The following is a 57671-nucleotide window of genomic DNA, read 5'->3' as shown; positions in this document are numbered from 1 at the left end:
ATCCGTTGGCACATAACGAATAACCTCACGAATCGCTTCGGCATTTTTAAAGGTTACAATGCCAGAACAAGAAATGTAAAAACCTAAATCCAACGCTTTTTTCGCAAATTCCATGGTTTCCGTAAAACAATGAATAACGCCACCGCATTTTTCAGCATGGTGTTGGCGTAACATTGCAATGGTGTCATCGCCCGCAGAACGTGTATGAATGATTACAGGCTTATCTAACTGATTTGCAATATCGATTTGGCTACCAAACACCGCTTGTTGTTCCGCTTTATTGTCCGCGCTGTAATAATAATCTAAGCCAATTTCGCCAATCGCAATCACTTTTGGATCTTGCGCTAAACGTAATAAGCGTTCTGCGTCATAAGGTTCCTCTTCAAAATCAAGGGGATGAACACCACAAGCAAGTGAGACATTATTAAATTCACGTAAAGAGTCATAAGCCTGCTCAAAACGGCTTAAGGTTACACCAATCGCGAGCAAATGTTTCACATCACGCGCTCGCGCTTTTTCCACCACATCCGCGATATTTTTATGTAAATTTTCATAATCCAAAGCATCTAAATGGCAGTGGGAGTCAACAATGAACATAATTATTTTTCCTTATGCCTAAGGCTTGAACGCCATAGACGATATATCTTTAATTTATTGCGTTTCAAATACTTCTGTAACTAATCGCGTCAAGCCATCTAATAGCATTAATTCAACATTCACACCATTAATTGTAAGTAAATCTGACCGCACTTTTTGCATAATTTTAATGGCTTGTAATAAACCAAGAGCGGTTTGCTCATCGCTGAATTGTTCGATACCACGCCCAAGATCAGCCACTTGTCGATGACTATCAATTTCAAGTTTATGTTTTAAACAATCGGAAAGAAAAGCCAAAATCCAATCAACTTGCTGAACATAACGTTCTTTATCAAACAACGGAAGCAATTCCAATGGCGAACGTCGGCGATAGAACACCCAAAATTGACGTAAGAAGTTTTTGCGCTGTTCAATCAGCCCTTGTTGTAAAGTTTCTAAGGCAAAAAGCGGACGCCCAAGATTCATCGCAAGTGCGGTCAAAATTTCCTGATTTTCAGCCGCACTTTCTGATTTCAACCAATCAAGAGCCATTTGTTCATTAGGCACAGACAGATTCCACACTTGACATCGACTGTAAATGGTTGCCAACAAACTTGACGAACTATCTGTTTGAAGTAAAAAATAAGTATTTGGACGAGGCTCTTCCAATGTTTTCAATAACGCATTGGCAGCTGCTTCCGTTAAACATTCCGCTCCTTGCACATACACCACTTTATTGCCGTTTTGTTGTGCGTGCTGCGCAACAATTTCATTAATGTCGCGTACTTGATCGACGCCAATATCCTTGCCGTCAATAGGGCTTAATTCATGATAATCTGGATGACTATGGACTTGCATTAAATGACAAGAATGGCATTGGCCACAAGGTTTATCGCCTTGAGCCACACACATTATTTTCTGTGCAAGTGCATTAAATAAACTTTCTACACCTAAACCAGAATCAGCTTTAATCAGCACAGCATGATGCCCCAAACCTTCGTCAAAGGTTTGAGCAATTTGATGATAAATTGGCATTAGCCAAGGGTAAAGAGCGGTCATTTTTCGTTTGATTTCCACCAATTTTTTACCGCGCTTTCGATATCAGCTTGAACAAGTTCAATACTCTGCTCTGCATTAATTACGACTGCTTTTGGATTATCTTTTACTAACGCTAAATAGCGTGCTCGAGTACGGTGAAAAAAATCTAAATCCATTTGCTCAATACGGTCTAACTCGCCACGTCCACGAGCTCGCGCTAAACCAACGCACGGATCTATATCCAAATAAATCGTGAGATCTGGCTCAAAATTGCCTAATATGGTTTCTTTCAAGGTGAGCATAAAATGCGGATCTAATTGACGTCCACCCCCTTGATATGCCTGAGATGACATATCGTGACGATCGCCCACCACCCATTTCCCTTGCATTAAGGCAGGTTTAATCACATTTTCCACCAACTGAATACGAGCCGCATAAAGCATTAATAACTCTGCTTTATCTGTCACGGGTTCTTCGGTTTCATGTTTGATGAGATCGCGTAATTTCTCAGCCAGTGGCGTTCCACCAGGTTCGCGTGTAAACACGGCATCTTGAATACCAAGTTCATACAAGACTTGTACAACAGACTGATGAGCGGAACTTTTCCCCGCGCCTTCCAAGCCTTCAATGACAATAAATTTTCCTTTCATATTTTCTTCCGCACTTTTATTTGGCATTTTTCTGGCTGCGATACCAACGTAAATATTCTTGTACCGCTTTATTATGTTCATTCAAATTTCGGGTAAATTTATGCCCACCAGAACCATCTGCTACAAAATAATAAAAATCTGTTTTTTCTGGATGCGCAACAGCCTGTAACGAACTTTCGCTTGGCATAGCAATTGGCGTTGGTGGCAATCCATCAATCACATAAGTATTATAAGGCGTTGGGGTTTCTAAATCTTTTTTACGAATATTACCGCTGTAATTCTCACCCATACCATAAATTACCGTTGGATCCGTTTGTAATTTCATTTTTGCTTTTAAGCGGTTGAGAAATACAGATGCCACTTTTGCTCGCTCCGTAGCCACGCCCGTTTCTTTTTCTACGATAGAAGCAAGAATCAACATTTCATAAGGATTCGCTAAAGGTAAATCCTCGTCACGCTCGTTCCAAGCCTTATTTAACGCCTTTTTCATTCGCTCAGCCGCTCGCTTCAGTAGCTCCAAGTCTGTCGATTTAGGCGTATAATTATAAGTATCAGGATAAAGCCAACCTTCCACATTTTTTAGTTCAAGATTTATACCAACATCTGGCAAATCAAGTAATGTGAAAATTTCCTCGTTACTCTTATCTTTCAAGGTTTGCACCAAGTGCGGTGCATTTTCGAGATCTTTTCGCCAATCCTTGAAGGTTTTTCCTTCAATCCATTTTACATTAAACTGCACTTCCTTACCTGAATTAAGCAAATCCAGTAAATCTTTCACAGTTTTAACATTCTCAAGAGAATAAGTCCCTGCTTTTATTTTATTTAGCTCTGGTTTCAACTTCAGCAAATAAGGTAATAATTTCCCATCATCAATTAACTTTTCTTGCTCAAAAAGTGCGGCTAATTTTGAACCTGTTGTGCCACGTTCAATCATTAAAAGTTGATCTGCCTGCACATTTACCGGAGTTTTTACAAATTCAGTAATTTTGTAATAACCAAAACTGGACGCGCCCGCTAAAATCAAAATTAAAAGTAAAATCGCAATTAAAAATTTCTTCATAAGAAATAAGAAAGAGAAAATAAAAAACAACAAAAGGGGCAATTAAGCCCCTTTCTTTTAAACATTAAATCATTTATTAAAATATTGAATATCCGCAGTTTTACGTAATGCTTTTACCCAATCTTTATTTGCGTCTTGTAACTGACTGTTCACCAAATGTTCATAGGCTTTTTGCGTATAAGCATCCGCCGTACGGTCACCATCGCGAGTGCCTGTTACTTCCAAAATATGCCAACCGAACTCGGTTTTAAATGGCACAGAAATTACACCTTGTTTACTTTGTGCAATGGTCTGTGCAAATTGCGGTGCGTAACTTTCTGGGAACGCATAACCTAAACTACCGCCATTTGCCCCAGATAAATAGTCTTTAGAATATTTTAAAGCCGCCTCTGCAAAAGTCATTTTACCCGCAATAATATCAGAGCGAATTCTTGTTAACTCTGCTTTGGCTTGTGCATCATTTAACATCGGGTTAAGTTTTAACAAAATATGGCGTACTTCGTATTCTTTACCCGTTACTTTTTGCGCTGTACCTTGTGATTTTGCCTCATCCAACATTTTTTGGCCTAGCGCAACCACTTCTTCACGTGTCACTGCAACACTTTCATTGATCGCCTTATTACGCACCGCACCCATCATCATTTGATTGGCAATTTGTTGACGAAATGTATTTAATGAAATGCCTTGATAATCTAACGCATCCAAAAATTGACCATAAGTTAAACCATTTCTTGCCGCAGTATCTTCCACAACACGATCGATTTCGCGCGGATCAATTTTCACACCAGATTCTTGAATCGCTTTTTGTACTAAAAGATCATCAATAATTTTATCAAGTGCACTTTGGCGATCGCCTTTTTTACCCATATTTGCACGAACTTGGCTTTCTAAAATAGGAATACCATCTACTGTTGCGACAACGCGTTCACCTGCTTGAGCCATAGAAGTAAAAGCAACACAACCTAAAGTAGCCCATAAAAAAGATTTTAGAATAAATTTTTTCATTTTCATCTCATCAAAAAAGAGTCTATAACGTTCGTTAGAGTAACAATTCTATTGAAGGTTCACAATAGATAAGATTTATTTCCCTAAGATAGCAACTTCGTAACAGCCATCTTGTTTTTCAGTGCGAACTTGTACAAGTTCATCACGGCTTGTTGGCACATTTTTACCTACGTAATCAGCGCGAATTGGTAATTCACGATGGCCACGATCAACAAAAATAACTAATTCAATTTTTGCCGCTCGTCCAAAATCGGTGAGTGCATCCATTGCCGCTCGAATGGTTCGACCAGTAAACAACACATCATCAACCAAAATGACGGTTTTATCTTGAATATTCAAATATTGTGATGAACCACTATAAACTGGCATTTTATCTTCCTGATCAACCAAGGTTAAATCATCGCGATAAAAGGTGATATCCAGTTCCATTGAAGGTAAATTTATACCACTTAACTCTTCAACTCGACGTTGTAATAATTCGGCAATTTCCGCGCCACGACGTTTAATCCCAACAATCACGAGATCATCTAACGTTTGATGTTTTTCAATAATTTCGTGAGAAATACGCGAAATCGTGCGAAGAAAACGATCGTGGTCGATAATAATTTTTTCCATTTTTCACAGCTTTATCAATAGTATTTCAATGCGCAAAGTATAAAGAAAATGCGCCTAAAAAGCGACGGTATTTGCACCATTTTTCTTGTTCGTTATACTATCCAAAACATTCCATCAAAGGAAATAAAATTATGCGCTACTCCATTCAAGATTTTATCCAACTCATTGCCCAACTTCGTAATCCAAATGGCGGATGCCCTTGGGATTTAAAACAAAATTATGAATCTATGATTCCTTGCTTAACGGAAGAAACTTACGAAGTAATTGAAGCGATTGAGAAAAAAGACATACCAAATTTACGCGAAGAATTAGGGGATTTATTGTTACAAGTCGTTTTCTTCAGCCAGCTTGCTACAGAAGATAAATACTTTACTTTTGACGATGTATTGCAAGATGTCGCTGAAAAAATTGTGCGCCGTCATCCTCACGTGTTTGGCGATGCAAAAGCGGGGGACGAAACAGAAGCCCTTTCCCGTTGGAACGAAATGAAAGCCAAAGAAAAACAAGGTAAAAGTGCAGAAACCTCTATTTTAGATAATGTACCTCGTGCCTTGCCTTCTCTTATGCGAGCAGCAAAATTACAAAAACGTTGTTCAAAAGTAGGGTTTGATTGGGAAGAAATTTCACCCGTATTTGACAAAGTGCGGGAAGAATTAGAAGAAGTTCAAGCTGAAATTAACCGCACTTCGATTGAACAAAATAAAGTGGAGGAGGAAATCGGCGATTTATTGTTCGCAACCGTCAATCTTGCTCGCCACTTAAAATGTGATCCTGAAGATGCATTACGGAAAGCGAATTTAAAATTTGAACGTCGTTTTCGAGCAGTAGAACAAGCGGTTCAACAACAAGGTAAGCAAGTTAATGATATGCCACTGATTGAATTAGATTTGTTGTGGGATGAAGTGAAAAAACAAGAAAACTAATTGAGAAGTGTGGTAAAAATTTCTATCAGTTTTGATCTAACTTTTTGGGGTCAGATCGACTTCACCACACTTTTTGTTTATAAGATTGATTTTATTTCAGCAAACTCTTTCTTTACTTAAGAGAAAAAATATTAATAAGCCGTTTCTATCGGCAAACCAGCTTTTACCCAAGCATCAAATCTGCCAATGACGCTAAACACATATTCATAGCCTTGCTCAATGAGGAAAGCCGCCAGTTGGATGGATAAGTGACTTCGCCGCCCTCTGGCGTTAATTCTTTTTTTAATAGGGCAAAAAGAGACGACTTACCGCAACCATTCTTCCCCACCAAGCCGACTTTTGGTTTCGGATTGATGGTTGCCGTGGCATTTTCGAGCAATGCGGTTTGCCCGCGCTTTAGGGAAATATTATTAAATACAATCATTTTTTCGAATACATCTGAATTTGTGCCTATTTTGCAATATTTTTCCTTTTCTCGGAACAGTCTATTCCAATTTTATCGATATTTCTGCCTGAAAAAACACGTATAATGACGCTCAACAAATCAATCATGAGGAAATAAAATGAAGCTCTCTATTCTTAATCTCGCCCCTGTTCGAGAAGGACAAACTTATTTGCAAGCGGTTGAGTCTATGGTAAGTCTTGCAAAACACGCTGAGAACATTGGCATTGAACGCTATTGGATTGCTGAGCATCATAATATGAAAAATTTGGTGAGTTCAGCGACCGCACTTTTAATTCAGCATACGTTAGCCAATACGAAAACTTTGCGCGTGGGGTCTGGTGGCGTAATGTTACCGAATCATTCGCCGTATGTAGTAGCTGAGCAATATGGCACACTGGAGACGCTTTATCCAAACCGAGTTGAACTCGGCTTAGGGCGTGCGCCAGGAACTGATATGCAAACGGCTGCAGCACTTCGTCGTGGACGAAACAGTCTGGATTTCCCTGCGGAAATTGCGGAACTTCGTGGTTACTTTAAAGATTGCAACCCTGTTTCCGCTTATCCTTCCGCAGGCTTGAATATACCGTTTTATATTTTAGGATCCAGCACCGAAAGTGCCTATCTTGCAGCAGAGCTTGGCTTGCCTTATGCCTTTGCTTCACACTTTGCGCCACGCATGATGGAAATGGCAGTGGAGATTTACCGCAAAAACTTCAAACCTTCTACCTATCTTGCTGAACCTTATGTCATCTTAGGTGTGAACGCGATTGTTGCTGAAACCGATAAAGAAGCAAAACAACTGGTGACAACACAAACACTATTTTTCTTAAATGTGGTCACTAACGCACAACAAAATTTACAACCGCCTTTGGCATCAGAGGAAGATGTTTGGAAAGCCCAAATGCATGCCCAAAAGAAACCGCACTTTGGTCCAGTCGATTTCGAGGAGATCCCGATTTACAACCAAGAGCGTGCTGTAGTGGAACAAATGACCGCTTGTTCGCTTATTGGTAGTCCTGAAAGTGTGCAATTTCAACTCAAGCAACTGCGTGAACGGGTACATTTTGATGAAATTATGGCGGTGAGCTATATTTTTGATGAACAAAAACAAGCCCAATCTTACACGATGTTGAAAGCGATTGTGGATAAGCAATAGCAAGACAAAAATAAAAAGTGCGGTAAATTTCACCGCACTTTTTGTTTCGGATTGATGGTCGCCGTGGCATTTCTCGAGTAATTCGGTTTGCCCGTGTTTCAGAAAGGCATTACTAAAAACAATCATAAATATTTAAACTAAAAAATTTTAAATGGTATAACTATTATTCACTTATTATGATTTTGCACTTTTAATCAAATTAGTTATATGTTCTAACCCATCAAAAGTACTTGGTACTTGTTCTGATGTTGAAACGATGCTACTAAAAATTAGGTTTTCGAATTTATCTAAAGATGTTCCATCTTTTTCTTTAATCTCTTTTGCATAATCAGCATAACTTTGAATAAATTGACATAGAGACTGTCTGAGTTCTATTTGCATAATTTGTGTTTGAATTGAATTATAGTGTTTAAGAACCACCCTAAATAAATAAAGTAAAATAAATTCAAGACCAAGATAAGGCATTAAAAACTTCCAGAAGTCAAAGATTTCTGTAGGCTCGTCAGGTAAAGAATTATGATAATACCCCAAAATCGTAAACATAGATAAGGTAATTAAAAATAAAAGAACAAAAGAAGTCCATTTTGCACAAGTTTTTTTCTTTAATATTTTTTCAAATCCTTTTGATAAGCCAACAAAATTAAAAGCTGTTTTTTGCTTTTCTAGCAATGATGCTAATTCATTAGTTTCATTCCTATTTTTAATTATATTTTTGTCAAAATTCTGAAGTTCAGAATCTAACGTACCTTTTCGTTCGTTAATTTCCCTTAAGCCATTTACTTTAGCATTTTCAAGTTGTTCAAGTTTTGATTTAAACTTTCTTTCTTGAATAGACAATGATAAATAAAAATAATCTAAAAACCTATCATTCTTCAAGTTTTTATAGTAATTAAAATCAAAAATCCCTTGACCTTTTATCTGAAATTCATTTCTCAAAAAAATCTCCCATGTATTATAAGCATCAAAAATTTCAGGTTTATCTTTATTGTCATCTTTAATATATTTTATATAAAAGTAATATTCTTTTAGAAATGAAGCACATATTAAGTAAGATGCATCGTCCGCTATATTACTAGAATTTATATACTGTTCTAATGCATAACTATATTTTCTAAAGGCAAAAGGTAATATATTTTCTTTTTCACTCCCTAAATAAATTAATGTATTTAATAAAACAAAACATAAATTAATTTTGCTAGCTTTCTCATCGGTATTATTTACATTTTGGACATATTTTAAAACTTCTAAACGTTTTTGCTTTAACTTTTCATCATTAATCATTTATACAACCTCACAGAATTAATAAGCCGTTTCTATCGGCAAACCAGCTTTTACCCAACCATCAAATCCACCAATGACGCTAAACACATTTTCATAGCCTTGCTCAACGAGGAAAGTCGCCACATTTCGGCTACTCACGCCATGATAACAACTCACGATAATCGGGGAGTCGAAATCCACCAATTCTTCAAATTGTAAAAAGCTTTGGTTAGTTAAATGAAACGCCCCTTTCGCATGGGAATAGGTGAAACGTTGTGGATCCCGAATATCAGCAAGCATGGCGCCATTTTGCACCATTTCCCAAGCTTGTTCTGGACTAATTTCTTTAAACGACATGGTTTGTTCCCTTTGCGCGCTGTTTATACACGCCATCAAAAATAATCAGGCTCATCGCCAATACTAAACAAATGAATAACGGATAGCTGTCCGCATCCATTTCCTCTCCAATTAAAAATGAAATAATCACCATTAAAATGGTTTCAACATAACCTAAAAGGCCAAGCAAATTCATCGGCAGCATATTGCTGGCAATCACGTAAGCAATTAATGCTGCACCACTAATAAGCCCGAGTAATACCAATAATCCCCAAATATTAGGATTCGATTCCTGCACGGTGGCAAAATCGGTTTGAAGGGCAAAGTAAATGCTAACAGGCAATAATGCGATCATTTCTAAGCAAAAGGCACCAAGATCGGTATTTTTTAAGGCTTTTCGTATGGAGAAATAGGTGGTGTAACCCACACAGATAACAATGGCTTCCCAAGATAACCCGCCTTTTAAAACGATGTTAGAAATCACCCCTACAGCCGCAATTAACACAGCAATAAATTTCAATGTTGAAATTCGTTCTTTAAAAATGATCCGTCCTGCGGCCACCATCACAATTGGTAACAATAAATAACCGAAAGAAACACTTAAGGAGCTGCCATTATTGGGTGCCCACAAAAAGAGCCACATTTGATAACCCATTAATGCGCCACAAGTGATATAGGAAAGGGCAAAGAGCGGTTGTTTTTTGATGCGTTTTATATGTTCCACTAATGCCTGTTTCTGCTTAAACATGATAACGGAAAGGGCGACGAAAGGGAATGTAAAAATCATTCGATAGCCGAAAATATCCGTGCCGCTAAGTGGTTTCAGCAGCGTGGAAAAATAATACATATAGCCAAATAAAAATGAGGCTAAAAGTGAAATGAGTACGCCTCTTAACATAATAATCCTTAGGTTAATTCTACTTATTATTCTAGTCTAACATCTCCCAAAATGCACGAATTAAGGGGTTTGCCAAATTTCTTTTTTGCACACAAACGCCCAAATCAAATGCTTCTACCGGATTATCCAAATTTAAACGGGAAACTTCTTTTGCCATTGGACTATTATCAATTACTGCATCGGGTAGCATAGCCAATCCAAAACCGAGCGCTACCATCGGCACGATCCCTTCGTGTCCTGCTACGGTGGCATAGATTTTCGGATGTTTAATGTGTTTGCTACGTAACCATTGTTCAATACGCTGCCGCGCCATTCCATCTAACGGTAAGATAAAAGGCATTTGCTGCCAATTGATCGGTTCTTCCTGTAATAATTGTGTCGCCAAACAAGCCACGCGAGGCGCAATTAATGAAAGGGAAATATCATCAATTTTATAAAACTCCAACCCAGCCGGCAGATTATTTGGTTTCCCCGCCAAAGCGAGATCTACTTGTTCTGATTGAATAAATTGCACTGCAGAGGCTGGGTCACCAGTCGTCAATTGAATTTCAACCTTTGGATAACGAGAACGAAATTTGGCTAATACCTGTGGCAAATGACTATATGAAGCCGTTACTGAACAAAATAAGCGTAACTCTCCACTTAATTCCGCTGAATTATCTCGCAGTTGACGCTTAAACTCTTGCCAGTTTTGCCATTCTGTTTTCGCAAATTGCAGAAATTTCTCGCCTTGTTCGGTTAAGCGCACTTGGCGATTATCACGAATAAATAAAGGTTGTTCTAATTCTTCTTCCATGCGTTGAATTTGGCGTGAAAGCGTAGACGGCGACATATGATTTTGCGTAGCGGTTTTAGCAAAATTTTGTGTATCAGCAAGATGAAGAAATATTTGGAGGTCTTGAAAGTTCATATGTATCGTTAAAAGCAAATAACGTTGCAAAAATTGCAACACTAAGTGTCAATAATATCACTTTACGCAACAACTAAAAACCTTATAATCCACTTCACAACAAAAAACTATATTCAAACACAACCTCATACACATTAATCAACATCATATTAAGGATGAAAAATGGCTAACTATTTCAACACATTAAATTTACGCGAAAAATTAGATCAATTAGGTCGTTGTCGTTTTATGGATCGCAGCGAATTTGCTGATGGTTGCAACTACTTAAAAGGCAAAAAAATCGTTATCGTCGGCTGTGGTGCACAAGGTTTAAACCAAGGTTTAAATATGCGTGACTCCGGCTTAGATATTTCTTATGCATTACGTCCAGAAGCGATTGCAGAAAAACGTGTTTCATTCCAACGTGCGACTGAAAATGGTTTTAAAGTGGGCACTTATCAAGAATTAATTCCAACCGCAGACTTAGTGATCAACTTAACACCGGACAAACAACATTCTAAAGTGGTGGCTGATGTGATGCCATTAATGAAAAAAGATTCTGCATTCGGTTACTCACACGGTTTCAACATTGTTGAAGTAGGTGAGCAAATCCGTGAAGACATCACTGTTGTCATGACTGCACCAAAATGTCCAGGTACTGAAGTTCGTGAAGAATACAAACGTGGTTTCGGTGTGCCAACATTAATCGCGGTTCACCCGGCAAATGACCCTCGTGGTGAAGGTATGGCAATTGCGAAAGCATGGGCTGCAGCAACTGGTGGTGACCGTGCGGGCGTATTAGAATCTTCATTCGTCGCAGAAGTAAAATCTGACTTAATGGGTGAACAAACCATTCTTTGCGGTATGTTACAAGCAGGTTCAATCGTATGTTATGACAAACTTGTTGCTGATGGTAAAGATCCAGCATACGCGGGTAAATTGATCCAATACGGTTGGGAAACTATTACCGAAGCCTTAAAACAAGGCGGTATCACATTAATGATGGATCGCTTATCAAACAGCGCAAAATTACGTGCATTTGAACTTGCGGAACAAATCAAAGAAAGCCTTGGTTTCTTATATTACAAACACATGGATGACATCATCAGCGGTCACTTCTCAGCAACTATGATGGCTGACTGGGCAAATGGCGACAAAGATTTATTCGCATGGCGTGAAGCAACTGGCAAAACTGCCTTTGAAAATGCACCAAAAGCAGACGGCATCAAAATCTCTGAACAAGAATACTTTGATAACGGTGTATTAATGGTAGCGATGGTGAAAGCAGGTGTTGAATTAGCCTTTGATGCAATGGTGGCAAGCGGTATCTATGAAGAATCAGCTTACTATGAATCACTTCACGAATTACCGTTAATCGCTAACACCATCGCGCGTAAACGTTTATACGAAATGAACGTAGTTATTTCTGATACTGCAGAATACGGTAACTACTTATTCTCTAACGTAGCGACCCCTATTCTTGCTAAAGAAATCATCCCAACCTTACAAAAAGGTGATTTAGGTGAACCAACACCAGCAGTCGCTATCGACAACATTACTTTACGCGATGTAAACGATGCAATCCGTAACCACCCGGTTGAATTAATCGGTCAAGAGTTACGTGGCTACATGACAGATATGAAACGTATCGCAGTTGCAGGTTAATTATTAAATCGGTAAAATTCAAGCCAACTTATTCAATAAGTTGGCTTTTTTTATAATCCAAAGGAATTCATATGAAAAATAATAAAATTTTTAACCGCACTTTTAAAGTGAGTTTGGTGGCTATGGCGTTAGGATTAGTTAATTCGGCATGGGCCATTAATTATAAACTATATGAAGGTACCGTATATAAAAATCCGGAAAGAACTGACTCTGAAGTAAAAAATATGAATTTTTATTCAGATTATGGCTATGATTTAACAAATAAAAATAATCTAGCCCATGTATCTTTTAGAATGAAAAATGGTCTAGACAATAAGGATTATCCAACAGAATCATTAATTTTCCTCGATCCTCAATTTTCTAATGGGCCTAGTTCATTAGAAATCAAACCTAATAGCACTTTCACATTATCGAAGGCTTTTCCTGAAAGTTCTGTTTTTGAATTGAGAGATGCAAATCTTAAATTTCACTTCGGAAATATCAATTTATTTGAGGGACTTTCTACAGTTGATGCTGATGGAGAGCCTGTTTTAGGAAATTCAGCATTTAATCTTCAAGGTAATACCACTATTGATATTGATGCTGTTCATATTGTCAGCTCAGCTAAAGATAGCACGGGATACCAAGTATATGGTAAATCTACAGCAAATATTATCAACTCCTCTATTTTTCTAGGGGGAGATAACAGCACTGCTGTAGATGCCGAAAACTCAACATTACATATCAAAAATTTAAATATCGCGCTACAGCCAGCTGGTACCGATAAATCAGCTACTATTGCATACGCATCAGAGAATTCTACATTAAATATTGAAAACAGCCTGCTCACAATTGAAGCGAAAGGTCAAAGTAAAGGTTTAGGTTTTGTACTTGATGGTGGCGTGACCAACATTACAAATTCCAACATTGAAAATAACACTGGAGATGTTGTTATTTTTACTAATAAACAAGATTCTCGAGATGAAACAAATAATTACAGCTCAACAACAGTTAATCTAAAAAATACTAAAATCCCTGATGCAAAAGTATTGGTTGGATTAAACATGCCCGATCTAGCTGATACGGACTTATCTGAAGGAGAGAAAACTAACTCACCTAGATTTGTGTTAAATGCAGATAACTCACAGTTAAATGGTGCAGTAAAGCAATATGACGGTACAAATAAAACGCCTGTTACATTAAATCTAACTAACAATACTACATGGGATTTAGTGGATAATTCAGAAGTAACAGACTTGCATTTAAATAACTCTGCGGTTTCTTTAACTAATACAAATGCTCCTTATACGACATTAACTATCACGGGTAACCTCACTGGCTCTGGCACATTCAATCTAAACACGAATATTGCTGAAAACAAAAGCGATAAAATCGTTGTTCAAGGTACTGCTGAAGGTAATCATAAAATTGGGGTAACTAACCAAGGTGCAAATGTCGCTAACGGAAAAGTGACACTTGTAGAAACCAATGGTGGTAATGCGGCATTTAGCTTAACTAACCCGAATAATCGTGTAGATTTAGGGGCTTACCAATATTTCCTAACAAAAGAGGGAAATAATTGGGTATTAGCGAATTCTAAAAATGCGGTCACCCCAACTCCACCTGTTGCACCCGTTACACCAAGTAAACCTGTGGTGACTCCAAGCAAGCCTGTGGTGACGCCAAGTAATCCAGTAGTACCACCTGCAGTTCTACCAAGTACACCATTACTCTCAGACTTAGCGAATGCACAAGTTTCTCTTCGCCAAGCACAATTGCTTTTAGTGGAAAATGATTTAAGTGGCATTCATCAACGTCTAGGTGAAGTGAAAAACGGTGAAAAAGGTAATGTATGGGTTCGTAATGTGAATTCTCGACAAAAATTAGCCGCACTTTCGACAGGTGAGAGTGAAACTTCTGGCTTTAAACAAAACGTACATAGCTTACAAGTGGGCGCTGATGCTGCTGTAACAGATAATCTCCGTGTTGGTGGATTTGTTGGTCGTAGCCAAGCTAACGTTGATTTCAATGGTCATTACGGTGATGGCAAAGTAAGAAACAACAGCGTGGGCTTATATGCAGCTTACCTTGCAGATAACGGTATTTATGTAGATAACATCGTGAAATACAGCCGTTTACACGCTAACTCAGATCATACTGAAAAACGCCATTACAACGCTTATACTATTTCGAGTGAATTAGGCAAACGCTTTAGCCTTTCGAATGATTGGACAATTACCCCGCAAGCACAATTAGCGTGGACACATATTTCATCACAAGAGAATGAAGATAGCTTATCTTCTGTGTATTCTCGAATTGGTTTACGTGTAGCCAAAGGCTTTGCATTAAGTAATGGTTGGAATTTACAACCTTATGCAGAAGTCAATGCGATTACTAGCAAAAACCGTAGCAGCAAAATTCATTACACAAACAGCGCACTTGATGTTGCAAGCAGCCGTGGACGTTTTGAAAGTGCGGTCGGTTTAAATGCTGGATTTGCAAATCATCGTTTTGGGTTAGAAGTAAGCCGTGCTGACGGTAAAAACTTCGATAAACCTTATGCAATTCAAGCGGTTTATCATTATAGCTGGTAGTATCTTGCTAAACATACCTCTTAAAAGTGCGGTGAAAATTCACCGCACTTTTGTTTGTCCCAACTAAATATTCAAAATCTTATAAATTTCAGAATCTTTACGATCTAGATAATGGATGGATTGGATTTTACGAATTGTGCGAGATTTTCCACGAATTAAAATTGTTTCAGTGCTGGCTAAATTGCCCTTTCGAGAGATACCTTTAAGCAAATCGCCATTAGTGATACCTGTTGCGGTAAATACTAGGTTATCATCACGCACAAGATCTTCAAGTTTTAACACTTCATTGATTTTTACGCCTAATGCTTCACAACGCTGAATTTCATCCGCAGCAATTTTTTTATTTTCTTCCGTATCACCTTTTACTTCGTTACGAGGAAGTAAACGAGCTTGCATATCGCCACCTAATGCACGAATTGCAGCTGCAGCTGCCACACCTTCTGGTGCGCCACCGATTCCGTAAAGAAGATCGACTTCGGCATCAGGCAAACAGCACAATACGGAACCTGCCACATCACCATCAGGGATCGCCATCACTCTCACGCCCAAGCTATGCATTTGTTTAATTACCGCATCATGGCGTGGTTTTGCCAATACCATTACGGTGAGATCAGAAAGGGATTTTCCTAGCTTAGATGCGACACGGCGAAGATTTTGTTCTAGTGGTAAATTTAAATCAATCATGCCTTTAACATCGGGGCCAACCACCAATTTTTCCATATACATATCTGGTGCTTTTAAAAAGGTATTTCTGCCGCCGGCAGCTAAGACAGAAATAGCATTAGACTGACCCATTGCGGTCATACGCGTGCCATCAATAGGATCAACGGCGATAGAAACCAATTCTCCCATGCCAGAACCGACTTTTTCACCAATATAAAGCATTGGCGCCTCATCAATTTCCCCTTCACCAATCACGATTTCAGCATCCATATGAATTAAGTTCAGCATGTAACGCATGGCTTTCACTGCTGCATCGTCAGCTGCATTTTTATCCCCTCGACCAAGCCACATATGAGCCGCTAACGCAGCCGCCTCAGTCACACGTGAAAATTCAATAGCCAATGCGCGATTCATCATTATTCTCCTTCTGCTTACTTTTCTAGATCATGGCAAAATGGCCTTATTTTATCACCACGTAATCGTTTGCATAATAATTTTTTCTCCAACGCTTTAAAAAGGCAAATTTACTGGGTAAAATACTCTCAAACTTACCCATATTTAAAAGGAAATCATTATGTCTTTAGAAATTTTAAACCAGCTTGAGGAAAAAATTAAACAAGCGGTAGAAACTATCCAATTACTTCAATTAGAAGTTGAAGAATTAAAAGAGAAAAACGCAGAATCTCACAGAAATATCGAAAGTTTACAAACTGAAAACGAACAACTGAAAAACGAACACCGCAACTGGCAAGAACATATTCGTTCATTGCTTGGCAAATTTGATAACGTTTAATCGTAATAAAAGGCTTAGAAAATCTAAGCCTTTTTATTTTAATCATTTCAAAAATATTCTTTTACTTTTCCCTGTGTTAGGGAATAAAAATAAATACAGGATAATCAAATGCACATTTGCATTCTCTCTGGCAGCACTTTAGGTGGCGCAGAATATGTTGCCGAACATTTAAACGATGTTTTAGAAACTCAAGGTTTTTCCACCGCTCTTTTTCACGGACCAAGTTTATCTGACATCGAAAATGAAAAAATTTGGCTTGTTGTGACTTCAACTCATGGCGCAGGTGAATTGCCAGATAATTTAAAACCTCTATTTGATGAATTAGCTAAAAGTCAAAGCAATTTTTCAGATGTTCGTTTTGCTGTCATTGGATTAGGTAATTCTGATTATGATACTTTTTGCTATGCCGCAGATAAAGTGGAGCAAGCGCTTCAAGAAAAAAACGCGGTCAAAATTTGCGAGACGTTAAAAATTGACGTGTTAAACGTGGATGATCAAGAAGGCTATGCTGAAGCATGGTTACCGAGCTTTATCGAGGGATTAAAATGATTGCCTTAATCCAGCGTGTCACCCAAGCGAAAGTTGATGTAAATGGTGAAACAATAGGACAAATTGGCAAAGGTTTGCTGGTTTTGCTTGGTGTAGAAAAAGAAGATAATCAAGAGAAAGCGGATAAACTGGCTGAAAAAGTGCTTAATTATCGAATTTTCAGTGATGAAAATGACAAAATGAACTTAAATGTTCAACAAGTACAAGGTGAATTACTTATTGTTTCTCAATTTACATTAGCGGCGGATACACAAAAAGGTTTGCGTCCAAGCTTTTCAAAAGGTGCCCCCCCAGCATTGGCTAATGAATTATATGAATACTTTATCCAAAAGTGCAGTGAGAAATTACCTGTCTCAACAGGGCAATTTGCAGCGGATATGCAAGTGAGTTTAACAAACGATGGCCCAGTTACGTTTTGGTTAAACGTATAAATAAGAACGGTTGATTAGTAATAAGACAAGATTTTTGAATTTTAGAAAATTAAGCACGCTAAATAGCTTAACTAATGGAATATCTGCGTTAAACGTACATATTCCATTAGTCAACATCAACTAACAACATAGCACCTAACAACAAGGTTGGTGAGCAAAAAGGCGAACTGAAGCCCTCCATTGCTCCCTCGTCCATAAATGGACGTTTCCTCTCACCAATGGCCACTTATAATAACAAGGGTGAATTATCACCATTGCCATTTCACTGATTAGGGATAATCGGGAATGTCAGACAACAGCCCGCCAAACCCAATAGGCAAAGTGCACAGCGCAATGCCAAATAGCACAAACATCCATTCTTGCGCCTAAATATTTTCATTTATAGTCTGTGTTATCAGCTACAAACTCACTGTACAAGAATATGGTATGCCTTTTCCTAGGTTAAAACTGTGATCTAGATCACAAAAATAAAAATGCGGTGAAATTCTTTTAAAAATTTCACCGCACTTTTAAGAATAAATAATTATTGTCGGATTAAAAGGGCAACGGCTTCACAAGCAATTCCTTCTTGTCGTCCGGTAAAGCCTAGTTTTTCGGTAGTCGTTGCTTTCACATTGACTTGCTCAATATCGCATTGTAGGTCTTCAGCTATTTTGGCACGCATAGCATCAATATGTGGGCGCATTTTAGGTGTTTGTGCAATGATAGTGACATCGACATTACCAATTTTATATCCCTTTTCTTGCACTTGACGAAATGCTTCACGCAATAACCCACGACTATCCGCATTTTTATATTGCATATCCGTATCAGGGAAAAGCTTTCCAATATCACCTAGAGCCGTGGCTCCCAAGATAGCATCGGTTAAGGCATGTAATGCCACATCACCATCAGAGTGCGCAATAAACCCTGTATGATAAGGCACTTCTACACCACCGATAATTAATGGGCGATTTTCGCCAAACGCATGAACATCAAAACCGTGTCCAATTCTGATCATAATTTATTCCTTGTTAAATAAAATTCTGCTAGTGCCAAATCTTCTGGACGAGTCACTTTTAAATTATCACTACGCCCAGCCACCAAGTGCGGTCGAAATCCTGCCAGTTCCATTGCTGATGCTTCATCCGTTATATTCGCACCTTGTTGAATCCCTGTGGAAAGCGCATTTCTTAATATATCTACTGGGAAAAACTGTGGTGTCATCGCTTGCCAAAGTTGACGACGATCTTCTGTTTTAACAATACATTGCTGATTATCCGCCCGTTTAATCGTATCCGTCGCTGGAATTGCCAAAATAGCACCATGTTCATCTTCAATGGCTAGCAATTTATCAATGTCGGCATGTTGTAAACAAGGACGAGCAGCATCATGAACAAGCACCCACGCATTTTTTTCCTCAATTGCGTTTAAACCATTTAATACGGATTCAGCTCGAGTTGCGCCCCCCTCCACTAACTGAATTTTAGGGGCGAGTGATAACTTAGCAATATAAGGATCATCTTTGCTCACCGCCAAAATAATTTTAGATACGACAGGATGAGAAAGCATAACATCAAGTGTGTGTTCGAGCAGTGTTTTGCCGAGCAGCGTTAAATATTGTTTCGGTTTATCTGCTTGCATTCGAGAGCCCACACCAGCTGCTGGCAATACCGCAATAATTGAACGAGCCATTATTTATTCTCTTTCACAATGTGATAAAACACTTCGTTTTCTTTTACCATGCCATGCTGCATTCGAGCACGTTCTTCAATAGCTTCAAAGCCTTTAGTTAGTCCTTGAATCTCCGCATTAATACGCTGGTTGCGTTGAGACAGTTTTTCATTTTCCGCTTGGTTTTCTACAATCTTTGCGGCAGTGTCTCGGTAATCAAAGAAACCATTACGGCCAAACCATAAATCATATTGAAACAAAGCTAATACGGCAAAAAGAATGAGAATAAGAAGTCGCATAAAAATGTTGGTGATGAATAAAATTGCGGTTAGTTTACCGTGAAAAGGGGGGAAAGGCGATAGGATAAAAAAGAAAGTGCGGTAAGTTTTACATCTAAATCTCGTGTTAAAAATGTGACGAGCATCACAAATTTAATAGAATTACCGAGAAAGCGCTCCAAAAAATAAAAAGGCTTGCTATACTTTCCCTCGTTTTTACTAACCCTAAAGTTAAAAGGAATATAACATGAAAACAACTTTAAAAATGACCGCACTTGCAGCACTTTCTGCTCTTGTTTTATCTGGCTGTGGCGTACACAAAATGAAGTCAGAAGAACATGCAAATATGCAATTACAACAACAAGCTGTTCTTGGCTTAAACTGGATGCAAGATTCTGGCGAATATAAAGCATTAGCTTATCAAGCATACAATGCGGCAAAAGTAGCATTTGATCACGCAAAAGTAGCAAAAGGTAAGAAAAAAGCGGTTGTGGTTGATTTAGATGAAACCATGTTAGATAACAGCCCTTATGCTGGCTGGCAAGTTCAAAATAACAAACCATTCGATGGTAAAGATTGGACTCGTTGGGTAGACGCGCGTCAATCTCGTGCCGTTCCAGGTGCGGTAGAATTTAATAATTACGTAAACAGCCACAAAGGTAAAATGTTCTACGTAACAAACCGCAAAGATAGCTCTGAAAAAGCCGGCACTATCGATGATATGAAACGCTTAGGTTTCAATGGCGTGGAAGAATCTGCATTTTATTTGAAAAAAGATAAATCAGCTAAAGCAGCTCGTTTTGCAGAAATTGAAAAACAAGGCTATGAAATCGTACTTTATGTAGGCGATAACTTAGATGACTTCGGTGATACCGTATATGGCAAATTAAACGCAGATCGTCGTGCATTCGTTGATCAAAACCAAGGTAAATTTGGTAAAACTTTCATCATGTTACCTAACGCAAACTACGGTGGTTGGGAAGGCGGCTTAGCTGATAGCTACTTCAAAAAAGATACCAAAGGCAAAATCAAAGCTCGTTTAGATGCAGTACAAGCTTGGGATGGTAAATAATTTTCCATTAAAAAGATCGATTTAATATCGATTCTAAAAATTTAGTTGGGGGCTAAGCTCAGTTTTACTGGCTTAGCCTTTTTAGTTTTTTAGATTAACTCAAGTAATCATCATTACTACAGCTTGAAGTTTTGCTATGATGTTGCAAGCTTTTCAAAATAGAAATCATAAGTTAATGAAGAAAAATTTTTCGGTAGGAAAATTGCCGTCTAAAGGAAAAAGTGCGGTTAATTTTCACCACACTTTTAAGCCTAAATCAAAACCTAAAACGCTGTCGTTGGATGAAACCAAGGTTGTGTTATTCAATAAACCTTTTGATGTGCTCACGCAATTTACCGACGAACAAGGGCGCGCTACCTTAAAAGATTTTATCTCAATTCCAAATGTTTATGCGGCAGGTCGATTAGATAGAGACAGTGAAGGATTACTGATTTTAACTAATAATGGCGAATTACAACATCGTTTGGCCGATCCCAAATTTAAAACAGAAAAAACCTATTGGGTGCAAGTCGAAGGCATCCCTGAAGAAACCGATTTAGCACAACTCAGAAAAGGTGTAGAACTCAAAGATGGTATGACAAAACCCGCTCAAGTGCGGTTAATTTCAGAGCCAAATTTATGGGAACGCAATCCACCTATCCGAGAGCGAAAAAATATTCCTACAAGCTGGTTAGAAATTAAGATTAGTGAAGGACGCAACCGCCAAGTGCGGAGAATGACTGCGCATATTGGTTTCCCCACTTTACGATTAGTGAGAGTGAGTATGGGCTCATTATCTATTAATGGATTAGCAAATGGCTCATTTAGATTATTATCATTGGATGAAATAAAAGCGTTATTTCAGACCGTCAAATTATAAAAATAGGGCAAGTATTTAGCTTGCCCTAAATTTTTCTCCCATAAATATTGAGCAGAAAGATAATTAATAAAAAACTAAACTGCTTTCAAACTCTTTCAGAAGATTACTTTCAGCTCGCAATTCATTCCAAATTAACGGGTTACGGTCTAAGTATCCGCTTTCAAAATTCAATGTCCAATCATTCAAAGTGCGGTGCATTTCAAGGGTGAAATTTTTTGCTGTTTCTGTTGCTTGACGGGATTTATTGAGAATAACCGCAAGACGAAGTAATCGCATTAAAGCCATCACATCCTGTTCGCTATAACGTGCAAATTTAAAAAATTCAGCAGGTTTAAGCGTGCCAATATGCCAACGCACTAACGCGGTAAGCAAACGTTGCTGTTCACGATCAAACCCAGGTAATTCCATATTTTGTAAGATATACGCCGAATGTTTTTGTAAACCTTTGTGATTAATCACAATACCAACTTCATGCAAGCGCGCAGCCCAAAGCAGGATTTCGCGCATTTCTTCAATAAATTCTGTCGATTGCCAATCTTTATATTGTGCACTGAGTAAATTAGCACTATCCGCAACTCGGTGGGCTTGGGCTTGGTCAATATTGAATTGCTCGCTTAACCCCCAAGCAGTGCGCGCTCGAATATCTGCAACTTGGAAGTTTTTTTCTAGGCTATAAATGACGCCTTCGCGCAATGCACCGTCAGAATAGCGCATTTGTTGAATATGAAAAACTTCAAACACCGCACTTAAAATCGCTAAACCCGGTACAAAAACATCTACGCGATCTTGGTTTAAACCGTTAATATTTAGCTCAGTAAAATGCTTGGCTTGTAGTGTTTGTTCAATTAGAGCATTTAATCGCTCGGCTGTAATGGTTCCATTTGGATCAAGATTAGTCGCAATGACTTGCGCAACAGTTTTAATCGTCCCCGATGAGCCGAGCACAGATTGCCAACCTAATTTGCGATATTCAAATCCTAAATCTTCGATTTTATTTACCGCACTTTGGCGCGCTCGTTGGAAATTTTCTGGGGAAATGACGCCTCCAGTAAAAAATTGAGTCGCAAAACTCACACACCCCATGTGGCGGCTTTCAGCCACAAGCGGCGTGAAATCATCACCGATGATCATTTCTGTCGAGCCACCACCAATATCCACAACGAGCTTACGACCTTTCTCTGGTTGCGTATGGCATACGCCTGCGTAGATGGTCTTAGCCTCAGTTTGCCCACTAATAATATTAATGGGATAGGGGAAAACTTTGGCTGCTTGACGTAAAAATTCGTCATTATTCACCGCTCTTCGTAACGTATAAGTACCAACCACATTGACATTTTCAACAGGAAATCCTTGTAAACGTTCGGCAAATAAGGCTAAGCAATTTACACCACGCGTAATGGCCTCTTGATGAAGCACCGCATTTTCATCTAAGCCTTCCGCGAGTTTCACTTTTTGTTTTAAGCGAGAAAGTACTTGGATTGAGCCGTTCACAATACGTGCCACAATCATGTGGAAGCTGTTTGACCCGAGATCAATCGCCGCGATTTCACGTACATCGCTGCGGTGCTGGGGTTCTAAAATAGGGTGATTCATAAAATTCCTAAAATTCAAATTGATAAAGTAAGTCAAACACTTGGTTTGTACTAGAAACGGATTGAAAATAAAGTTGTGGCATTAAGCGGTAACGTAAGGTTACCTCTGCCAAGCCATCAAATAAGCCTACACCATATTTTATTTGTAAGCGGTTGGTGAGGTTTCCGCTGACGGTCACTTTGGATTTATCACCCACACCCGATGTGCCAAGGTTTAAATCTTGGATACCAAAAGCCTCGCCAATACTTCCCACTAATTTACCGCTCTTTGAAAGTCCTAGGCCAAGCAACGCTGCTCCCACGGAACCACTAGAACCTGCCTCACCACTATTTTCTAATGAGCGACCCGTTAACAAATAAGAAAGTGCTTGATCTTGTGGTTTGCTTGGTTCACTGAAAATAGTGACTTCTGGGCTATCAGCTATTCCAATCACTCTCACTCCAGCAGTAATTTTACTGTCTTCCATTGCTTCAGGATTACGAATAGCCTCAATATTCAATGTAGGTTGTGTCGCTTGACCTGAAAAGCTAATAAGCCCTTTACGAATCAGTAAATCCTGTCCAAAAGAAGCATAGCGACCTTTAGTTAAATTAATCTGACCAAATAAACCTAAATTGCCTTTATCTTGTTTCACAGAAAGTAAACCATCAAGATTGGTTTTCAAACCATAGGCATCAAGGCTAACGTCTTTACCAATATTGATGCGTAAATCAGAACGAATATCCATTCCTGATTTTGTTTTTGCCGCAAATTCACGTTTAATCAGTTCTTCTTTGCTCTTATGAGGGCCATTTAAAATAACTTCATCTTCGCTCACTGGCTCAGCTGTGTCTGGTAATCTATCAATTCTAATTCGAGCCCAAGGAATATCCACCGTTCCGCTTAAATTCAATTCTTTCGGGTTCGCTTTTACCGTGATATTTGGACTGAAACGTAGTTTCGCCATAGAAGGAATATCCGCGTTGAAATTATTTGCCTGAGCATTTAATTCTGTTGTCCAATGTTCAATATTCGCCCAGTTTGCTCGGCCAGTTAAATTTAAACGACTATCGCTAGTTTCAATTTTTCCCTGTAAAGTGGAATTATTACCGTGGAAACGTACGGCAATATCACCATCAGTAATATTGACTGGCATAGATTTTAATTTGGTACGAATATTGCGAATATTGAAGTCACCATTTAATAATGGTTTCTCTAAATTCCCACCGAAACTCAACTTCGAGACTACCTCACCATTCACAGATTCACCGCTAGTAAGTAGTTGATTTGCGATCGACAAGTTTAGTCGTTCTATAGCAAGAGTTCCGCCAAGTTGACGATTTTTAGCCAGGTCATTTAAATGAATATCGCCAACAACTCTGCCTTGGTTATGCACATTAATGTCTGTTTTTAAAACCAAATTGTTATTTTGAATGTCGGCGTTAAGGGTTAATTTTGGAATATCCAATTTAAACGTACGGTAATCCAATTTTTGAGAGAAAGCTAAGTGATTGCCATCTACTTTGGCGCTAAATTGGAATGGTTTATCCGTAAACCAAGCGACATTACCTTGTGCCTGCAAGTTTCCTTTGAGGCTATCTTGTTCGATAAGTTTATTCACTAAATCCAAATTAACACGTTTAAATTGGAAAGGAATATTGCCTTGCTTGCCCGCATTGAACGCTTGTGGGAAACATAACTCTACATCTGTGTTTTGCCAGCAATGTGCGGCAATGTTCGTTTGTGTTTGTTTGTGATCGTAAGACACCGTAATAGCTTGGTTAGATTTTACATCACCAATAGGTGTATCAAATTTTGCTTGGGAAAGTGTGCCTTTCCACTGCTCCAAAGTGCGGTCAAAATGGCCGTTAATTTGTAAATTTGCGGCAACAGGCTCACCTTGGGATTTAAGCGTTAACAGATGATTTTGTTCATCACCAGATAAGGCGAGATCAAGTAAACGGAGTTTAACACTTTCACCATAATAAAGTTGCTCTGCCTTAATATTGAATTGTCCTTTAGCTAAAGGATCGCTTTTGATATTCCCTTTCGCGCTCGCTTTAGATAATTGGAAACCTTGCAAGTGTAAATTAGACGAGGTTAAGTCAAGATCAAGATTTGGACTGGTGAACTGACCAGAAATAGCCGCATGCCCTTTCACATTGCCGCTTAAATCAGACCATAAACCACGCAAATTCGGTGCATCAACATCTAATACAAAATCAGAATGGTCATCTAATACACCTCTTGCGTTAAGATGATTTTCACCATATCTAACCTGTAAATCAGGTACTGTTAGAAGTACATTTTGATTAAGTGTTGCGGAGCCTTTTAAACTGATGGGGTTTGAAGACAGTGTTCCATTTAAATCAGCTACAGGCAGTTCCACTTGCCAGCCTTGAGAACCTGCAAAACCACGCGAATGTAATTTGCCAGATAGTGTTGCAGACATGACAGGTACATAAAAACCGATATTCATTTTTTCTAAATCGGCTTGTATATCCCAGTTTGTACCCTCTTTCCAGTTTGCAGTCCCAACAAATTCACTTTTACCATCTAACGAAGCTATCCCAAATTTATTGACGGTTACTTCATAAAGTTTGCCGTCGGCATTAAGGTCCACTTTAGATGCGGGAATATAATCCATTCCATCTACGCCACCCTTAAGTTCAGCGTGATAATTCAGTAAATCCCCCGTGAGCTTAAGTGTCACATCATTAATTTTGAGTGGTGCCATTGTGTTTACAAAAGCGTATTGTCCTTTTGCCACATTTAATGTGAGGTTTAAGGGCATTTTGTCTTGTGCTAATTGCACTTCGCCATTCAGTTCAGCATCTAATACGCCTTTTGTTTTTAAAGAAAGTACGGTGGATTTTTTCAATGATCCCGAAAGCGTAAGATCCACATCGCTCTCTGGCAGAATTTCTTTTCCAGCAGATTTCAACGGTTTCAAATGGGATTTTAAAGTTAAATCTAGTGGCATATCGCCATCAAGTTGTAATTTACCCTGTGAATAAAGATTACCCAACGAGCTTTCTACCGCTAATTTTTGTAATTGCAGTTGGTTATCGACAGTATCCGCCTGTGCAATCAGGCTTGGGATTTCAATAGATTGAAGTGTTTCACCTTTTTCATTCACCGCTTGATAATGCCAGTTTTTGCTTTTAATCGCGGGGATGTGTAAATCAAAAGGAAGAATTATTTCTGATACATTGCCTAAAAAAGCAGGTGTTAAAGATTGCTCAATCGCATCCCAATCTACAGGCTTATTCGGTTGTTCTGCTTGCGGCTCTGATTTAACTTCAGGCAATTTTTTTGAAATAACTGAAATATCGTTAATTTCAGTCGGCGCAAGAGTTAAGCCTTTTTCATTATTTAAACTTACCGCACTTTTAAAATGACTGAGAGTAAGATTAGTCTGATCAACATTTACAGATAAATCTTGCACTACCAAATTTTCTGCATTAATACCAATTGGCAAGGAAATGCGTTTCATCGGGCCAGACTTTGAATCATCAGGCGTTGATGGAGGCAGTGATGCTGTATTAATCGCAATCGTTGGTTTATTTAAAGTGAAATCACGTAAACAAACCTCACGTGAAAGCAAACAACCGAAATCAAGCTGTAAACGTGCTTGTGCAATATGAGTATCAATCCCAGCGGTTTGATAACGAACATTATTCAGCACTAAGCCATTTTGTAATCCGCCTTCAATTTGCTCAACGAAAAAACTATCGAGCATTTTATCGGCAAGTTGAATTAAACCTCTTTGCCCCGCATCGAAAGAAAGTGCCCCAGCAACACCTAAAACAGGCACCAAAATGACCGCACTTCCGATACAAACCGCCTTGCGTACCCAGTGTTTTTTATTAGACTGCTCAGGTGATTTTGGTGAAGTTTCTGATGGTTGTAGTTGTTCTGTCATAAATTCACCTTAAATTTCTGTACCAAGCCCGATGTAAAATTGAATATTTTTGCTGTTATCTTTATCACGAATCGGGGTAGCTATATCAAATTTAATTGCGCCCACTGGTGATGCCCAACGGACACCAACGCCTGCGCCATAACGTAATTCTTTAGTTGTGTAATCATTGGCTGCTAATCCACTATCTGCGAAGGTCGCCGCCCACCAATTCGGATAAACTTGATATTGATATTCTAAAGAACCCGCAAGTAATCGTGAGCCACCAACCAATTTTCCGTTTTTATTTTTAGGCGCAATTTTTTTATAGCCGTAACCGCGCACACTGCGATCGCCACCAGCAAAGAAACGAAGTGCGGGCGGAATTTTTTCAATATCCTTTGTATGTAAATACCCAACTTCTGCACGAGCAACGATACGGTGATTTTCCGCATAAGTACGAATCCATGCGCTAGAGGCTTGCACTTTTACGAAAGACGCTTCCGATAACCAAACTTTGTTACCCACATCAAAAGTAATTTTTTGTACGTCGCCCCAAGTTGCAAAAGAACCGCCACGTAATCGGGTGCGAGTAAATCCGACTGTTGGATAAAGGAGGAATGTTTTATCGGTTATATCGGCTTGTGTAAAACTGTCGTATCGCGCACGAAGTCCGCCAAAATATTGCCAGCCATGCGCGTTATTCCAATAACGTAACGCGGACAACGTAAGCGCTCTCGTATTGGTATCATTCTTTTTTTCACCTTCCCAACCAACAGAAAAATCGTAGTAGTAATTTAACGGATTTTTTAGCAGTGGCATTCGATAAGTTGCCTCTAAAGTTTGTTTTGGTGCTGAGAGATAAAGATTGGTACGGAAACTATGTCCACGGCTATTAATCCACGGTTTTGTCCAACCAATTTGAGTGTGCACGCCACCATCAGTTGCAAAGCCTACGCCTAGTTCCATCGCATTTTTTTTACGTGGATAAAGAATAATCTCCACATCTACAGTTTTGCTTTTATGATTAACATTAGGTTGAACTAATACTGAGCTAAACCAATTTGAAGATGAAAAATCGCTGGTTAAATCCGATAAGTTATTCATTAAATACGGATCACCAGGTTTGATGTTAAGAATATTATTTAAGTAATCATCACGAATTTGTGAATGGCTAAAAGTAATATTGCCATAATGATAACGAACGCCACTATCAAATAACATTCGCCACCATGCTTGATGGGTTTCTGGGCTAATTTCTAAACGTGAAATTTTAAATTCCCCATCAAAATATCCACGATTTAATGCTAAACGTGAGATCGCTGTTTTGTAATCATCGTAAGTTTGGTGTTCAACCAAAACACCTTCTTTCGGCAAGTTTTTACGTAACGCATCAAAATTTTCATCTTGTGCGGCTTCCCCTTCAATTTGCACATCAGTGCCCGCAATTTTTGTTGGCTCGCCAGGTGTAACATGAGCAATCAATAAATCACGTTTGCCTTGACGCTGTTTTCGTTCAAAACGCACGGAAGATTCATAATAACCAAACACACGCAAACCACGATCCACAGCTTGAGTGACTAAATGTTGATAGCGTTCAGACCCATCCATTTCTTCTTTGTTAATCAGATGAACATTGAGATCCGTATTACGAACAGCACGGAAACCACGGATGCCTTGAACTTCAATATCAACGGTTTGTTCAGCAAATGCGGGAAAGCAACTTAATGCTAAAAAAAGTGCGGTGAGTTTTAGCGATTTTTTCTTCATTTTAAGGGGCTAAAATTTTTTAAGTAAATTGCGCTATAGTCTACCGAGAAGTTCGTTAGGATCCAATATTTTCAGCGCATTTTGTCGGTTTTTTCATAAAAAAATACCGCACTTCATTACTAAAGTACGGTAATGTTTTCGGCTGTTTTTAATTAATGACCGCCGCAGCCACAGCTGCCGTGACCATGTCCGTGCCCGTGACCACCGCCGCAGCATCCGCTGTGCTCGTGATCATGGTCGTGATGGTGGTGATGACTGCCACAGCCACAACCGTGACCTTCTTCGTCATCATCGTGGTGGTGGCTATGCGCACCGTGAACGTGGCCGTGTGCAATTTCTTCTAACGTTGCTTCACGCGCTGCGACAACTTCAACGGTGAAGTGTAATTCTTGCCCCGCTAACATGTGATTTCCATCAACGACAACTTCATCGCCATCGATTTCAGTAATTACCACTGGAACTGGACCAATGTCAGTATCCGCTAAGAAACGCATGCCGACTTCAAGCTCATCAACACCTTGGAATACATCTTTTGGTACACGTTGAACCATATTTTCGCTGTACGCACCGTAACCTTCTTCAGGTTGTACACGCACTTCAAATTTGTCGCCTACTTCTTTGCCTTCAAGCGCTTTTTCAAGACCGATCACTAAATTATTGTGGCCTTGTAAATATTCTAGTGGTTGATTCGCTGGAGCTTCATCTACCAATACGCCATCTTGTGTGCGAACTTGGTAAGCAATGCTCACCACTACATTTTTTGCTACTTTCATTATGTTTTCCTTATAAAAAATCGGTTAAAAAAAGTCGTACCATTGTAGCGAAAATTATTCCGCGCGCAAGGCTTTACGAATTAATGCACACGAGGCTCTTCGACATCCTCATCATCAAAAAATTCCCCATCGTCACCGTATTCATCGTCATCGGCATTCGGATCTTCAAAATAGGTGCCCCAGCCATCATAAATGCCTTTATGTTTTTCTAATAACGGAAGGATTTCTTTTTGTTGCGCATCAATAATTTCCGCTTTTAATTCTACTTCACTGATAATGTCAAAACAGAAGATGGGGTTGCCATCATCATCTTCAAATTCTTCCGCTTCGGAAACTTCATAACCGGCTTTAAACGCATCTACGGCGATTTTTTCTAACAAATCAAAATCGTGATGAGCAATATGATGCTCAATAATATAAAGCGCATCCGGGTCACTACCATCGTTAAGTAAATCAGTGATAATTTCACGGGTTTCTGCTTGTAATTCAGCCAATTTTGACATAATAAAATCCTTCAACAAGAACAAAAGTGCGGTTATTTTAGTGGATAAATCACCAAAAGTCGCATAAAATTTCGCGCAATTATTTTCTATAAAAAAGAACCCTTAATCATGCTCGAACAACTCCCTTATTTGGCATTAAAAACTCCGCCAAAAACCACCGCACTTTTAAAGGCTGAATGTGCGGATTTTATTGTAAGAGAGCATTTAGGCTATGAAATGTCAAACGAAGGTGAGTTTGTTGCGTTGTATGTACGCAAAACAGATTGCAACACCTTATTTGTTGGCGAAAAATTAGCTAAATTTGCAGGTGTTTCTGAACGCAATATGGGATATGCGGGGTTGAAAGATCGTCGAGCGGTGACAGAACAATGGTTTTGTTTACAAATGCCAGGAATGGAAACGCCCGATTTCAGTCAATTTGAATTAGATGGCGTAGAGATTTTAACGGTTACTCGACACAACCGAAAAATTCGCACGGGTAGCCTTGAGGGAAATTATTTCGATATTTTATTACGCGGTGCAGAAGAATCTGATGAGCTTAAAGCGCGGTTAGATTTTGTGGCAAATTTTGGTTTCCCCAATTATTTTACGGAACAACGTTTTGGTCGAGATGGCCATAACCTCACGCAAGCATTGCGTTGGGCTCAAGGGGAAATCAAGGTAAAAGATCGAAAAAAACGCAGTTTTTATCTTTCTGCCGCGCGCAGTGAGATTTTTAATCTCGTTGTGGCTGCGCGTATTGCAAAGGGTGCAACAAATCAAGTTTTACCAAACGATATTGTGCAATTAGCCAGTTCGCACAGTTGGTTCAAAGCGGACGAAAAAGAAGACTTAAATGCCTTGCAAGTGCGGTTAGAAAATCAAGATATTTTACTCACCGCCCCTTTAATTGGCGAAGATGTGTTGGCCGCAAGCGATATTGAAAATGAAATCGTAAATCAACATTCAGTTTTCGATCCTTTAATGAAACAAGAGAGAATGAAGGCCGCACGTCGTCCATTATTAATGAAAGTAAAAGCGTTTTCTTGGGCATTTGAGCCAGAAGGCTTGCGTTTGAAATTTTATTTACCAGCAGGCAGTTATGCCACGGCATTGGTTCGTGAGTTAGTAAATTATACAGAAGCATAAGGAAGTACAATGCGAATTTTAGTCAGTAATGATGACGGTTTTCACGCGGAAGGCATTCAAGTTTTAGCAACAGAATTAAAAAAAATTGCAGAAGTCATTGTTGTTGCACCCGATCGTAATCGAAGTGCAGCATCAAGTTCACTCACATTAGTGGAGCCACTGCGCCCACGTCATTTAGACAGTGGCGATTATTGTGTGAATGGTACACCAGCAGATTGTGTACATTTAGCGTTAAATGGATTTTTATCTGGCCAAGTGGATTTAGTGGTATCGGGCATTAATGCAGGTTGCAATATGGGCGATGATACGATTTATTCTGGCACATTAGCCGCAGCCCTTGAAGGTCGCCATTTAGGGTTACCTGCTATTGCAGTTTCGTTAGATGGTCGTCAACATTATGAAACAGCAGCGCGAGTGGTGTGTGATCTCATTCCAAAATTACATCATCAATTATTAAATCCTCGTGAAATTATTAATATCAATGTGCCGGATTTGCCTTTTGAAGAATTAAAGGGTTACAAGGTATGTCGCTTGGGTTACCGTGCTTCGTCTGCAGAAGTCATTAAACAAAGAGATCCTCGTGATGAAACCATTTATTGGATTGGCCCTTCAGCATTACCCGAAGATGAAAGCAAGGGAACAGATTTCCATGCGGTGAAAAATGGTTATGTGTCTATCACGCCAATTCAGGCTGATCTTACTGCACATCATTCACTTTCGGCTTTACAAGATTGGTTAGAGCAGGAATAATGGCGCGTTTTACCAAATAGAGAAGAAATATGAAAATTTTCGGTACGATGTACGATAAAACTATGCAATGGTCAACGCATCGCTTTGCGACTTTTTGGCTCTCTTTTGTTAGTTTTATCGAGGCGATATTTTTTCCTATTCCACCTGATGTAATGTTGATCCCAATGTCAATGTCAAAGCCAAAAAGTGCGGTAAAATTTGCATTTTATACGGCAATTGCTTCTGTCATCGGTGGGGTTATCGGTTACGCAATTGGTTATTATGCAACGGACTGGGTGGAAAACATTGTACAACAATGGGGGTATGGTGCTCATTGGGAAAAAGCCATAAATTGGTTTGAGCAATGGGGCGTATTAGTTGTATTTGTGGCAGGTTTTAGCCCAATTCCTTACAAGGTGTTTACTCTCTGCTCTGGGGTAATGCAAATGGCATTTTTCCCTTTTGCCATCACCGCATTTGTTTCACGTTTAGCGCGTTTCTTGCTGGTGGCAAAATTAGCCGCATGGGGCGGTGAAAAATTCGCAGCAAAATTGCGAAAATCTATTGAAATTATAGGTTGGTCAGTCGTTGTGCTGGCTGTCATTGCTTACTTTATATTGAAAAACTAGGATAAAAAATGAATAAATTAGGTCTTATTTTAATGGCTGGATTCGTATTAGTTGGATGTACATCAGAACCAGTTAAAGATCCAGATGCGTTGCCAAACGGCATCATGCAACCAGTAGAAGGTACCGGCGCTGTTGCTGGCGGTAGCTTTATGCCAGAAATTCAAAAAAATACAATGCCAGCACAAACGAAATAATAAAGGAACAATAAGGAATTACTATGAAAAAATCGTTTCTCTTACTCCCTTTGAGTCTTGTTGTATTATCGGCTTGTACCTCTAATTCTCCTGCGCCAATTACCAATGCAGATAACACGCTTTCACCTGGTATTATGCAACCTGTAAATGGCGAGAGCACGGGCGGTTCTTGGCAACCTGAAATTCAAAAAAACACAGTACCAGCGATGGGTGGTGTACCAACAGGCGTGCAAACGCCACAGCCAAATTTCCAACCAACCTATCAACAGCCTGCCATGCCAGCAGCGCCAACACCAGCTCCAGCTCCAGCTGTGCAAACAAAAACAATCACTAAAACGGTTTCTGATTGCGTAGGTTCGCAACATATTAATGTTCCACGCAACCCAAATACCAATGCACCAGATTATAGCCAAATTGAAAAAGGCTCTTACAAAGGCAATACCTATAAAGTAAACAAAGGCGATACGATGTTCTTAATCGCTTACTTGGCGGGGATTGATGTAAAAGAATTAGCAGCATTGAACAACATGACTGAGCCTTATAGTTTGAGCCTAGGACAAACTTTAAAAATCTCTAATTGTGGTACAAAAACAGTGACAACAACGGTTCCAGTAAAACAACCTCCAGCAGCAACAGCAACAACTACTGCAGCTGCACCGACAGCGCCAGCAGAACCTGCTATCACCTATACGCCAGGTGCAAATGGTACGCAAATGGGATCTGATGGCACAATCATTGGCCCAATTAAATCTGGCGCAGGTGTAGCAAATGGCGCACCAGCAATGGTACCAGTCGCGACAACTCCTGTTATCCCTGCGACAACACCATCAGTACCAACAACACCAGTAGAGAACACCAATACACCGATTAATGCCAATGTTGTTGCGCCAATCGCATCAAATGTTGCATGGCAATGGCCGACTTCAGGTAATATCATTCAAGGTTTCTCCAATACTGATGGCGGAAATAAAGGGATTGATATTAGTGGTTCTCGTGGACAAGCTGTTAAAGCGGCTGCATCAGGTCGCGTCGTGTATGCTGGCAATGCTTTACGTGGTTACGGTAATTTAATCATCATCAAACATAATGATGATTTCTTAAGTGCTTATGCGCATAACGACAAAATTCTTGTAACCGATCAACAAGAAGTCAAAGCTGGTCAAGAAATCGCAAAAATGGGTAGCTCTGGTACAAATACTGTGAAACTCCACTTTGAAATTCGCTACAAAGGCAAATCAGTGGATCCAGCACGTTACCTCCCAAGACGTTAATCTTCCTCTAAAAAGAGCGGTGAAAAATCTCAACAAATTTTCACCGCTCTTTTTTATCTAGCTTTTTCCCCTTTCGGCACCTAAAATAGCCGCCACAAAACCTATCTTTATTCAGTTTCAAAGCAGGTAATTAGATGATTTTCGAAGAAAGTTTCCAACAACATACGCCAATGATGCAACAATATCTAAAACTCAAAGCAGAGAATCCAGATATTTTGTTGTTTTATCGCATGGGGGATTTTTACGAGTTGTTTTATGACGACGCGAAAAAAGCAGCGGCATTGTTGGATATTTCTTTGACGAAACGAGGTCAATCTGCTGGGCAACCAATTCCAATGGCGGGCGTGCCTTATCATGCGGTGGAAGGTTATTTAGCAAAATTGGTTCAGTTGGGCGAGCCTGTGGCTATTTGCGAACAAATTGGTGATCCTGCCACAAGCAAAGGGCCAGTGGAGCGTCAAATTGTGCGAATTGTTACACCTGGTACGGTGAGTGATGAGGCACTTTTGCCTGAACGCCAAGACAATCTGATTGCGGCGGTATATCAAGAAAAAGAAAAATTTGGATTAGCCACTTTAGATATGACCTCTGGCCGTTTTCAGCTTTGCGAACCTACGGATAAAGAAACATTGCGTGCTGAATTGCAACGTATTGCCCCCGTAGAATTGCTGTATTGTGAAGAATTTAACGAAATGGCAGCCATAGAACATTGCAAGGGATTACGTCGTCGCCCGATTTGGGAGTTTGAACTTAGCACTGCCATTACTTTACTAAATCGACAATTTGGCACAAAAGATTTACGCGCCTTTAGTGTGGAAAAATCCCCTCTAGGCTTAAGTGCGGCAGGTTGTTTATTGCAATATGCAAAAGAAACCCAACGTACCGCATTGCCACATATTCAAAGCATTAGTTTGATTCAAAATCAAGACTGCATTCAGTTAGATGCCGCCACGCGCAGAAATCTTGAATTGACGCAAAACCTTGCGGGTGGCACAGAAAATACGCTAGCGTCTGTATTGGATAAATGCGTCACGCCAATGGGCAGTCGCTTATTGAAACGTTGGATTCATCAGCCTATTCGTGATGTGGAAAAATTAAAACAACGCCAACAAGCGATTGCGGAAATTCTGAATTTTGATTTGGTTGATGAACTTCAGCCTTATTTGCAATTAGTCGGTGATATGGAGCGTATTTTAGCGCGTGTTGCGCTACGTTCAGCTCGTCCACGCGATCTCACTCGTTTGCGCACGGCGTTAGAACAAATTCCAGAATTACGCACGATTGTTCAACAAAAAACACCGCCATTTTTAACCGCACTTTTCAGCCAAATTGCCGATTTCAGCGAGCAATGTGATTTATTGCAACGTGCATTGATTGAAACGCCCCCGCTTTTAATTCGGGATGGTGGCGTGATTGCTGAAGGTTACTATGCCGAGTTGGACGAATGGCGTATGCTGTCTGATGGTGCAACTCAATATTTGGAAAACTTAGAAAAACGTGAACGTGAAAGCACAGGTATTGATACTTTAAAAATAGGTTTTAATGCAGTGCATGGTTATTACATTCAAATTAGCCAAGGCCAAGCGCATAAAGCACCCATTCATTATGTTCGTCGTCAAACCCTGAAAAACGCAGAGCGTTACATCATTCCTGAACTCAAAGAATATGAAGACAAAGTGCTGAAATCAAAAGGCGCAGCGTTAGCATTAGAAAAGCAACTTTACGATGAATTGTTTGATTTATTATTACCGCACTTAGGTTCATTACAACTGGCGAGCCTCGCACTTTCTGAATTAGATGTATTGGTCAATCTCGCCGAGCGCGCTGATACCCTCAATTACGTGATGCCAACATTCTGTGATGAAGTAAGTGTGAAAATTGAAAATGGTCGTCATCCTGTCGTGGAACAAGTGTTGAAAGATCCTTTTATCGCCAACCCAGTGGAACTCAATCATAATCGTCATTTATTAGTTATCACCGGGCCAAATATGGGCGGTAAAAGTACTTATATGCGCCAAACCGCATTAATTACATTGCTGGCGTATATCGGCAGCTTTGTGCCGGCAGACAGCGCGCGAATAGGACCGATTGATCGTATTTTCACTCGAATTGGTGCGTCTGATGATTTAGCTTCAGGGCGTTCAACCTTTATGGTGGAAATGACTGAAATGGCAAATATTCTTCATCAAGCCACTGCGCAAAGTCTCGTGCTTATTGATGAAATCGGTCGCGGCACATCCACTTATGATGGCTTATCCTTAGCTTGGGCTTGTGCAGAATGGTTAGCCAAAAAAATCCGCTCACTTACATTATTTGCCACCCATTATTTTGAATTAACCGCGTTGCCTGAACAGCTAGAAGGCATCGCCAATATTCATTTAGATGCCCTTGAGCATAACAACACCATCGCCTTTATGCATGCCGTACAAGATGGCGCAGCAAGTAAAAGTTATGGTTTGGCAGTAGCGGCTTTGGCAGGCGTGCCACAATCTGTTATTAAACTGGCAAAACAGAAATTGACACAATTAGAAAAAACATCAGGCCATTCAGCCGATCAGCAAATTCAGGCATTGCGTGAAGCCAATCACACTCAAGGTGAATTATTGTTTGAACAAGAAACGGATGCACTAAGAGAAGCTATTGAAAAACTGGATCCCGATGATTTAAGCCCTAAACAAGCCTTGGCATATTTGTATCAGTTAAAGAAAATGGTGGGGTAACATCTTACAAAAGTGCGGTAAATATTTTACCGCACTTTTTCTTTCCTTAAAGAAATTTTACAGAGTTATTTCGCTTAAATTCCATTAGATAATTCTTCTAGTTGTAATAAATATAGCATTAAATCCTGCTATCAAGCTATGTAATAACGCTCTTTAGACATCATAAATCAAAAACATTCTTATCGCGTAGAATATGGTCATTGCCTTTGCGACGCAAAAATCCCATTCGGTCGAAATATTCCATAAGTTGAACGGTAAGTTTACGCCCAAAATTCAATTTATCACGAACTTCATTTACTGATACTTTACCTTGTTCTTCCGCTATTTGTTTGATGAGTCTTGCATAAGCATAGATGGTTTCAGTTAAGAAAAATCTATCTTTTACGATTGGCGTGAGGTAACCCAGTTTTCCCGCTTTATACATAAAATTACGTATAATTGATTCATCAATAGCGAGTGCATTTGCCATATCGCGCACCCAAATAGCTTGACCGTTTGCTTTTTCAAACTCGTTTAATACATCTGTCCAACGTGATTTTTCTTCAGTATTAAGCTGAATTTTATGCGCTGGTAGATGAATCCAGCCACGCGTTTGTTGTAATCGACCATCATCAAGCATTTCATCGATAAAATGATGAATTAGATTTTCTGGCTGATTCAATGTTGCCATTCGATATAATCTGGCTTTGCTTACACCAAGTTGATCATTATGTTGCTCGTGATAGGTATTAAGCACGGTTAAAATTTGCTGCGTTTTTTCTTGTACGTAATTAGTATTAAAACACCAATCTTGATAACGTACGGCGTCCCGCTCAGCGAGTGCTTTATCTAATTGGAAGGAAGTCAGTTGTTCCGTCCACATTAATTGGCGTGCGGTTGTCGCATTATGTAGAAGGGTAAGTGCAATGCGTTGCGAAGCATTCTCTGCCAATGCTAAATTCGCTAGGAAATTTAACTGCACTTCAGTACGTTTATGACGTTTTGGCGAGTTTATTTCCAATACTCGTGCGCCGGCAATTAAGGTTTTTGTATCGCCACTGCGTAAAATAAGTTTGTCTCCAAAGGCCAAGAATAATGGTGAATCTAATATGATTTCAGCCAAAGTGCGGTCATTTTTAGCGGCATTTTTTCCCTGTAATAAGGTGAGCTTACCCGTAGTGCGACTCGCTCCGTGATAAATATGCACAGGTTGGCTTTCATTTAATGGTATTTCAGCCAAAATTTGTACACTGATGCGATCTGTTGGTGAGAGAGGTTCATCCTGCAATAACCAATCGCCTCGTTTCATTGGCGTGCGGTCTAAATCAGCATTTAAATTTAACGCTAAACGTTGACCCGCAATACCTTGTTCGCTTGATGTATTTTGTGCGTGAATCGCTTTTACACGAACTTTCTGTCCAGAGGAAAGGTAAAGTTCATCGTTAACTTTCACTGTTCCTGAAAAGGCTGTTCCTGTCACGACGGTACCCGCCCCTTTTACGCTGAATACTCGGTCTATTGCATAGCGGAAAGGTTTCTGGGTATCAGATAATTCAGGTAGATTAGCTAAGTAATGACGTAATTCATTAATTCCTTGCCCCGTTTCTGCTGAGGTAATGAAATAGTTGGCATCGCGTAAAAAACTGTAATCTTGTTTAATTGTTTGGATTAACGATTCAATTTGCTCTGGATTTGTACGATCTGCTTTTGTGATGACAACAATAATTTCATGGAATTGAAGTTGGCGTAAGATTGCTAAATGTTCTTTCGTTTGCGCTGCAATACCTTCATCCGAAGCCACAATTAACATTGCATAATTCACTCCACCTAAGCCTGCCAGCATATTTGACAAGAATTTCTCGTGCCCAGGTACATCAATAAAACCAAGCACTTTGTTTTCTAAAGGTAGATAGGCATACCCCAAATCAATGGTCATTCCGCGTTTTTTTTCTTCTGGTAAATGCGCGGTACTTGTGCCAGTTAATGCTTTTAATAATGCTGTTTTGCCGTGATCAACGTGACCTGAAGTAACAATAATCATAGTTCGTCCAATGTATTTAATAATGTTTCAATATCCACAAGGCTACGTAAATCTAGCCACATTTTTCCGTTTTCCATTCGCCCAATAATAGGTTGAGAAAGTTGTTTAAAACGAGCTAAAAGTGCGGAAAGTTTTGCGTTTGTTTTTTCTGCAATCGTAACAGCCACGGAAGGGATTTTTTCCATTGGTTGTGAGCCGCTACCGATTTGTGCTTGGCTATCTTCAATTTGAATCTCAAATTGTGAATTTAAGCGAGATTCTAACCGCTCTTTGAGACGCGTAGCATTTATTTTGAGTTGTTCTAATGGTTGCGTGAGTAATCGCAAGATTGGTAACTTTTCAGTTAATTTTTCAGGATTTAAATATAAACGTAATGTGGCTTCTAAGCCGGCTAAAATGACTTTATCGCAACGTAATGCACGCTTGAGTGGGTGTGCTTGTAATTGTTCGATCCATTCTTTTTTACCCACGATAATACCTGCTTGCACACCGCCAAGTAATTTATCGCCAGAGAAAGAGACCAAATCCACACCTTGTGCGACTTTTTCTTGCACGGTAGGTTCTTTTGGCAAGCCATATTGGCTTAAATCAACTAATGCGCCGCTGCCTAAATCAGTTACTACGGGTACATTCATTTCTCTCCCCAGTTCTGCGAGTTCTTCTTCTGAAACTGAAGAGGTAAAACCACAAATTTGATAATTGCTGCTATGCACTTTCATTAAAAAAGCCGTATTTTCAGTGATAGCATTACGATAATCTTTCAGGTGAGTACGATTAGTGGTGCCCACTTCCACTAAATGGCATCCAGCTTGTTCCATTATATCTGGAATACGAAATGCACCGCCGATTTCAATTAATTCGCCACGAGAAATAATTACTTCTTTACCTTGAGCAAAAGTCGCCAGAATTAACAATACCGCAGCGGCGTTGTTATTCACTATACAGGCTGCTTCAGCACCTGTGAGTTTGCATAATAATTCGCTGATGTAATTATCGCGATGACTACGCTTGCCTTCATCTAAATCATATTCAAGCGAAACATTTTTTTGCATCGCAGAAAGCGCTGCCTGTTGTGCTGCTTCAGACCAAAGTGCCCGCCCAAGATTTGTGTGTAACACCGTACCAGTCAGATTATGCACCGCTTTGATTTGTACTTGGTTTTGTTTTTGTAGGCGAGAATGAATTTCTACAAAAGTGCGGTCAAAATTAGAAAAATATTCAGGAAGTTGATTATTTTTTTGAATAAATTGACGAGCTTGCGTTAATAATTCTCGACACGTTGCCACGACAGCAGTGTGACCAAATTCGGTAATAAGTTGTAAGCCTTGAGGTGTTTTGAGAATTTTGTCAACGGAAGGAAGTTGTTGAAAAAGTGCGGTCATTTTTGAATCCGTTTAAAATAACGTTGAATTGCCGATTAATTTACGCTAAAGTAACTGCAATTTCAACCACGGAGGGGCGTCATCTCCGGTGAGGTGGCAGGATTTCAAATCCTGTTGAGGACGCCAGCGTTCTTGGGTGGGTTCGACTCCCATTCCCCTCCGCCATCTATATATTTCATTTTTATCATTTCTATTTTTTATAAAAATAAAAGCGGCCAAAACCGTTTTTTATTTTGACCGCCCTTTAGGATTAATACCTAATTATTTTGCTGGAATGTCTGCGAGTACTCTTGTCAATAAATCCCAATAGGTTTGCACTGTTGCAATTTCCACTTTCTCATCTGGTGAGTGAGCATTTCGAATTGTTGGCCCGATAGAAATCATTTCAATGTGTGGATAATGTTCTTTTAAAAGCCCACATTCTAATCCTGCGTGAATGACTTTCACTACAGGTTGCGAGCCTAGCACTTCAGCATAATGTTTGCGAGTAACGTCTAAGATAGTTGAGTCATTTACCGGTTGCCAGCCCGGATAAGGCGCAGAAAACTCGACTTTTGCATCCGCTAAGATTGCAAGTGAGCTAAGCATTTCAGTCACGTAATATTTACCGCTTTCAATTAATGAACGAACTAAAATGGTGCTTTTTACAACATTTCCTTCTGTTTTCAATACGCCAACGCTTAATGAGCTTTCTACAACATTTTTAACTACATCACTATTGCGGATTACGCCGTTTGGCAATACGTTGAGTGCGTTAATTACTGTTTGAGTACTTTGTGCGGTGAATACGGCAGGGGCTTTTTCTGCTGATTCTACAAAAAGTGTGAAATTAGGTTCTGCAATTGCTAATTCTTCTTTAAGAACAATCGACAGATTTTCTACCGCACTTTCTATGGCTTTTACATCGCCATTAAAGGCTAATACGGCTACAGCTTCTCGAGGAATTGCATTACGAATTGAGCCACCACGAATTTCAGAGAGAGCAAAGTGCGGTTCATTTTGAGAGAGTTTTGCTAATACTCGTGCTAACACTTTGATTGCATTTGCACGCCCTGTATGGATATCGCCGCCAGAGTGGCCGCCACGTAAACCTTTAAGGATAATTTGTGCGCTGTGTTCAAACGTATTGGTTTCATATTGAACTGGAATTTCAAAGTTTGCGTTAATGCCACCCGCGCAACCAATGTAAATTTCGCCAATTTCTTCGGTATCTGTATTGATTAAAATTTCAGATTGTAACCAGTTATGACGTAAGCCTTTTGCGCCATCCATCCCTGTTTCTTCTGTCATTGTTAAAAGCACTTCAAGAGGTGGATGCGCTAAATCATTGCTTTCTAACACCGCTAACGTAGAGGCTAAACCGATACCATTGTCAGCTCCTAGTGTTGTGCCTCGTGCTTTCACCCATTCCCCGTCAATATAAGGTTGAATAGGATCTTTGGTAAAATCATGTGGGTTGCCTTCATTAGCCTGTGGCACCATATCTAAGTGCGCTTGTAGAACAACAGGCGTGTGATTTTCCATTCCTTTCGTAGCGGGTTTACGAATGAGGACATTCCCAACTTCATCGCGTTCAACAAAAAAATGCTTTTCTTTCGCCCAATTTACAATAAAGTTAGCTAACGCATCTTCATGATGAGAAGGGTGAGGGATTGCACAGATTTGATCGAACCATTTCCAGAGTAATGCTGGTTTAAGTGTTGTAATTTCAGACATAGTCACTCCTTTTTACTGAAAAATTTCATGAAATAATAGCATAAAACGCCATTTCGGGTTATCCTTACGCAATTTTTATTTATCGATAAATTTCTAAGGTGCAATTATGAGCGAAAAATATGTGGTGACTTGGGATATGTTCCAAATGCATGCCCGCAAATTATCTGAACGTTTACTTCCGGCTTCTCAATGGAAAGGTATTATTGCGGTGAGTCGCGGTGGTTTATTTCCAGCAGCTGTTTTGGCTCGCGAGTTAGGTATTCGCCATATTGAGACTGTTTGTATCGCAAGTTATCACGATCATAACAATCAAGGTGAATTACAAGTTCTTCATTCCGCTCAAGTACCAGATGGTGGTGAAGGATTTATCGTGGTAGATGATTTAGTTGATACGGGTAATACAGCGCGTGCGATTCGTCAAATGTACCCTAATGCAAAATTTGTGACTGTATTTGCAAAACCTGCAGGTGCAGAATTAGTGGATGATTACGTAATTGATATTCCACAAAATACTTGGATTGAGCAACCTTGGGATTTAGGTTTAACCTTTGTTCCACCTCTATCTAGAAAATAATTTTTATACAGATACAGAATAAAAGAGCGGTCAAAATAAAAGAAATTTTGACCGCTCTTTGTATGAGAATTATAAATTATTCTTCATCTTCTTTTGCCCATTCTAATGAGCGTTTAACTGCTTTTTTCCAGCCTTTGTAGCGACGTTCGCGTTTTTCATTGTCGCTGTCGGGACTGAAGGTGCGTTCTACTCGGGCTTTATCGCGAAGCTCGTCTAAATCTTTCCAGAAGCCTGTTGCTAAACCAGCAAGATAAGCAGCACCTAGAGCAGTCACTTCTTTTACAACTGGTCGCTCAACATTTACATCTAAAATGTCAGCTTGGAATTGCATTAAGAAGTTATTGTTGGTTGCGCCGCCATCTACACGGAGATATTGTAAGCGTTCACCTGAATCTGATTGCATAGCCTCTAAGACATCGCGGGTTTGGTAAGCAATAGATTCTAAGGTTGCACGAACAATATGATTACGGTTTGCTCCGCGAGAAAGACCAAAAATTGCACCGCGCGCATACGGATCCCAATATGGTGCACCTAACCCAGTGAAAGCTGGAACAACATATACGCCATTACTATCAGTCACTTTTTGGGCGAAGTATTCAGAGTCAAAACTATCGTGAACAATTTTGAGTTCATCTCGGAGCCATTGGATTGATGCACCTGCAATAAATACAGAACCTTCTAAGGCATATTCTGGTTCGCCTTTTGCATTACAAGCAATAGTTGTGAGTAGTCCATTTTGGGATGTAATGGCTTTGTTACCTGTGTGGAGTAACATAAAGCAGCCTGTGCCATAAGTGTTTTTGGCTTGGCCTGAATGTACGCAAAGATGTCCGTAAAGAGCAGCTTGTTGGTCACCAGCAATCCCTGCAACAGGAATACGAACACCGCCTTTACCACCGATATTGGTTTGGCCGTAAATTTCAGAAGAATTACGGACTTCAGGTAACATTGAACGAGGAATATTCAAGATTTCAAGCATCTTGTCGTCCCATTGTTTGGTATGAATGTTGAATAACATGGTACGAGATGCATTGGTGTAATCGGTTACGTGCACTCGGCCTTGAGTCAGTTTCCATACAAGCCAAGTATCAACGGTACCAAATAATAATTCTCCTCGTTCCGCTTTTTCTCGAGCTCCTTCAACGTTATCCAAAATCCATTTCACTTTTGTACCAGAGAAGTAAGGATCAACCACTAAGCCAGTGGTATTACGAATATATTCTTCATGACCATCGGCTTTTAATTTATCGGTAATGTCTGCTGTACGGCGACATTGCCAAACGATAGCGTTGTAAACAGGTATACCCGTTGCTTTTTCCCATACAATGGTGGTTTCACGTTGGTTGGTGATACCGATAGCGGCGATTTCATCAGATGTAATGCCTGCTTTTGCAACGACTTCGTTTAAAGTTGAGCTTTGAGTTGCCCAAATTTCCATTGGGTTATGTTCTACCCAGCCTGCTTGAGGGTAAATTTGAGTAAATTCACGTTGTGCAATTTCAACCACATTCGCATTATGATCTAATAATACTGCGCGAGAGCTTGTTGTGCCTTGGTCTAATGCAATGATGTATTTTTTGTCTGTCATAGTATTACTCCTTCAAATAATTATTCGCAGCCGCAATTACAAGGTAAATTGCCGCCAATTGCTTTTTTGTATAACCATGCACCAGCTAATGCGCCTAAAACAGGTGCAATCATTGGAACGATAAAATAAGGGATTTCGCGTCCGCCAGTTAAAGCGAGTTCGCCCCAGCCTGCTAGGTAAGCAAAGAATTTTGGTCCGAAGTCACGTGCTGGATTCATGGCAAAACCTGTTAAAGGGCCCATAGCACCACCAAGAACTGCAATTAATACACCAATTAGTAATGGAGCAAGTGGACCACGAGGTACACCATTTCCATCGTCAGTTAATGCCATAATTAATGCCATAAGAATTGCAGTAATCACAAATTCCACAGCAAAGGCTCCACCAATGCTTAAACTTGGATGAGGATAAGTGGAGAATGTACCCGCAAGGCTTAAACTTTCTTGTGTACCACGAACAATGTTATGAGAAGTTTCATAATCGATAAAAACATTGTGGTATAAGGCATAAACTAATGCTGCAGCAAAGAATGCGCCGAGCATTTGTGAAATGATGTAAGGAATTACTTTTTTGCAATCAAAGCAAGCAAATTTCCAAAGGGCAATGGTTACTGCTGGGTTTAAATGTGCGCCAGATAAACCAGCTGTTGCATATACTGCAAGTGCAACGCCCATCCCCCACATAATGCTGATTTCCCACAAGCCAAAACTAGCGCCTGCTACTTTTAGTGCTGCAACGCAGCCCACACCAAAGAAAATCAATAAGGCTGTACCTAAAAACTCGCCAATACAGTTCGCTTTTAATGATTTATCCATAGATCACTCCTTAGAAGTGCGGTTGAAATGAAGGGTGTTTTCCCTAAATAAAAGGGAAGAAGAATTTATTAGAAAAGAATACGGAGTATTTTGAAATAGCCTCCTTATTTGAATTCTAGGTTAGAACACCTAGATTGATTATGATGTCACTCAGTTAGAGTAGACTTTTGGCTTCTTCGATATAGAAACCTAGTTAACCGTGGGTATGTTTACCCACGGTTGTGAGGGATATTATTTTTTCCCTTTTAAGAATTCCACGCCAGTATCTGGGAAATCAGTAAATACGCCTGTTGCACCTGATTTATTCAATAATGCATCGTACATTTGATTTACATCTGTGAAGAACTCTGGCAATGCGTCTTTACGCACTGTATATGGATGAAGTTCAACTTTGTATTGAGCAAGCTCTTTTACTAATGGTGTGTATACAATGTTGCCTGGTTTAGATTGTTCTTTATCTACTAACATATACCAACCAGGGCCAACACCATCAGCGTATTTCACTACTTCTGCCATTGCACCTGGTTTAAACATCCAATCGTAATCGTAGTTTACCCATTTACCTTTTGCATCTTTTTCTTGCGTTTCTTTCCAATCTGTATAAGCCACTAATTGAACTAATTTCAAATCCATGCCCATTTTTGGAAGTAATTCTGTTTTGATACGTTTTAACTCATTAAAGTCGAAAGTTTGTAAGTAAACCATATCGGTTTTCTTATCATAGCCATATTTTTTCAACACTTTGAGCGTTTCAGCTGCAATATCTTTGCCATTTTGATGGTGGAACCAAGGTGCTTTGATTTCTGGATAAATCCCTACTTTTTTACCAGTCGATTTTTCTAAGCCTTGGATAAATTCAATTTCATCTTCAAAGGTGTGAATTCTGAAGTGTGATTTCCAAAGTGGGAAACGACCAGGATAAACTTGTGCTTGTTTGCCATCTTTGGTTTCAAAGTTTTCTGTCATTTCTAAACTTTGAATTTCTTTTAAGGTAAAGTCGATGACATAGTAACGACCATCTTTACGGTGACGATGTGGGAATTTTTTTGCTACATCAGTCAATCCATCTAAAAAGTGATCGTGAATAACCACTAAACGACCATCTTTAGTCATTGCTAAATCTTGCTCTAAATAATCAGCATGTTGTGCAAACGCAAGCGCTTTAGATTCTAAAGTATGCTCTGGTAAATAACCGCTAGCACCACGGTGAGCAATAATGATTTTGTCTGATTTCATTTGGGTGTTTGCCATGCTTGATGAATGGCTGCTGCAACCAGCAAGTACGCCAGCTGCTAATAAAGAAAGGGCTAAAGTTTTAAGTTTCATAAGTATTTTCTCCTTAAGAGTGCGGTAAATTTTATAGAGTTTTTAGATTTTAGTTACAAAAAAGGCGACTAAGCATTTGCCCGCCGCCTTTTTTAAGCTAATTATTTAGTACCGTAAGTATCGCCTAATTTCGCTTTGTGTTTACCTTCTTCAACCATTACGATGAAGAGTAATAACACCGCTAAGACACCACCACCGATCATGACGTAGAAACCACCGTCCCATCCGTAATGTTGAGCAGCCCAACCGATAACTGCTGATGCAGAAACAGTACCGCCTAAGTAACCGAATAAACCAGTGAAACCTGCTGCAGTACCTGCTGCTTTTTTCGGTGCTAACTCAAGAGCATGTAAACCGATTAACATTACAGGACCGTAGATTAAGAAACCGATTAAAGTCATTAAAATGAAGTCAGTTAATTGGTATGGGTTTTGATACCATGCGCTATAGTTTGCTAATTCAGCTTCTGGTGTAGCTGGGTTCATCCAGTATGCAACAACCGCTGCAGTGGTTAAGATCATGAAGATGAAACCTGTTAAACCACGTTTACCTTTGAATACTTTATCTGATACCCAACCACATAATAATGTACCTGGAACCGCTGCTAATTCATAGATTGTGTATGCCCATGCGGTACCTTTGATGTTGAAGTGTTTTACTTCACTCAAGTAAACCGGAGACCATTTTAATACGCCGTAGCGGATTAAATATACGAATACGTTAGCAATCGCAATGTACCATAACAATTTGTTTTTCAATACATAAGTTACGAAGATTTCTTTTGTGCTTAAATCGTTTTCGTAAGTTTTTTCGTTATAGTCATCTGGGTAGTCATTACGCCATTTTTCGATTGACGGTAAACCACAAGATTGTGGAGTATCACGCATGACGAAGTAAACAGGAATTGCACAGATCATTGCAGCAATACCTGGATAGTAGAGAGATTGTTGCCAAATGTCTTTTGCTTGTGCTTCAACACCGTGAGTGCTGAAGAAGACAGCACTTGCTAATAGCACCATTGCACCTGGCATCATACCACCGATGTTGTGCGCGGTATTCCAGATAGATACGATAGTACCGCGTTCTGATTTAGACCACCAGTGTACCATTGTACGACCACATGGAGGCCAACCCATACCTTGGAACCAACCATTTAAGAAGATCATCGCCCACATGATAGCGATGCCTGAGGTTGCCCATGGAAATAGACCCATTAAGGTCATACATAAACCAGATAGTAATAAACCAAATGGTAGGAATACACGAGGGTTAGAACGGTCAGACATACCAGCCATTACGAATTTTGATAAACCGTAAGCAAGGCCAGCTGCAGAACCGATTACACCAAGCTCAGCTTTTGTATAAAGACCAGCTTGAATTAAACCAGGTTGTGCTAAGTCAAAGTTTGCACGCACGAAATAGTATGCGGCATAACCAAAGAAGATCCCTGCGAATACTTGCCAACGTAAGCGTTTATACGTGGAATCAATTTTTTCCGCTGGAAGTTCCGCAATATGCGGAGCGGGTTTGAATGGTCCAAACATAATTTTTTTCTCCAACTTTTAATTATGTGTAAGTTTTATTCACCCTTTATTAGACAGTAAGGGATAGGCGCATAATAAAAGAAAATAAAAAATAAGGAAGTAAAAAAAGTAAAAAATGTGAAGTGTTTCACAAAATTTTTACACCATTTGAGCGAATGCGAAAATTATTGTGATCGGTATCACAAAATTGTTTTCTTTTGCGCTCAAAATGTTGTTAATTTGGCCGCACTTCTCTACAATGCCTGTGATTTTTATATTACTTTTTTGTTAAATTTTGGGAATTGGGGGTAAACATGGGATTATCGCCTAGCATGTACAAAGATGTTGGAGATTTTTCGCCACTCAGTACCGATGTCATTATTATCGGTGGTGGCGCAACGGGTGCAGGTATTGCACGTGACTGTGCACTTCGTGGCATTGATTGTATTTTATTGGAACGCCGCGATATCGCGACGGGTGCGACAGGACGCAACCACGGATTATTACACAGTGGTGCGCGTTATGCCGTGAACGACCAAGAATCTGCTGAAGAATGTATTAAAGAAAACCGTATTTTGCGCAAAATTGCGCGTCATTGCGTAGATGAAACGGAAGGCTTATTTATCACGTTGCCTGAAGATTCTCTCGACTATCAAAAAACCTTCCTTGAGAGCTGTGCAAAATCTGGAATTGATGCGCAAGCTATTGATCCTGACTTAGCTAAAATTATGGAGCCTTCTGTAAACCCAGATTTAGTGGGCGCTGTCGTTGTGCCAGATGGTTCTATTGACCCATTCCGTTTAACCGCCTCTAATATGATGGATGCGACAGAAAACGGCGCAAAAATGTTCACTTATTGCGAAGTAAAAAATTTGATTCGTGAAGGTGGAAAAGTGATTGGTGTGAATGTGTACGATCACAAAAATCGTAGAGAACGCCAATTTTTTGCACCGCTTGTTGTGAATGCTGGTGGTATTTGGGGACAAGGAATTGCGGAATATGCCGATCTCAAAATCAAAATGTTCCCTGCGAAAGGTGCATTGCTTGTAATGGGTCATCGCATTAATAAACTTGTAATTAACCGCTGCCGTAAACCAGCTGATGCGGATATTCTAGTTCCAGGCGATACAATTTGTGTTATTGGTACAACGTCAAGTCGTGTTCCTTATGATCAAATCGATAACATGCAAGTGACGCCAGAAGAAGTAGATATTCTTTTCCGTGAAGGTGAAAAACTTGCACCGAGCTTGCGTCATACTCGCGTATTACGTGCTTATGCTGGGGTACGTCCATTAGTTGCAAGTGATGATGATCCATCAGGTCGTAATGTGAGCCGTGGTATTGTGTTACTTGACCATGCAGAACGTGATGGCTTAGATGGCTTTATTACAATCACTGGTGGTAAGTTAATGACTTATCGTTTAATGGCTGAATGGGCGACTGACCTTGTTTGTAAAAAACTCAATAAAACGGCTCGTTGTGTAACAGCGGAGCAACCTCTACCTGGCTCTACTGAAAGCCGTCAAGAGACCAACCAAAAAGTCATTTCATTACCAAGTACTATTCGTTATTCTGCTGTGTATCGTCATGGTTCACGCGCTACTCGTTTGCTTGAAAAAGAACGTTTAGATCGTTCAATGGTTTGTGAATGTGAAGCAGTGACGGCGGGCGAAGTTCGCTATGCAATTGATGAACTCGGTGTAAATAACATTGTGGATTTACGCCGCCGTACACGTGTTGGCATGGGGACTTGTCAAGCTGAGCTTTGTGCATGTCGTGCAGCAGGCTTAATGAACCGTTTTGAAGTGGCAACACCAACTCAATCAACCACTCAACTTTCTGCTTTTATGGAAGAACGCTGGCGTGGTATTGAGCCGATTGCTTGGGGTGAAGCTATTCGCGAAGCCGAATTTACATCTTGGATGTATGGTAGTGTATTAGGTTTGAATGATGTGAAACCGCTTGATGAACAAGCACAACAAGGGACGGATAGCAATGAATTTTGATGTAGCTATTATTGGCGGTGGTTTGGCGGGTTTAACCTGTGGCATCGCCCTTCAACAACGCGGCAAACGTTGCGTGATTATCAACAACGGTCAAGCAGCCATTGATTTTGCATCTGGCTCTTTAGATTTATTAAGCCGTATGCCATCAACTTCAAATGGAGAAGGTCGCGCGGTAGAAAATTTAAAAGAAAATATCACCGCACTTCGTAATGAATTACCTGCTCACCCTTATAGTTTATTGGGCGCAGAGAAAGTGCTTGCTAAAGCACAAGATTTTGAACGTTTAGCCAATGAATTAAATCTTGATTTAATTGGTTCTACGGAAAAAAATCACTGGCGTGTAACAGGTTTAGGCAGTTTACGTGGTGCATGGCTTTCACCAAACAGTGTGCCAACTGTGCAAGGTAATGAACATTTTCCACATAAACGTATTGCAGTGCTTGGTATCGAAGGTTATCACGATTTTCAACCGCAACTTTTAGCGGCAAATTTAGTGTTAAACACACAATTTGAACATTGTGAGGTGACCAGTGGTTTCTTAAATATTCCACAATTAGACGAGCTTCGCAAAAATGCTCGTGAGTTCCGTAGTGTAAATATCTCTCAACTTCTAGAGCACAAACTTGCGTTCAATGATCTCGTTAAAGAAATTATTGAATCAGCGCAAGGTGTAGAAGCGGTATTTTTACCGGCTTGTTTTGGTTTAGAAAACCAAGAATTTATGACCGCACTTCGTGATGCAACTAAGCTCGCATTATTTGAATTGCCAACGTTGCCACCATCATTACTCGGTATGCGTCAACGTATTCAATTACGCCGTAAATTTGAATCCCTTGGTGGTTTAATGATTAATGGTGATAGTGCATTGAACGCAACATTTGAAGGAAATCAAGTCCGTTGTATCAACACTCGCTTGCTCGAAGATGAAGAAATTACTGCAGATAATTTCGTACTAGCTTCAGGAAGTTTCTTCAGTAAAGGACTCATTTCCGAATTCGATAAAATTTATGAGCCAGTTTTTGAATCCGATATTATCGGTGTTGAAGGGTTTAACGATAAAGATCGTTTCACTTGGACTGCTCATCGTTTTGCTCATCCACAACCTTACCAATCTGCTGGTGTAGCAATTAATGCTCAATGCCAAGTGCAAAAGAGCGGTCAATATTTAACGAATTTATATGCCGTCGGTAATGTAATTGGTGGGTTTAATGCGCTTGAGCTTGGTTGTGGTTCGGGTGTCGCAGTTGTAACTGCCTTGGCGGTTGCTGATGAAATCTTGGCGAAATAAGGGGGAATAATATGGATAATAATATTCAACGACTCATTGATAGTGCAAAACAATCCCTTAATTCACCTGAAAGCCATAAATATATCGACGAAAGTTTTGAAAGCTGTATTAAATGTACGGCTTGTACCGCTGTTTGTCCGGTTTCACGCAATAATCCGCTTTACCCTGGCCCAAAACAATCTGGTCCAGATGGTGAGCGTTTACGCTTAAAATCAGCTGAACTTTACGATGAAGCACTTAAATATTGTACCAACTGTAAACGTTGTGAAGTGGCTTGCCCATCTGATGTGAAAATTGGTGATTTAATTGTGCGTGCGCGTAATAACCATTTAGCGCAGTCTAAAAAACCGTTAATGAATAAATTGCGTGATGCGATTTTAAGTAACACTGATGTAATGGGGAAAATCAATACACCATTGGCACCGATAGTAAACACCATCACAAGCCTAAAAGCGACCAAATTTATGTTGGAAAAAACGCTTAAAATCAGTAAAGAACGTACTTTACCTAAATATGCGTTTGGTACGTTCCGTAGCTGGTATATGAAAAATGCGTTACAAGACCAACAAAAATTTGAGCGTAAAGTCGCGTATTATCATGGTTGTTATGTGAACTATAATAATCCGCAGCTTGGTAAAGAATTCCTTAAAGTGTTCAATGCGATGAACATTGGGGTGATGTTACTAGAAAAAGAAAAATGCTGTGGTTTACCATTAATGGTGAACGGTTTCCCTGAACGTGCACGTAATATCGCACAGTTCAATACCGATTACATTGGAAAAATGGTAGATGAAAATGGACTAGACGTGATCAGTGAAGCGTCAAGTTGTTCACTTAATCTACGTGACGAATATCATCATATTTTAGGCATCGACAATGCTAAAGTGCGTCCGCATATTCATATGGTGACGCCATTCTTATACCAACTTTTCAAAGAAGGTAAAACATTACCGTTGAAACCACTTAAACTTCGAGTGGCTTATCACACCGCTTGTCACGTAGATAAAGCAGGTTGGGCACCTTATACTTTGGAAGTGTTGAAAAAAATTCCTGGTTTAGAAATCATCATGTTACCTAGCCAATGCTGTGGCATTGCTGGGACTTATGGCTTTAAATCAGAAAACTATGAGGTTTCACAATCTATTGGTAAAAACCTATTCGATAACATTAACGAAGGTGGATTTGATTACGTCATATCTGAATGTCAAACCTGTAAATGGCAAATTGATATGTCATCTAACGTGACCTGTATTCACCCATTAACCTTACTCTGTATGTCGATGGATTCTTAGAAATAAAACGCACTTTGTAGAAAGTGCGTTTTTTATGAGACTAATATCTCTAAAAAATCGATTGTTAGTCATTTAATAAAATGCGATAAATTTTTACCGCACTTTCGATTTTTATAAACTAATTTCTAGCTGTTCATAAGCTTGTTTTACTTTTTCCAACGCTTTTTCAACGGATACATCACGCGCAAGTAAAACGCCTAAGCGTCGATGACCATTCACCTCACCCTTACCAAATAATCGAATATTAGTATGAGGTTGTGCCAGTGCTTTTTCGATTCCACCAAATTGCACATTTTGTGATTTGCCTTCCACAACAATAGCTTTAGACGCCGATGTGCTAATCAACGTAATTTCAGGGATTGGTAAACCTAAGATCGCACGAGCATGTAAAGCGAATTCAGAAAGCTCTTGAGATATCAGCGTTACCATTCCTGTATCATGAGGACGCGGTGATACTTCATTGAAAATTACCTCATCGCCACACACAAACATCTCTACACCGAAAATACCGAATCCACCCAATGCACCAGTAATCTTCTCAGCAATCGATTGCGCTTTTGATAGTGCAATATCCGACATAGCTTGAGGCTGCCAAGATTCCCGATAATCACCATCTTCTTGACGATGACCTATTGGCGCGAGGAAACTTGTACCATTGATATGGCGTACTGTCAGTAACGTGATTTCATAATCAAATTTGACAAAACCTTCAATAATTACTCGACCTGCACCTGCACGCCCGCCTTCTTGCGCGTAATCCCAAGCTTTTTGAATATCATCTTTAGACTTTAAAATGCTTTGCCCATGTCCAGAAGAAGACATAATCGGTTTCACCACACAAGGAATACCAATTTTTTCGACCGCACTTTGAAAGTCTGAAAAATTATCTACAAATTGGTAAGGCGAAGTTGGTAGCCCCAACTCTTCTGAAGCTAGACGACGAATCCCTTCACGATTCATCGTAAGTTGAGTTGCTTTTGCAGTCGGCACAACATTAAAGCCGGCTTGTTCTAATTCAACCAAAGTGGCAGTCGAAATAGCTTCAACTTCGGGAACAATGTAGTCAGGCTTTTCTTTCTCCACAAGCACTTTCAATGCTTCACCATCTAACATAGAAATGGTATATGCACGATGTGCCACTTGTTGTGCTGGGGCATTTTCATAGCGATCAACTGCAATAACTTCAACGCCTAAACGTTGCAATTCAATCACTACTTCTTTACCTAGTTCACCAGAACCCAACATCATTACTTTGGTTGCATTAGGGGTTAATGCTGTGCCAAGTGTTGTCATGATTTCTCCTATTTTAATAACGAATCATCGAGTGCCAAATCTTCATTTTTATTCACGCCTACACCGCGTGCGATAACATTTTTTGCAATTTCGTGTGCTTCTTCCAAAGAATGTTCCGTATAAGTACCGCATTGATAGATATTTAATTCAGGGATAGTTTTTTGATCTTGCACACCTAAAATATCCTTCATTGAAGCTAGCCAAGCTTGTGCTACTTGCTGTTCATTTGGCGTACCAATCAAGGACATATAGAATCCCGTGCGACATCCCATCGGAGAAATATCAATAATTTCAACGCTATCGCTATTTAAATGATCACGCATAAAACCCGCAAACAAATGTTCAAGCGTATGAATACCTTTTGGAGGAAGAATTTCTTTATTTGGAATACAGAAACGTAAATCAAAAATAGTAATGTCATCACCTTTTGGCGTGCGCATCGTTTTTGCAACACGTACTGCTGGTGCATTCATTTTGGTATGATCCACTTTAAAACTATCAAGTAATGGCATAAAGTTTTCCTTATAAATCAGTAAATTAAAAATAAATTTGAATAAATGTTCATTTTTTTGCAAATTCTAATGAACTTTATGGCAAGGTTCATTGTCTTATTTAACAAGCAATTTGCAGTTGTTTTAATAAAATTGGTTCCTTAGGTTATTTGCCCCATATTCATTGTGGGGCTTTTTTTATCCCGAATTTTTATTTAAAAAATTTTCAGAAAAATTTGAACTTTCTTATAAAGTGCTAGTCTCATAGAACAAGCAACTTGCAGTTGTTTTAATAAAATTGGTTCCTTAGGTTATTTGCCCTGCATTCATTGTGGGGCTTTTTCTTGCGCATTTTATAATAAGAATGGTGCACTAAAAAACAATAACGCAACATAACGAACCAGTTTTCCAAGAAAGATAAAGACGCTACTTACCACAAAATTTAATCTTAACCAACCTGCTATGGCACAAAATAAATCACCAACGACAGGTAGCCAGCTTAAAAGTAAAGTAATCGCCCCATAACGCTTTATCTGATTCGTGACCCATAAAGTGCGGTGATTTTTTGGATCAAATTTTGGCATCCATCGCCCAATCCCGTAAGTGGTTAAACTTCCTAAGCTATTTCCAGCGGTTGCAATCAATATTAGAGCTAATATATCTGCGTTAAATAAAGAACCTAACATTAATTTAGGTACAGCAAGCGCAACAAATATAACTTCTGAATTACCTGGTAATACCGTTGCACTCAAGAATGCACTAAAAAACATAAGGCATAACGCATGAGTTTGCCAAAAATCAGCGCTAAAAAATGAAAAAATATCCATTATCTTGGCGAAATGATTTCTCGTGTACGCACATCAAACACGTCCATTCCCGCATTTAATCCCGCTTGCACACCTAAATCCGCATCTTCAAATACGATACAACGACTTGGATTCGCTTGAATTAATTCCGCACAACGTAAAAAAGTTTCTGGATGTGGTTTATGTTCTTTTACATCATCTGCGCTGACAATGGCATTAAAGTAAGGTGCGATAGCCAGTTTATCCATCAACATATCAATAATTTTACGATGTGAGCCAGAACCTAGAGCAATCGGCTTTTTCTGATGGAAGGATTTAACAATCTCAAAGGTTGGCAATAACTTTGATTGAGTCGGAATAAGTTGATAAGACAACTCACGTTTTGCAGCCAGCACATCCTCAATTCGATCTAGTGGCATATTCGCCGCTTTCATCATTTCCTCCGCGATGGTTCGAACCGTCGCTCCACCAAAGTTATACATAATTTGACAATCAAATTCATAGCCAAATCGCTCTCCCACCATCGTCCAAGCCTGCGCATGCACGGGCATGGTATCGATTAAAGTTCCATCCATATCAAAAATCAATCCTTCATATGGATTGAACATCTCATAATCTAACATTTTTACATCCTTACAAATTTTTTACCATTTTGCTACAAAACTGTGATCTGTGCACTGTTTTATTTCAGTAAAGTGCGGTAAATTAGTGAACAAATTTTGAACTAATAAAACAAATGCGGTTATTTAAGCAACTAGAACGTTGGAAAATTCGCAGGCAAATAAATCAATCTATTATTGATGTGGTATTTCGTTTACGAGATCGATTAGCTTATTACTGGCAAGCTGATGTGAATACGCCTCAAGTGGATTTTATGTTGCTGCACATTGCTTGTAGCTTAGGTCGAATAGAACGAGGGGGTTGCGTTTCACCACTTTATCCAGAAATGCTTAAAGAAATTCAAAGTGCGGTTATTTTTCCACAAGTTTTAGCCATTCATCAAGATTTACTCAAGTTGATGCCGTTTTCCATTCCTGAAGCAGAACAAACTTATTTTTTAGCGAACATTCATTCTTTGGTTCTTGAGCAGAAACAATTAAAGCATGTGGTAATAAATAAGCCCACTCATAAAAAATGACCTAGTTTTTAAACTAGGTCATTTTTTATATCTTAACGATATTTATCTAAAAACTTGTAATACTGCACACCAATCTTTGTCGCAAGATCTTTGATAATTCGACCACCATAAACAGAAGGGACTTTCAGACCTTCAAAAATAGATAAACGTTCATCGTCACCCAAAATCGCCTCCGCTACAATTCGGCCCGCAAGCCCCGTCAAAGCAACACCGTGACCAGAATAACCATGAGCAAAATAAATGTGCGGAGAAATACGACCAAAATGTGGCGTTGAGTTTAAGGTCATATCAATCGGACCTGCCCATCCATAATCGATTTTTACATTTTCAAGTTGCGGGAATACGCGCAACATATTTTTCCGCATAATCGCGACCATATCTTTTTCTGAGCTAGAATCACTACCGAAGAGCAAGCGATTGTCGGCACTTAAACGATAATAGTCCAATAATAAGTTGTTATCGCACACCGACATGCCATTATTAATGACAGAATCAGCAACCGCTTGGCTTAGCGGCTCTGTGGCGATAATAAAACTTTCTACAGGTAATATTTTACGATTAATTCCGTGATGAATAGCTTTCGGGAGAGCATCAATATAAGCATTGGTGGCTAAAATAACGTCTTGAGAAATAACCGCACTTTTAGCTGTTTTAACCTCAACGCAACCATTTTTCTCAACCATATCCACTACAGGAGACTGTTCAAAAATCTGAACGCCAAGATCGACACAAGCTTTCGCTAAACCTAAGCAATAATTAAGTGGATGTAAATGCCCTGAGTTACTATCAAATAAGCCCCCCACATAAATATCACTGCCTAAGTGCTGTTTTAATTTAGCTTTATCCCAAAGTTGCATATTCTGATAGCCAAAATTCTCATGACTTTCTTTTTCAATTTCAATTAAGTCATCCATTCGGCGTTCATTTAATGCCAATGTGGCATAGCCTTTTTTCCAATCACATTGAATACCATATTTTTCAATACGTTCATCAATAATATCAATGGCCTCTAATGACATATTCCAAAGTTTATGCGCTTTATCTTCGCCAACTTGTTTAACGTATTCATCAATGCCTTCTTCAAAGCCATTAATTGCCTGCCCACCACTACGACCAGAAGCACCAAAGCCTACTCGAGCTCCCTCTAATACAATGACTTTTTTTCCTTTCTCCGCCAGTTCTAATGCCGCAGATAAACCAAAAAATCCAGCCCCGATCACACATACATCAGCATGTTCAATTTGAGTGAGCGGTGGGAATTGAAAATCTTGGTTACGAGAGTCGAAATAATAAGAGCGAACGTGTTCTTGATAGGCAAAATTAAGCATAAAAAATCTCTTAGGAAAAAATTGGCAAAATCTTACCCCGAAAGGGAAATATGTCAAACCTTTTACAAAAAAAATGCTATACTGCGCGCGCGCAAAATTTGTGCGTTTTATGATGAACGATAACCCTCGGAGGTCAATAAATTGAAAAAATTCTTTGCTCACTCACTCAAAAATCTTTTCCTTTCCACCACCGCACTTTTCGCGGCTTCCGCTTTTGCCAATAACAAACTTTACGTCTATAACTGGACAGACTATGTGCCTTCTGATTTAGTCGCACAGTTCTCTAAAGAAACCGGCATCGAGGTAATTTATTCTACCTTTGAAAGCAACGAAGAAATGTACGCAAAACTTAAACTTACCCAAAATACGGGTTCTGGCTATGATTTGGTATTTCCATCAAGTTACTACGTAAATAAAATGATTAAGGAAAAGATGCTTCAACCGATTGATCAAAGTAAATTGACCAATATTCATCAAATTCCTAAACATTTATTAAACAAAGAATTCG

General features: G+C 39.5%; 52 protein-coding genes, 1 tRNA gene and 2 pseudogenes (2 of these 55 running past the window's edge). 22 read left to right on the top strand and 33 right to left on the bottom strand.

Features of this window, described 5'->3' with window-relative positions:
* From AC6H22_RS08375 to pyrR, 6 genes are all read right to left on the bottom strand, one after another.
* Nucleotides 1-597, bottom strand: partial view of a YchF/TatD family DNA exonuclease gene (locus tag AC6H22_RS08375; protein WP_005626132.1) — the 5' portion only. 186 nt of this gene lie to the left of the window's left edge; 597 of the gene's 783 nt are visible here — the first part of the coding sequence; it begins with the start codon at nucleotides 595-597; its stop codon lies off the left edge, out of view.
* A gap of 54 nt (nucleotides 598-651) precedes the next feature.
* Nucleotides 652-1635, bottom strand: a complete 984-nt coding sequence (locus tag AC6H22_RS08370) for a DNA polymerase III subunit delta' (protein ID WP_005626133.1) — start codon at nucleotides 1633-1635, stop codon at nucleotides 652-654.
* On the bottom strand, nucleotides 1632-2264 hold the full coding sequence (gene tmk, locus AC6H22_RS08365) for a dTMP kinase (RefSeq protein ID WP_032825402.1): 633 nt from the start codon (nucleotides 2262-2264) through the stop codon (nucleotides 1632-1634). Before tmk ends, AC6H22_RS08370 begins: the two co-directional genes overlap by 4 nt.
* Before the next feature lie 16 nt (nucleotides 2265-2280).
* Nucleotides 2281-3324, bottom strand: coding sequence for an endolytic transglycosylase MltG (mltG, locus tag AC6H22_RS08360; RefSeq protein WP_118817397.1), 1044 nt, complete (start codon nucleotides 3322-3324; stop codon nucleotides 2281-2283).
* Nucleotides 3325-3393: 69 nt separating this feature from the next.
* A complete protein-coding gene (locus AC6H22_RS08355; RefSeq protein ID WP_046952621.1) occupies nucleotides 3394-4329 on the bottom strand; it encodes a peptidylprolyl isomerase in 936 nt (311 codons plus the stop codon).
* Between the two features lie 75 nt (nucleotides 4330-4404).
* Nucleotides 4405-4944 carry a bifunctional pyr operon transcriptional regulator/uracil phosphoribosyltransferase PyrR gene (gene pyrR, locus AC6H22_RS08350; RefSeq protein WP_005626142.1) on the bottom strand — a complete coding sequence of 180 codons (540 nt, stop codon included), beginning with the start codon at nucleotides 4942-4944 and terminating at the stop codon, nucleotides 4405-4407.
* 131 nt (nucleotides 4945-5075) lie between these two features.
* Here pyrR and mazG point away from each other — a divergent pair, with 131 nt between their 5' ends.
* Nucleotides 5076-5867, top strand: coding sequence for a nucleoside triphosphate pyrophosphohydrolase (gene mazG / locus AC6H22_RS08345; RefSeq protein ID WP_005626144.1), 792 nt, complete (start codon nucleotides 5076-5078; stop codon nucleotides 5865-5867).
* A 131-nt stretch (nucleotides 5868-5998) separates the two neighbouring features.
* Here mazG and AC6H22_RS08340 read toward each other — a convergent pair.
* Both AC6H22_RS08340 and AC6H22_RS08335 read right to left on the bottom strand, forming a co-directional pair.
* Nucleotides 5999-6112: pseudogene (locus AC6H22_RS08340) on the bottom strand (rhodanese-like domain-containing protein); the annotation flags it as partial.
* Nucleotides 6091-6291 (bottom strand): annotated as a pseudogene (locus AC6H22_RS08335) (ATP-binding cassette domain-containing protein); the annotation flags it as partial. The pseudogenes AC6H22_RS08335 and AC6H22_RS08340, both read right to left, overlap by 22 nt.
* A gap of 139 nt (nucleotides 6292-6430) precedes the next feature.
* Between AC6H22_RS08335 and AC6H22_RS08330 the strand changes: the two are divergent.
* A complete protein-coding gene (locus tag AC6H22_RS08330) occupies nucleotides 6431-7468 on the top strand; it encodes an LLM class flavin-dependent oxidoreductase (RefSeq protein ID WP_118817360.1) in 1038 nt (345 codons plus the stop codon).
* Between the two features lie 174 nt (nucleotides 7469-7642).
* On the opposite strand, the gene AC6H22_RS08325 is transcribed toward AC6H22_RS08330, so the two are convergent.
* Genes AC6H22_RS08325 through ilvY form a run of 4 tightly spaced genes read right to left on the bottom strand, consistent with a single transcriptional unit; the run spans nucleotide 7643 to nucleotide 10872 of the window.
* The gene (locus tag AC6H22_RS08325) at nucleotides 7643-8749 is read right to left on the bottom strand and encodes a hypothetical protein (RefSeq protein WP_046952563.1); all 1107 of its coding nucleotides are present in this window, start codon (nucleotides 8747-8749) and stop codon (nucleotides 7643-7645) included.
* An 18-nt stretch (nucleotides 8750-8767) separates the two neighbouring features.
* Nucleotides 8768-9085, bottom strand: a complete 318-nt coding sequence (gene glpE / locus AC6H22_RS08320; RefSeq protein ID WP_005627244.1) for a thiosulfate sulfurtransferase GlpE — start codon at nucleotides 9083-9085, stop codon at nucleotides 8768-8770.
* A complete protein-coding gene (gene rarD, locus AC6H22_RS08315; protein ID WP_046952562.1) occupies nucleotides 9075-9962 on the bottom strand; it encodes an EamA family transporter RarD in 888 nt (295 codons plus the stop codon). The genes glpE and rarD overlap by 11 nt, the downstream gene beginning before the upstream one ends.
* Before the next feature lie 31 nt (nucleotides 9963-9993).
* The gene (gene ilvY, locus AC6H22_RS08310) at nucleotides 9994-10872 is read right to left on the bottom strand and encodes an HTH-type transcriptional activator IlvY (protein ID WP_497515616.1); all 879 of its coding nucleotides are present in this window, start codon (nucleotides 10870-10872) and stop codon (nucleotides 9994-9996) included.
* A 162-nt stretch (nucleotides 10873-11034) separates the two neighbouring features.
* On the opposite strand from ilvY, the gene ilvC reads away from it, so the two are divergent.
* Both ilvC and AC6H22_RS08300 read left to right on the top strand, forming a co-directional pair.
* Nucleotides 11035-12516, top strand: coding sequence for a ketol-acid reductoisomerase (gene ilvC, locus AC6H22_RS08305; RefSeq protein WP_118817362.1), 1482 nt, complete (start codon nucleotides 11035-11037; stop codon nucleotides 12514-12516).
* Nucleotides 12517-12587: 71 nt separating this feature from the next.
* Entirely contained in the window at nucleotides 12588-15089 is a 2502-nt protein-coding gene (locus tag AC6H22_RS08300) for an autotransporter outer membrane beta-barrel domain-containing protein (protein ID WP_497515615.1), read from the top strand.
* A 63-nt stretch (nucleotides 15090-15152) separates the two neighbouring features.
* Here AC6H22_RS08300 and glpX read toward each other — a convergent pair whose 3' ends face one another.
* Complete coding sequence (gene glpX, locus AC6H22_RS08295; protein ID WP_118817364.1) at nucleotides 15153-16166, bottom strand: class II fructose-bisphosphatase; 1014 nt, start codon at nucleotides 16164-16166, stop codon at nucleotides 15153-15155.
* 160 nt (nucleotides 16167-16326) lie between these two features.
* Between glpX and AC6H22_RS08290 the strand changes: the two genes are divergently transcribed.
* The 3 genes from AC6H22_RS08290 (at nucleotide 16327) to dtd (ending at nucleotide 17525) form a co-directional block, all read left to right on the top strand.
* On the top strand, nucleotides 16327-16545 hold the full coding sequence (locus AC6H22_RS08290; RefSeq protein WP_005629924.1) for a cell division protein ZapB: 219 nt from the start codon (nucleotides 16327-16329) through the stop codon (nucleotides 16543-16545).
* Nucleotides 16546-16653: 108 nt separating this feature from the next.
* Complete coding sequence (gene mioC, locus AC6H22_RS08285) at nucleotides 16654-17094, top strand: FMN-binding protein MioC (RefSeq protein WP_118817365.1); 441 nt, start codon at nucleotides 16654-16656, stop codon at nucleotides 17092-17094.
* Nucleotides 17091-17525 carry a D-aminoacyl-tRNA deacylase gene (dtd, locus tag AC6H22_RS08280; protein ID WP_118817366.1) on the top strand — a complete coding sequence of 145 codons (435 nt, stop codon included), beginning with the start codon at nucleotides 17091-17093 and terminating at the stop codon, nucleotides 17523-17525. Before mioC ends, dtd begins: the two co-directional genes overlap by 4 nt.
* Nucleotides 17526-18048: 523 nt before the next feature.
* On the opposite strand, the gene ispF is transcribed toward dtd, so the two are convergent.
* From ispF to ftsB, 3 genes are read right to left on the bottom strand one after another with little or no spacing between them, the layout of a single operon-like run.
* Nucleotides 18049-18525: a 2-C-methyl-D-erythritol 2,4-cyclodiphosphate synthase gene (gene ispF / locus AC6H22_RS08275; protein WP_118817367.1), complete on the bottom strand. Its 477-nt coding sequence runs from the start codon at nucleotides 18523-18525 to the stop codon at nucleotides 18049-18051.
* Nucleotides 18522-19199 carry a 2-C-methyl-D-erythritol 4-phosphate cytidylyltransferase gene (gene ispD / locus AC6H22_RS08270; RefSeq protein ID WP_118817368.1) on the bottom strand — a complete coding sequence of 226 codons (678 nt, stop codon included), beginning with the start codon at nucleotides 19197-19199 and terminating at the stop codon, nucleotides 18522-18524. Before ispD ends, ispF begins: the two co-directional genes overlap by 4 nt.
* On the bottom strand, nucleotides 19199-19477 hold the full coding sequence (gene ftsB, locus AC6H22_RS08265) for a cell division protein FtsB (RefSeq protein ID WP_005627159.1): 279 nt from the start codon (nucleotides 19475-19477) through the stop codon (nucleotides 19199-19201). Before ftsB ends, ispD begins: the two co-directional genes overlap by 1 nt.
* A gap of 226 nt (nucleotides 19478-19703) precedes the next feature.
* On the opposite strand from ftsB, the gene hel reads away from it, so the two are divergent.
* Together hel and AC6H22_RS08255 are read left to right on the top strand one after the other, a co-directional pair.
* Entirely contained in the window at nucleotides 19704-20528 is an 825-nt protein-coding gene (hel, locus tag AC6H22_RS08260; RefSeq protein ID WP_005633143.1) for a lipoprotein e(P4), read from the top strand.
* A 175-nt stretch (nucleotides 20529-20703) separates the two neighbouring features.
* Nucleotides 20704-21387, top strand: a complete 684-nt coding sequence (locus AC6H22_RS08255; RefSeq protein ID WP_192885342.1) for an rRNA large subunit pseudouridine synthase E — start codon at nucleotides 20704-20706, stop codon at nucleotides 21385-21387.
* Nucleotides 21388-21450: 63 nt separating this feature from the next.
* Here AC6H22_RS08255 and ppx read toward each other — a convergent pair whose 3' ends face one another.
* The 5 genes from ppx to rraB form a co-directional block, all read right to left on the bottom strand.
* On the bottom strand, nucleotides 21451-22980 hold the full coding sequence (gene ppx, locus AC6H22_RS08250) for an exopolyphosphatase (RefSeq protein ID WP_118817370.1): 1530 nt from the start codon (nucleotides 22978-22980) through the stop codon (nucleotides 21451-21453).
* 7 nt (nucleotides 22981-22987) lie between these two features.
* Complete coding sequence (gene tamB / locus AC6H22_RS08245; RefSeq protein WP_497515614.1) at nucleotides 22988-26884, bottom strand: autotransporter assembly complex protein TamB; 3897 nt, start codon at nucleotides 26882-26884, stop codon at nucleotides 22988-22990.
* Nucleotides 26885-26893: 9 nt separating this feature from the next.
* Nucleotides 26894-28630, bottom strand: coding sequence for an autotransporter assembly complex protein TamA (gene tamA / locus AC6H22_RS08240; protein WP_118817372.1), 1737 nt, complete (start codon nucleotides 28628-28630; stop codon nucleotides 26894-26896).
* Nucleotides 28631-28782: 152 nt separating this feature from the next.
* Nucleotides 28783-29403: a peptidylprolyl isomerase gene (gene slyD, locus AC6H22_RS08235; protein WP_005627146.1), complete on the bottom strand. Its 621-nt coding sequence runs from the start codon at nucleotides 29401-29403 to the stop codon at nucleotides 28783-28785.
* Between the two features lie 80 nt (nucleotides 29404-29483).
* Nucleotides 29484-29906: a ribonuclease E inhibitor RraB gene (gene rraB / locus AC6H22_RS08230; RefSeq protein ID WP_005627144.1), complete on the bottom strand. Its 423-nt coding sequence runs from the start codon at nucleotides 29904-29906 to the stop codon at nucleotides 29484-29486.
* 108 nt (nucleotides 29907-30014) lie between these two features.
* Between rraB and truD the strand changes: the two genes are divergently transcribed.
* From truD to mutS, 6 genes are all read left to right on the top strand, one after another.
* Nucleotides 30015-31034 (top strand): tRNA pseudouridine(13) synthase TruD, encoded by a 1020-nt coding sequence (gene truD, locus AC6H22_RS08225; RefSeq protein ID WP_497515613.1) that lies wholly within the window; start codon nucleotides 30015-30017, stop codon nucleotides 31032-31034.
* 9 nt (nucleotides 31035-31043) lie between these two features.
* The gene (gene surE / locus AC6H22_RS08220) at nucleotides 31044-31784 is read left to right on the top strand and encodes a 5'/3'-nucleotidase SurE (protein ID WP_118817374.1); all 741 of its coding nucleotides are present in this window, start codon (nucleotides 31044-31046) and stop codon (nucleotides 31782-31784) included.
* 29 nt (nucleotides 31785-31813) lie between these two features.
* A complete protein-coding gene (locus AC6H22_RS08215) occupies nucleotides 31814-32392 on the top strand; it encodes a YqaA family protein (protein WP_005627138.1) in 579 nt (192 codons plus the stop codon).
* 8 nt (nucleotides 32393-32400) lie between these two features.
* A complete protein-coding gene (locus AC6H22_RS08210) occupies nucleotides 32401-32586 on the top strand; it encodes a hypothetical protein (RefSeq protein ID WP_005627136.1) in 186 nt (61 codons plus the stop codon).
* A 23-nt stretch (nucleotides 32587-32609) separates the two neighbouring features.
* Nucleotides 32610-33857: a murein hydrolase activator NlpD gene (nlpD, locus tag AC6H22_RS08205; protein WP_005627134.1), complete on the top strand. Its 1248-nt coding sequence runs from the start codon at nucleotides 32610-32612 to the stop codon at nucleotides 33855-33857.
* A gap of 134 nt (nucleotides 33858-33991) precedes the next feature.
* Entirely contained in the window at nucleotides 33992-36577 is a 2586-nt protein-coding gene (gene mutS, locus AC6H22_RS08200; protein WP_118817376.1) for a DNA mismatch repair protein MutS, read from the top strand.
* A 160-nt stretch (nucleotides 36578-36737) separates the two neighbouring features.
* On the opposite strand, the gene selB is transcribed toward mutS, so the two are convergent.
* Entirely contained in the window at nucleotides 36738-38597 is a 1860-nt protein-coding gene (selB, locus tag AC6H22_RS08195) for a selenocysteine-specific translation elongation factor (RefSeq protein ID WP_118817377.1), read from the bottom strand.
* Nucleotides 38594-39979, bottom strand: coding sequence for an L-seryl-tRNA(Sec) selenium transferase (gene selA, locus AC6H22_RS08190; RefSeq protein ID WP_046953413.1), 1386 nt, complete (start codon nucleotides 39977-39979; stop codon nucleotides 38594-38596). The genes selB and selA overlap by 4 nt, the downstream gene beginning before the upstream one ends.
* Nucleotides 39980-40049: 70 nt before the next feature.
* Between selA and AC6H22_RS08185 the strand changes: the two genes are divergently transcribed.
* Nucleotides 40050-40144, top strand: a tRNA-Sec gene (locus AC6H22_RS08185).
* 96 nt (nucleotides 40145-40240) lie between these two features.
* On the opposite strand, the gene AC6H22_RS08180 is transcribed toward AC6H22_RS08185, so the two are convergent.
* On the bottom strand, nucleotides 40241-41695 hold the full coding sequence (locus AC6H22_RS08180) for an aminoacyl-histidine dipeptidase (protein WP_046953412.1): 1455 nt from the start codon (nucleotides 41693-41695) through the stop codon (nucleotides 40241-40243).
* Between the two features lie 106 nt (nucleotides 41696-41801).
* Here AC6H22_RS08180 and gpt point away from each other — a divergent pair, with 106 nt between their 5' ends.
* Nucleotides 41802-42269: a xanthine phosphoribosyltransferase gene (gpt, locus tag AC6H22_RS08175; RefSeq protein WP_005626922.1), complete on the top strand. Its 468-nt coding sequence runs from the start codon at nucleotides 41802-41804 to the stop codon at nucleotides 42267-42269.
* A gap of 76 nt (nucleotides 42270-42345) precedes the next feature.
* On the opposite strand, the gene glpK is transcribed toward gpt, so the two are convergent.
* The 4 genes from glpK to glpT all read right to left on the bottom strand — a co-directional run bounded on the left by glpK (nucleotide 42346) and on the right by glpT (nucleotide 47542).
* A complete protein-coding gene (gene glpK, locus AC6H22_RS08170; protein WP_005626924.1) occupies nucleotides 42346-43857 on the bottom strand; it encodes a glycerol kinase GlpK in 1512 nt (503 codons plus the stop codon).
* A 20-nt stretch (nucleotides 43858-43877) separates the two neighbouring features.
* Complete coding sequence (locus AC6H22_RS08165) at nucleotides 43878-44672, bottom strand: MIP/aquaporin family protein (protein ID WP_005626927.1); 795 nt, start codon at nucleotides 44670-44672, stop codon at nucleotides 43878-43880.
* 231 nt (nucleotides 44673-44903) lie between these two features.
* A complete protein-coding gene (gene glpQ / locus AC6H22_RS08160; protein WP_005626929.1) occupies nucleotides 44904-45998 on the bottom strand; it encodes a glycerophosphodiester phosphodiesterase in 1095 nt (364 codons plus the stop codon).
* Nucleotides 45999-46099: 101 nt separating this feature from the next.
* Complete coding sequence (glpT, locus tag AC6H22_RS08155) at nucleotides 46100-47542, bottom strand: glycerol-3-phosphate transporter (RefSeq protein WP_005626932.1); 1443 nt, start codon at nucleotides 47540-47542, stop codon at nucleotides 46100-46102.
* Between the two features lie 293 nt (nucleotides 47543-47835).
* On the opposite strand from glpT, the gene glpA reads away from it, so the two are divergent.
* Genes glpA through glpC form a run of 3 tightly spaced genes read left to right on the top strand, consistent with a single transcriptional unit; the run spans nucleotide 47836 to nucleotide 52107 of the window.
* Nucleotides 47836-49527 carry an anaerobic glycerol-3-phosphate dehydrogenase subunit A gene (glpA, locus tag AC6H22_RS08150; RefSeq protein ID WP_005629395.1) on the top strand — a complete coding sequence of 564 codons (1692 nt, stop codon included), beginning with the start codon at nucleotides 47836-47838 and terminating at the stop codon, nucleotides 49525-49527.
* Nucleotides 49517-50815, top strand: a complete 1299-nt coding sequence (gene glpB / locus AC6H22_RS08145; protein ID WP_118817378.1) for a glycerol-3-phosphate dehydrogenase subunit GlpB — start codon at nucleotides 49517-49519, stop codon at nucleotides 50813-50815. Before glpA ends, glpB begins: the two co-directional genes overlap by 11 nt.
* A gap of 11 nt (nucleotides 50816-50826) precedes the next feature.
* A complete protein-coding gene (glpC, locus tag AC6H22_RS08140) occupies nucleotides 50827-52107 on the top strand; it encodes an anaerobic glycerol-3-phosphate dehydrogenase subunit GlpC (protein ID WP_005629397.1) in 1281 nt (426 codons plus the stop codon).
* 111 nt (nucleotides 52108-52218) lie between these two features.
* On the opposite strand, the gene purT is transcribed toward glpC, so the two are convergent.
* The 4 genes from purT to AC6H22_RS08120 all read right to left on the bottom strand — a co-directional run bounded on the left by purT (nucleotide 52219) and on the right by AC6H22_RS08120 (nucleotide 55320).
* The gene (purT, locus tag AC6H22_RS08135) at nucleotides 52219-53400 is read right to left on the bottom strand and encodes a formate-dependent phosphoribosylglycinamide formyltransferase (protein WP_005629398.1); all 1182 of its coding nucleotides are present in this window, start codon (nucleotides 53398-53400) and stop codon (nucleotides 52219-52221) included.
* 8 nt (nucleotides 53401-53408) lie between these two features.
* Complete coding sequence (gene luxS / locus AC6H22_RS08130; protein WP_005629399.1) at nucleotides 53409-53912, bottom strand: S-ribosylhomocysteine lyase; 504 nt, start codon at nucleotides 53910-53912, stop codon at nucleotides 53409-53411.
* A gap of 332 nt (nucleotides 53913-54244) precedes the next feature.
* On the bottom strand, nucleotides 54245-54718 hold the full coding sequence (locus AC6H22_RS08125) for a YqaA family protein (protein ID WP_005629400.1): 474 nt from the start codon (nucleotides 54716-54718) through the stop codon (nucleotides 54245-54247).
* Nucleotides 54718-55320, bottom strand: coding sequence for a beta-phosphoglucomutase family hydrolase (locus AC6H22_RS08120; RefSeq protein WP_005629401.1), 603 nt, complete (start codon nucleotides 55318-55320; stop codon nucleotides 54718-54720). Before AC6H22_RS08120 ends, AC6H22_RS08125 begins: the two co-directional genes overlap by 1 nt.
* A gap of 113 nt (nucleotides 55321-55433) precedes the next feature.
* Between AC6H22_RS08120 and AC6H22_RS08115 the strand changes: the two genes are divergently transcribed.
* Nucleotides 55434-55835, top strand: a complete 402-nt coding sequence (locus AC6H22_RS08115) for a PRD domain-containing protein (protein WP_005629402.1) — start codon at nucleotides 55434-55436, stop codon at nucleotides 55833-55835.
* A gap of 32 nt (nucleotides 55836-55867) precedes the next feature.
* Here the strand turns inward: AC6H22_RS08115 and AC6H22_RS08110 are convergent, their stop codons facing one another.
* The gene (locus tag AC6H22_RS08110) at nucleotides 55868-57163 is read right to left on the bottom strand and encodes an NAD(P)/FAD-dependent oxidoreductase (RefSeq protein WP_497515612.1); all 1296 of its coding nucleotides are present in this window, start codon (nucleotides 57161-57163) and stop codon (nucleotides 55868-55870) included.
* 141 nt (nucleotides 57164-57304) lie between these two features.
* Between AC6H22_RS08110 and AC6H22_RS08105 the strand changes: the two genes are divergently transcribed.
* Nucleotides 57305-57671: the 5' portion of an extracellular solute-binding protein gene (locus AC6H22_RS08105; protein ID WP_497515611.1), read on the top strand. Its footprint extends 686 nt past the window's final position; 367 of the gene's 1053 nt are visible here — the first part of the coding sequence; the start codon lies at nucleotides 57305-57307; its stop codon lies off the right edge, out of view.

The organism is Haemophilus sp. THUN1690 (assembly GCF_059704375.1).
This window is presented reverse-complemented; position numbering and strand designations above follow the sequence as displayed.

Bases quoted from the DNA above. Each gene is read 5' to 3' on its own strand.
- nlpD (WP_005627134.1), top strand. From the start codon at position 32,610: ATGAAAAAATCGTTTCTCTTACTCCCTTTGAGTCTTGTTGTATTATCG.
- glpX (WP_118817364.1), bottom strand. From the start codon at position 16,166: ATGAATCGCGCATTGGCTATTGAATTTTCACGTGTGACTGAGGCGGCT.
- mioC (WP_118817365.1), top strand. From the start codon at position 16,654: ATGCACATTTGCATTCTCTCTGGCAGCACTTTAGGTGGCGCAGAATAT.
- ppx (WP_118817370.1), bottom strand. From the start codon at position 22,980: ATGAATCACCCTATTTTAGAACCCCAGCACCGCAGCGATGTACGTGAA.
- AC6H22_RS08125 (WP_005629400.1), bottom strand. From the start codon at position 54,718: ATGGATATTTTTTCATTTTTTAGCGCTGATTTTTGGCAAACTCATGCG.
- rarD (WP_046952562.1), bottom strand. From the start codon at position 9,962: ATGTTAAGAGGCGTACTCATTTCACTTTTAGCCTCATTTTTATTTGGC.
- mazG (WP_005626144.1), top strand. From the start codon at position 5,076: ATGCGCTACTCCATTCAAGATTTTATCCAACTCATTGCCCAACTTCGT.
- AC6H22_RS08300 (WP_497515615.1), top strand. From the start codon at position 12,588: ATGAAAAATAATAAAATTTTTAACCGCACTTTTAAAGTGAGTTTGGTG.
- dtd (WP_118817366.1), top strand. From the start codon at position 17,091: ATGATTGCCTTAATCCAGCGTGTCACCCAAGCGAAAGTTGATGTAAAT.
- glpQ (WP_005626929.1), bottom strand. From the start codon at position 45,998: ATGAAACTTAAAACTTTAGCCCTTTCTTTATTAGCAGCTGGCGTACTT.
- AC6H22_RS08330 (WP_118817360.1), top strand. From the start codon at position 6,431: ATGAAGCTCTCTATTCTTAATCTCGCCCCTGTTCGAGAAGGACAAACT.
- AC6H22_RS08115 (WP_005629402.1), top strand. From the start codon at position 55,434: ATGCGGTTATTTAAGCAACTAGAACGTTGGAAAATTCGCAGGCAAATA.
- pyrR (WP_005626142.1), bottom strand. From the start codon at position 4,944: ATGGAAAAAATTATTATCGACCACGATCGTTTTCTTCGCACGATTTCG.
- AC6H22_RS08370 (WP_005626133.1), bottom strand. From the start codon at position 1,635: ATGACCGCTCTTTACCCTTGGCTAATGCCAATTTATCATCAAATTGCT.
- luxS (WP_005629399.1), bottom strand. From the start codon at position 53,912: ATGCCATTACTTGATAGTTTTAAAGTGGATCATACCAAAATGAATGCA.
- glpE (WP_005627244.1), bottom strand. From the start codon at position 9,085: ATGTCGTTTAAAGAAATTAGTCCAGAACAAGCTTGGGAAATGGTGCAA.
- mutS (WP_118817376.1), top strand. From the start codon at position 33,992: ATGATTTTCGAAGAAAGTTTCCAACAACATACGCCAATGATGCAACAA.
- AC6H22_RS08180 (WP_046953412.1), bottom strand. From the start codon at position 41,695: ATGTCTGAAATTACAACACTTAAACCAGCATTACTCTGGAAATGGTTC.
- tamB (WP_497515614.1), bottom strand. From the start codon at position 26,884: ATGACAGAACAACTACAACCATCAGAAACTTCACCAAAATCACCTGAG.
- selB (WP_118817377.1), bottom strand. From the start codon at position 38,597: ATGATTATTGTTACTTCAGGTCACGTTGATCACGGCAAAACAGCATTA.
- selA (WP_046953413.1), bottom strand. From the start codon at position 39,979: ATGACCGCACTTTTTCAACAACTTCCTTCCGTTGACAAAATTCTCAAA.
- hel (WP_005633143.1), top strand. From the start codon at position 19,704: ATGAAAACAACTTTAAAAATGACCGCACTTGCAGCACTTTCTGCTCTT.
- glpC (WP_005629397.1), top strand. From the start codon at position 50,827: ATGGATAATAATATTCAACGACTCATTGATAGTGCAAAACAATCCCTT.
- ispF (WP_118817367.1), bottom strand. From the start codon at position 18,525: ATGATCAGAATTGGACACGGTTTTGATGTTCATGCGTTTGGCGAAAAT.
- glpT (WP_005626932.1), bottom strand. From the start codon at position 47,542: ATGTTTGGACCATTCAAACCCGCTCCGCATATTGCGGAACTTCCAGCG.
- slyD (WP_005627146.1), bottom strand. From the start codon at position 29,403: ATGAAAGTAGCAAAAAATGTAGTGGTGAGCATTGCTTACCAAGTTCGC.
- mltG (WP_118817397.1), bottom strand. From the start codon at position 3,324: ATGAAGAAATTTTTAATTGCGATTTTACTTTTAATTTTGATTTTAGCG.
- ilvC (WP_118817362.1), top strand. From the start codon at position 11,035: ATGGCTAACTATTTCAACACATTAAATTTACGCGAAAAATTAGATCAA.
- purT (WP_005629398.1), bottom strand. From the start codon at position 53,400: ATGACAACACTTGGCACAGCATTAACCCCTAATGCAACCAAAGTAATG.
- glpK (WP_005626924.1), bottom strand. From the start codon at position 43,857: ATGACAGACAAAAAATACATCATTGCATTAGACCAAGGCACAACAAGC.
- truD (WP_497515613.1), top strand. From the start codon at position 30,015: ATGCTCGAACAACTCCCTTATTTGGCATTAAAAACTCCGCCAAAAACC.
- gpt (WP_005626922.1), top strand. From the start codon at position 41,802: ATGAGCGAAAAATATGTGGTGACTTGGGATATGTTCCAAATGCATGCC.
- AC6H22_RS08110 (WP_497515612.1), bottom strand. From the start codon at position 57,163: ATGCTTAATTTTGCCTATCAAGAACACGTTCGCTCTTATTATTTCGAC.
- tamA (WP_118817372.1), bottom strand. From the start codon at position 28,630: ATGAAGAAAAAATCGCTAAAACTCACCGCACTTTTTTTAGCATTAAGT.
- AC6H22_RS08355 (WP_046952621.1), bottom strand. From the start codon at position 4,329: ATGAAAAAATTTATTCTAAAATCTTTTTTATGGGCTACTTTAGGTTGT.
- AC6H22_RS08325 (WP_046952563.1), bottom strand. From the start codon at position 8,749: ATGATTAATGATGAAAAGTTAAAGCAAAAACGTTTAGAAGTTTTAAAA.
- AC6H22_RS08215 (WP_005627138.1), top strand. From the start codon at position 31,814: ATGAAAATTTTCGGTACGATGTACGATAAAACTATGCAATGGTCAACG.
- surE (WP_118817374.1), top strand. From the start codon at position 31,044: ATGCGAATTTTAGTCAGTAATGATGACGGTTTTCACGCGGAAGGCATT.
- rraB (WP_005627144.1), bottom strand. From the start codon at position 29,906: ATGTCAAAATTGGCTGAATTACAAGCAGAAACCCGTGAAATTATCACT.
- AC6H22_RS08255 (WP_192885342.1), top strand. From the start codon at position 20,704: ATGAAGAAAAATTTTTCGGTAGGAAAATTGCCGTCTAAAGGAAAAAGT.
- AC6H22_RS08290 (WP_005629924.1), top strand. From the start codon at position 16,327: ATGTCTTTAGAAATTTTAAACCAGCTTGAGGAAAAAATTAAACAAGCG.
- AC6H22_RS08210 (WP_005627136.1), top strand. From the start codon at position 32,401: ATGAATAAATTAGGTCTTATTTTAATGGCTGGATTCGTATTAGTTGGA.
- glpA (WP_005629395.1), top strand. From the start codon at position 47,836: ATGGGATTATCGCCTAGCATGTACAAAGATGTTGGAGATTTTTCGCCA.
- AC6H22_RS08165 (WP_005626927.1), bottom strand. From the start codon at position 44,672: ATGGATAAATCATTAAAAGCGAACTGTATTGGCGAGTTTTTAGGTACA.
- ilvY (WP_497515616.1), bottom strand. From the start codon at position 10,872: ATGAACTTTCAAGACCTCCAAATATTTCTTCATCTTGCTGATACACAA.
- AC6H22_RS08120 (WP_005629401.1), bottom strand. From the start codon at position 55,320: ATGTTAGATTATGAGATGTTCAATCCATATGAAGGATTGATTTTTGAT.
- tmk (WP_032825402.1), bottom strand. From the start codon at position 2,264: ATGAAAGGAAAATTTATTGTCATTGAAGGCTTGGAAGGCGCGGGGAAA.
- ftsB (WP_005627159.1), bottom strand. From the start codon at position 19,477: ATGCGACTTCTTATTCTCATTCTTTTTGCCGTATTAGCTTTGTTTCAA.
- glpB (WP_118817378.1), top strand. From the start codon at position 49,517: ATGAATTTTGATGTAGCTATTATTGGCGGTGGTTTGGCGGGTTTAACC.
- ispD (WP_118817368.1), bottom strand. From the start codon at position 19,199: ATGGCTCGTTCAATTATTGCGGTATTGCCAGCAGCTGGTGTGGGCTCT.